The sequence below is a fragment of the Nocardioides sp. AN3 genome (assembly GCF_054653495.1).
Window position 1 is genome coordinate 107,122 of the sequence record NZ_BAAIGC010000011.1, and the last position, 54,890, is coordinate 162,011.

The following is a 54,890-nucleotide window of genomic DNA, read 5'->3' on the forward strand; positions in this document are numbered from 1 at the left end:
AGCAGAGGCGTACCGGACAGAGGTTGATGTCGCCATCGCCCGACTCGACATCCGCGACCAACTCCTGCGCGGCGTGCAAGACCGGGCGCACGAACTCGACGAGATCCTCGTGGCCTTGTCCTCGCGCGCGACGTGCGCGCTCGACCGCCTCGAGGCCGAGTCGTTCGACATCGAGGTTCATGCCGAACAGCTCCAAGCCGCGCTGATCCTCGTCATGTCGGTGCGCGAAGTCGCCACCGCGCCAATCGCTGATGACGTCGGCAACCTCGACGACAGTACCGAACCCCTCATCCTGAAGTACCGCGATGCACCCACGGAGGACGCGAATGTCTGATCAAAGCAACACCGCCAAGAGCTCTAACCTGCCCGCCAAGGCGACCGAGTTGGTGGCTGGCGCGGCAAGCAAGGTCAGCGGGGCTGATGCGCTCAACGCCTTCAACCAGGTCGTGACGGTGGTTCGTGAGGCGATCCAGGTCCACGAGACCGAGAGCACCAAGCGGGAGAAGCTGAAGACCTATCGGGAGACCGAGGTCGCGCGCCTGAAGTTGTTCGAGACGATCGTTCAGGACTATTTCGACCGGGAGTACCCGGAACGCCGCGAGACCAGTCGGCAGCTGTTCGAGAGCCTCAACCTCGCGATCCAGTCCGGCGATGTCACCGCCATGCAGACCATCGTCGGCGGCATCGTCGAGGTCGCGAGAACCTCGCCGCTCGCGGGCCTCGGCAACATTGCTGAACTGCGACGCGCAATGGACGACCCCGACACGATCTTCGAGCTCTAGCGAGCGAGCAACCCCGGGCAACCCCCAGGATTGGGCTCAGCCCGGTTGACGGGCCACCGGTGGGACGCTCACTGTGAGCCACCGGCAGCGACTGGGGCATTCGCGGCAGTCTCTGCGAAGAGCTCAGCATCTAGCCAGGTGCACACCTTGTCGATCAGCAGCCGTGGCCCCTCAGGCAGCGTTAGCGACATGAGGTTGAGCGGCAGCGCCGTGAGCTCAATATCGCTTCCGCCGAGAGCAGAGGCGACCCGCCAGCTTGTCGGCTCGCGGTCTACGGCCACCGGGTAGGTGAGGGAGATCCTCTGGCAACCAAGGACGTGGCCGGCGGTCAGCACCTGGTAGGTGTCAGACGATTTCGGACGCGTCCCAAGGCGCTTGTACTTGGAGTCCGTCACAGCGACCGTGACGCCACTGGGATCACGGAAGACCACGTCTGGTGTGGTCTCGAGCTTCGAACCTTCGCCGGCGATGACCTCGCCGAACTTGATCGCACCCTTGCTGACCCGTTCACCGCGTCGCGCGGCAGCGCGACGGCAGAGCCAGTAGATGTAGTTTTCGTAGATCACGTCGGAGTTCCACAGGAAGCCTGACAGTGCGTGATCCCCGCTTGCGTGGTGGACGCCTGCTCCCTCGAGGAGAAGTAGGCCCACGATTCGTGCCGCTTCGAGGCCTTGGTGCTGGATGCCGAGGGAGATCCGTTGCGCGTCCAAGAGGTGCGGAGGCTGCCGGCCGACGTGGGATAGACCAGCAGCGATCTCGCGGACGGCGCGGGCGCGCCCAGGAGCCTTCACCGTGGCGGCGAGACACTCGGCGGACCAGCGCAGTAGTCGCGCAAGAGATGTGTCATCAGTCAGCAGATCGGCGACGTACGGGAGTTCCCACGGGCGGGCCACCCACTCCCCCAGCCGAGAAGGGTCCAGACTCCCGCGCAGGGTGTTTCCGGATGCCTGCTCTGTGAGGTAGCCGCGCGGAAGTCCGCGGGCAGCACCCTTGGCGTATGACGCCAGCAACATCTCGGCGAGCAAGTCCGGCATGGAGAGGGATGCCAGGTCGTGGGCGGTCGTGAGGTTCTCATCGACGTGGCCTCCCTCGACGACCGAGAGAATCCGCCACAGCACGGTTTGCCACCCGCTGTCGCCAGCACTTAGAAACTTCGGCGCGATCTCAAGGTCGGTGTGGCCAATCCGAACGACGCCGGTCACGGCTTCGGCCCGCAACTTGACTCGCCCGTCGCCGAGGTCCTCAACCTTGATGGGGTCACCCGAGAGTCCCAGGGCGCGCTTCCAGCGCTTGTTGGCCTCGATCAGGGCCAGGTGGTCGATGTCTGCGGCGTCAATGACGACGGGCGCGCCGTACTCCTGCAGCTCGATCCGCGGCAGAGCCGCTACCGCGTCAGCCACCTGAACGACCTCTTGATGACATCGATGTCGAGCTCGCTCACCCGGGCTGGCGCGAGAGTGCGGGCCTCCACGGTGCCGCCCAGGGCGGTGCGGAGGGTCCAGGCGTAGCCGCCCGCGGAAGGCGGAGTGTCGACGTGCAGCAGGTCCATCAACTGCTCAGGGCGCCCCGAGTACCTGTCCTCGAGCTGCGGGAAGAGGACGTCATCCCAGGTCTTGGCGAGGCTGTGCCAGGCCTCCTTCTCGTCGACCGGCTGATCTGCGCCTGAGGCGTCCTTCTTGGTGGCCTGCACGGGGACAAGAAGGCCGTGGCCGAGCTCGAACTCCGGGCCAAGGTCGGAAGCGATGGCGACGTTGAGACGATCGAGAAGGAGGTAGCCGGTCTCGAACGGGGTGAGGGTCTCCCAGTTCTCGTCGGTAGGCGTCGGGATCGCGGTCTTGTCGAGGCCCCAGTGATTGGCCAGCACTTCGAGGCTGGGGCGCATCTCGATTCGGTCGAACCGGCGTGCAAGGGCGCTGTCGATCGGGACTGCCGCGCGGTCGACGCTGTTCATGGTCGACACGATGTAGACGTGCTTGGGGAAGGTGAAGCCCTTGGGGATCGTCGTCACCTTGCCGTTGGGGCGGCGGATCTCTTCGCTCTGGTCGTCCTCGTACGTCAACTGGCGCAGCGGGAGCGGCAGCGGCACGGTGCCGCCGTCGCGGTAGTCGAAGTCGAGGAAGGTCATGAACTCGCCGAAGATGCGTGCTGCATTGCCGCGGTTGACCTCATCGATGAAGATCACGACCGACTTGTACTTCGAGTCGGGGTCGTTGAGCTCGAGGGCAGCGTCGAGGAAGACGCCCGCCCAGGGCTGCAGACGCGTCCCGTCAGCCGTGATCTCGGGCCGAAGGCCCATGACGAAGTCCTCGTAGCCGTAGGACTGGTGGAACGTCGTCCACACAACCTTGATCGGCTGCGGAATCTTGATCTCCTGATCGGGCCTCGTGAACGGAGTGTCCATGTCCGTGGGATCGAGCTGGATACCCTTCGTGGCCTCTGGCGGAGTCTCAAGCGCCTTGAAGAGCTCCGAGATCAGGCGGGTCTTGCCTGTAGCCGGCGGGCCGTAGAGCAGAGCGTTCCGGCCAGCGCTCCACGACGTCAGGATGTCGTCGATCTTGTCAGCCACGCCGTCCCTCATTCATTGATTACGCCGCCAACAACCTTGCCCTGCGGGTAGAGCTTGAACATGGGGCTGTTGATGGTCACGCTCGCCGGACGCGGGCCCTTGGTGAAGCCCGCGAAGTACTCGCCATCGAAGGTCTTTGCGATGTAGATGCGCAAGCCGCCCTGCGGGAAGTACGGGAGCGCTGCCTCCTTGTTGGCGACGTCGTCCGGCGCGGTCGGGAAGCCGCGCGCGGCCATCCAGGCAGGGTGACGGGCTGACGAAGTCTGCTGGCGATTCTGCCGGGCGATGCGCATTCGCGCGCCCTTCTTGCGGTGGAACTCGATCGGACCAGAGAGACCAGGATGGCCAACCACACCGGCCTCAATGGTGATGACTGGCAACGCCTCGACGTTGGCACCGGTCGCGTCGAGGAAGTCGAGGGTCTCCGGAACCATCGACGCAGGGACCTCGATGTAGAGCGAGCCGCCGCCGCCCTGGATCTGCGGGTAGCGCTCGATGTTGTAGAACTCGCCCGGCTGGACGTTCCGCCACCAGATGCGGTCGATATTCAGTTTCTGCGACATGGGTTAGAAGGCCTCTACGTGGTACAGGCGCTCGAGCACCGATCCATCTTTGACTCGGTCGTTGCTGCGATAGCGGACGTGGGGTTGCTCATGCAGTGTGACGGTTCCGAAGTCGCTCAGGATGGAGAACAGCTCATCTTCCTGCACCTGGCCGTCCTCGCTGTACGAGATGAACACGTGCTTGGCCTCGAGCCGCTTCAACGTCTCGCGGAAGGCCTGCCCGGCACTGCGGCGGTAACAGAAGTCGGAGGCCTGCTCCATCCACGGCCGCAGGCCACCGTCCCCGGCCGCGACAGGCTCGTCCTCGCGCGCCAGGGTCTCCAGGACGTGATAGTTCCCGGCGTACTGACGCTTGGTGTACGGCGGATCGAGATAGACAGCGTCCGTCTTCAGGACCGAAGCCAGGTCCTCCACCGGTCCATGCAGGACGGTGTGGTCGCCGGGGGTCGACTCGAACTCGAGGGGATCGAAGGCCAGCGGGCGGAGCGCCGGACCGGAGAGCGTGCGGCGGAAGTATCCGTAGGTGCCGCTGATGTTGGCGACCTTGTTCGTGGCCAAGATCAGATGGTGAAGGAGCACGCTGTGCTCGACCTCATCAACCTGACCCGCACCTGCGAGCTCGAGGATGCCCTTGCGGATGCCGTCAATGTGCGCGGCGTTGTCAGCTGAAAAGTAGAGCCGCGGCGCCCTGCCGTTCGCCGGCTGGCCCGCCTCGCCGAACTCCTTGAAGAAGTAGCCCTTGACCGGCGCGGCCGAGCTCATCCAGTCCAGGGCCTCGCCGTATCCACCGAGTGCCTTGAAGGCCGGGGCCTGCTTGGCCAGCAGGCGAGTCTTGGCGTGGACGACAGGAAAGGTCAGGGCGTCTGCAGCCGTAACGGAGTAGCCGGCGCGAGCGAGGGCCATGGAGACCGATGCGGTGCCGCACATCGGGTCAGCGATCGATGAACCTGCGGGGAGGACGCGGCTGATCTCGCCCACGATCCACTCGGTCAGGCGCGTCTTGTTACCGAGGTAGCGGTACGACATGGCTACCTCTCTGCTGCCGCGCGCCCTTGGCAATCACAGCTGCTTGTTCCTGATGACGATCCGGTCGTACATCCGACGATAGGTGCCATCGCCGTTCGGCAGGTAAAACCGTGGCCCACCCTGCATGAACGTGCCCTTCTCAGCGATCTGGGACATGGGGCGACCAAGTGTCTTGCTGGAGCCCAGGATGTCGAACTGGTCCGGGTTGTACTTGTCCAGGAACGTGATCGGCACGCCCATCGGCCCAGCGTAGTCGACCGGGATGTGCATGGTCTTGCTGACGTCGATGGCTTCGAAGTTCGCGTACTTCGGGTAGGCGGCTGGGTTGTAGGTCATCCGCAGGTCCAGCTCCTCGTGCCGACCCGGGTATTCGAGGTTGGTGAACCAGCGGACGCCCTTCACGCGGACGTACTTGTTCCCTGCTTCGTCGATGCGAGACCCAGCAGCTGTGATCGGGTAATCGTTCGGGACGCGGAACTCACGGTCGCCGCTGCGGATGCTTGGTCCGTACCAGACTTGGTCGTTCTGGAACAGCGGGAAGATCTCCTTGTAGGTCAAGGCGTTCATGTTCCCAATGATCAAGAACTGCTTCTCGTGCTCGACGAGCTGGGCAACGTACTCGCGAAAGAGCGAGAAGGGCGGGTTCGTCACGACGATGTCGGCCTGCTTGAGCAGAGCGACGCTCTCGGCGCTGCGGAAATCACCGTCGCCGTCAAGCGGCTGCACGCCGATCTCATCGACGTCAGGGACGCCATTGCCGTTCTTGTCGCCGGTGTATTCGAGATAAACGGCCTGCTCAGACTCGTCGCATCCGAACTGGGTGGCGTCTTGGCTGCGGTAGCAGGTCGCGATGAGCTTCTTCAGCCCGAGCTTCTCGAAGTTGGTCGCGAAGTAGCGGAAGAAGTTGCTGGCTCGCGGGTCATCGCAGTTGCAGTAGACGACCTTGCCCTCAAAGTGGGCCGTGTAGTGCTGCAGCTCGAGCGCGATGTCGCTGAAGGACGTGTAGAACTCATCCTTCTTCGCCCGCTTAGCTTCTCGAAACTCTCGGTTCCGGGTGGTGACCGTCATCTCTCTCCTCGTCAAGCTCCCGGGTACCCCTTGCTCCAGAGCGATGGACCAAACCTAGTCGAGCGATCCGACCTGGCAGACCAGGCGCGCCGTGATCGACTGTGCCCACCGCCTCCGGACAACGTCCGCCTCTAGCGGTACCCGGAGGCATGTCAGGGGCGACCGACAGGTGCTCAGTCGCCTCCTGCTGCCCTGCTGACTTCAACTAGAACGGGCTGGTGGTCGTCACTGGGTGAGCACCTGGGCCTCCCCGATGCGGATCGGGAGCGGCTCGGTGGTCAGGTCGAACTCGATGGTTCCGGACTGGCCACCACCGGTCCACTCGACCACCCAGTGGCTGGTCGCAGTGACCTGGTACGCACCGTCGGGCTGGTCGCTCGACATCTTCGCGTAGCGGTGTCCGCAGGTCGGGGAGGCCTGCTTCCCATAGTGATCGGCGTACGGCGTGCCCTTGCCCGTGCAGTTGACCTTCTTCCCGTCACCCATGTTCCACACGATGCTGGAGACGTTCGCCGTTGCGCTGACCGAGACCGTTCCTTCGGCCGCGGACGCAGTGATCGGCCCGAAGGTGACGTCGGTCGGCTGGTCGACCCACATCCACACCGGCAGGCCGACCAAGCCGGCGCGGCTAGCTCCCGACTCGGGAACGATGCCGATCTCGATCGGGTCCAGGTTCATCGAGGCGATCGCGCGCTCGGCGAGGACCACCGGGTCGATTCCGACTTCGCCGGTCAAGATCCACATGTACTCCCACGACGACCCCGGCGGCGGGAAGTAGCAGACGTGCCACCAGCCGTCTTCCTTGGTCTGGCCCTCAGGCGGGGCCATGTCGTCCGGGCCCTTCTCCCCGATCCAGCACGCGTACTTGCTGCTCCAGACCGACCCTTCCGGGCCGGTGCAGGGGATCTCTTTCCCGTCGTACTTGCAGGTCGAGGAGCCGCCGGTCTGGCCACCGCCGTCGTCGCCACCGTTGCCCTCTTCGCACACGACTTCGCCAGTCTCTTCGTCGACGTTGCAGTCAGCGATCGCAGAAGGCGCCACGGCGATCACGACTACGAACGACGCGCCCAGCATCGCCAGTAGCGCAAGGAGGCGCCTCAGCATGACTGGTCCCAGAGCAGATCGGATTCGGACACCTTCCATGTGCCCTTGTCCTTGATCAACGTGTACTTCACGGGCGCCGGGTTGCGAAGAGGGTTGCCGTCCGGTGCCTTGTAGTCGGGCGTGCGGACCTTGCCCTTGACCTTCACGGTGACTCCGGTGCGGTCCTCGCAGTCCGTGATCTCGATCGAGCTGCCGCGGTCGCGCGGCTCCCCGAGCGTGTGGACGTACTTACCGGTCTTGGTGACGTCAGCCATTGTCATGTCCACGACCGCCTCCTGCAGTTCGAGGAACTCCCCTCCGGTCGCGACGGGGTTGAGGGTCTTGAAGTCGATGGTCCGCTTCTCATAGGCAACATCGCGGACCTCGAGGTAGGTCTGCAGCTGGGCTGCGGCCTTCTCCTCGGGTGTCTTCGGCGTGGGTGAGGCGCTGGTGGGCGTCTCGCTCGGTGTCGCGGTGGGCGTGTCGGTGGCGTCGGGATCGGTGCCGTCGTCCGAGCAGCCCGTGAGGGTCAGGGCCAGGGCGAGGGCCACTCCCCCGAGTGCGGAGTGGTGCTTCCTCATGCGGTGTCTCCTCCTGTGTTGGGCGGGGCCATGACTGAGCGTTGGCTGACGTCGTTGGCGATGTGCTCGAGGTGTTCTTCGGCGGCGTCTACGAGCTCGGCCAGCGAGCCGTTGTCGGCGGGGTCGATGCCGAACTTCTTGTCGGCGTTGTAGAGCGCGCGGACGGTGTCTCGCACGAAGACGGCCCGGGCGACGCGTCGGGCGTCGAGGTCGGGGCGATCTCCGCCGGCCGCGACGTAGCGGCCGGTGAGCTCCTGGTCGAACGTGGTCATGTGCTGGGCGCTCCCTTCCCGAGTCAGCTCGCGAGCCAGCCGTGGGTACTGATGATGGTCTTCGTACGCTCCGACAGTTCCAGCGGGGCGTCGCCGTCGTCGGACCGGTTGCAGATCTCCTCGCGGAGGATCCGGTCGGCCTCGAGCTGGTCGCCTTCGGCCTTCATGACGTGTGCCAGGCAAAGGCGGGTGCTCTCGCCGTCGGGGTCGGCCCGGTTGGCGACGTAGGCGGCGGAGCGGGCCTTGACCAGGTCGCCGGCGGCGAGGGCCTCGGTGACGACGATGAGGGCGACGTCGGCGATCCAGCCGGACGCCATGAGGTCGACGCGGTCGGGCTCGTTGACGAGCCAAGACCATCCCTCTTCACGCAGTTGGCTGAACGGCTTGGCTTCGCCGACGAGCTCGAGCGCGGTGCACAGGTCGGTGACGCCTTCGGCGCCGCCCCGGGCCTGCCCGCGCTTGCGCAGTCGGAGGAACAGGTGGAGGTCGACCAGGAGGCCGTCGTCGACCTGGTAGACGTTGACGCCGCGGAGCTTGGTGGCGGGGGCCTTGTCGGCGTGGGGCAGGTGGGGCTCGGCGGTGCTGGGGTTGGTGCCCAGCCACTCGCGGACGGTGTTGGTGTAGTCGCGCACCTTGCCGGGGGTGATGCCGAAGGCCTCGCCGATCTCCTCGCGGGTGGCGCCGTGCTTGCGGTGCAGTGCCAGGTACGCGAGCAGCTCGGTGAAGTAGGGCTTGCGCTTGGCCAGGGCCTTGCCGTGGGTTCGAGCGGTGACCGGGCCGAGCAGGCTGAGCCGGGGACGGGCGCAGTCGGTGGAGAACCAGTCGGCGATGTCCTGGTCGAGGGTGGGGTCGCTCTGCTCGACCTCGGCGCGGACGTGCTCGGGGACCTTCGGCGCGAGCGTCTCGAGGTCCTCCTGGACGATCGCGCTCTGCCTGATGTAGTCCTCGTCGTCGCCCTCGAGGAGGGAGGACAGGGGTTCGTCGACGGCGTCGGCGGGGGTGTTGCGCGGCAGGGTGTACTCGCGGCGCAGTGCCCCGGACTGGTCGGTGTAGGCCTCCCAGCCGTCGGTGGCGGTCTCGTCGACCGGCACGGGGACGTCCTCGGCGACCTCGCTCTGTGCGTAGACGAGGGCGCAGCCGCGGGCTTCGTCGCTGGTGAGGCCGACGGCGATGAGGTTGAGGCCGGCGTGCTCGAGGACGACGCGGCCGGTGTTCGTCATGTGCAGGACAGCGCCGGGCGTGTTGGGGCGTTCGCCGGCAACGACGATGGAGGTCGCGGACTGCCCGACGTGGTCGTTGACCAGCTGCAGCAGCTGCTCGAGGTCCTCGGGGTCTCCGGTGGCCGCGTCGAGCAGCAGCATCCGGGCCGGCCAGGTGTCGTCGTCGACGCTGCCGGTGCGGGCGGTGGACGCGTCGGTGTCGTGTCGCTTGGCCCGGTCGACGGTGGTGACGGCGGCAGCGAGGACCTCCGCGGCCGCGGGCGACCCGGCTGCTCCGGTCGGGTAGTAGCTGATCCGCTCGTCCATGGCGACGGCTTCCTCAGCCACACCGATGCAGTCGACCTGCACGCGCCGCGACCACGGGTTGACAGCCAGCTGCGCGGCGAGGTGGCGGGCGAAGTCCCGGCCGAAGGTGGGGTCGCCGCTGATGGTGAGGGTGGACAGCTCCTCGCAGTTGAGCAGCCACGTCTCGCCGGTGTCGCTCATCCCGATGGTGGCCAGGAGCGGGTAGGGCGGCTCGACATTGCCGGTGTCGGGGCCGAGGTCGTCGGCGTCGGTGTCGGTGGTGACGTGCCAGTGGGTCTGGTCGGGGCTGCCCGCCCAGGGCGCCGGGACGGCGGCCGGGGCGCTCAGGTGCAGGGTCAGCTTGCCGTTCGCGAGCTCGACGGCAGCGAGCGGCGGCATCGTGGTGCCCTGCGCGCCGACGGCGGCCGCGAGACGGCGCAGCGCCTCGTCGGCGAACTCCACGGTGGCCGCGGCCGCAGCGCCGGTGGCGTTGAGGGTCATCTCGACCGGTGCGAGCTCCGGAGGCGGCGCGGCGATCGCGCGACCGGGCTGCCGGTTCCGGTAGCCGGCACGGCGGCGGGACCGCAGGGCCATGAGCAGGGCACCGGACAGCAGGACGCCCCCGCCGGTCAGACCGGCGAGGACCCACGGCGCGTCGAGGATCGAGTCGTCGGCGTCGTCGACCTGGTCGACGTCCGCAGCCGGGGCCGCTGGCTCCTCGGCCTGGGGCGGGGCGACGTCCGGCGCGGCGGTCTCGGGCACCTCGGACTCCGGGACGACCGGGGGCTCTTCCTGGGCCGGCGGGTCGACCGACGGGTTCTCCTCGGCCGGTGGGTCGACCGGCTGCTGGTCTTCGTGGCTGGCTGGGGTCTCGGCTCCGGGGATGTTGAGCCTCCAGCCGATGTCGATGACGTCGGGGTCGGTCAGCTGGGCTCCGCCGGGCTGGGTGATGTCGGTGGAGGCCTGGTAGATCTCGGGCCAGCGGTCGGCGTCGCCGAGCTGTTCCTGGGCGATCTCGCTGAGGGTGTCGCCGGGCTGTACGCCGTACTGATGCGCGGGGGCGTCCTTCGCCTGGGGTGCGGGCAGCTTGAGGACCCAGCCGGGCTCGAGGAAGCTCGGCTGCGCGCCGAGGAGATCGCGGTTGAGCTCGGCGATCTCCTTGTACCGGGCGCCGTCGCCGAAGTGGTCCTCGGCGATCGACCACAGGCTCTCCCCCGGCTTCACGGCGTGGTCGACGGTCTTGTGCTGGCGCTCCCGCTTGGTCTCGACCTTGACGTCCTGGTGGGCGGGCGCCTGGTCGACGGCGCCGGCGGTGACGTGTCCCACGGCCACCGGGGCCGCGGCGGCCGGGGCTGCCGTGGTTGCCTGCGCGGCGATGGGGGCGGCGATGAACAGCAGCGCGGCCAGGCCGATCAGGCTGCGTGCGCCGCTCTGAGGGAGTCGAAGGCCGGGCAGCTGGGGCGCCTGGACCTTGCGGAGCCGGGCGATGGTCTCCACGACCAGGCTCAGTGCCATGAAGGCCCACGCGGCCCAGCCGATCACCTTGAACAGGCCGAGGACGAGCGTGCCGTCGTCGGGCGCCAGGAGCGCGTTCCTGATGCCGTCCAGGGTCGGCGCCTGGTCCGGGATCGGGCTGGCGCCGATCGCGAGGAACAGTGCGGGCAGCCCGAGGACGATGCCGAGCACGGCAAGCGCCGCGGCGAGGCCGGTGAGTCGCTGGCCCAGGGTGGGATGGGTGGGCGTAGTCATCTCTCGATGCCTCCTTCGGCGCGGATGAGCCGCGCGGACGCCTCCCCGGTGACCTGCATGGAGTCCAGGCCGATGATCCCGAGGAACTTGCTGGTGTAGGTGTCGGTGGTGGTGACGATCAGGGTGTCGCCGTCGACGACGCGCGCCGTCCCTTCCACGCCGGCGGCGTGGAGGTAGTCCAAGGCAGCTGCCTTGGCGGCGTTGATGTCGACGTGGAGGTCCTCGCCGCGCACCGCGGTCGAGCCCTGGACCTCCTGAGCGCCGGTGCGAGCGGCCTGGGATGCCGCGCTGCGGGCCTGCTGCTGGGTGTGGACCTTGCCGCCGAGGTCGACGGCCATCCCGACGAGGATGATCATCGCGAACGACGCGGTGGCGAACCAGACGCTGATGGAGCCGCGCTCATCGCGCGAGCGCCGCGGCGTGAGGCTTCGGATGCGGTGGCTCATCATCGGCGCTCCCGGTAGGCGTCGACGGGGCTGCTCGCGGTGGCGGTGATGGTGCGGGTGCCGGGGAGGCCGGGGATGCTCAGGTCTGCGACGTCGACCTTGCAGGTCACGGTGGCGGTGACCTGGCCGGTGGTTCCCAGCGGGGCGTTGAACGCCGCGGCGTTGACCGTGATGTTGGTGGTCGTGCACTGCAGGCCCTGGTCGCTCAGGCTGCTGGTGGCCGCGGACTTCCCGGAGCTGATCGCCTCGCTCTGGGTGCGCTCGATCGAGGCCGCGCGGGCTGCCTCGTAGGCGGCTGCGTCCACTGCCTGGTTGGCGATCTCCACGCGGCCGCCGAGGATGATCATCGCCACGAAAAGGCCGAAGGCCGGGACGCCGATCGCGGCCTCGATGGCCACCGATCCGCGCTCGTCCCGGCGCCGTGCACTCCGCTTCGTCTGCCTGGTCATTCGGTCAGCCTTTCGACCGGGACGCTGGCGCTCTGGGTGACGGTGACGTGCCAGCCGGGGATCACGCTCATGGACTGGCCGGTGACGGTGATCGTGGCGGTGGTCGTGGTCCGTGATCCGGAGACGCTGGTCGAGGTCATCACGTCGGCGCCGCCGGCGTCCTGGAGGAACGTGTTCGCCGTGGCCACGCCTGCGTCGCGGGTGCCGGTCTCGCTGCCTGCCTCGCGGGCGCCCTCTTGCGCGGCCGCGAGCGCTACCTGCTTCGCGTGGTAGTACAGGGCGCCCTGGAGGCCGAGGAACATCAGCAGGAAGAGCGCGGGCATCAGGAAGACCATCTGGATGGTCACTGACCCGCGCTCGTCCCGGCTGCGGCGGCGGTGGAGGCTGGCGAACATGGCGAGATCGGTCCCGGCTACTTGATCTTGGCGGACTCGCTGGTCACGAAGAACTTGATGGCCGCGACGACGATGCCGACGATGACGATCACGGCGCCGGCCCAGATGACCTGCTCGATCGTGACGGAGCCACGCTCGTCGCGCTGCCTGGTGACGCGGTCCTCGAGGGAGGCGAGCGTGGTCAGCGCCGCCAGCTGGAGGGCGATGAAGAGCTTCAACATCGGGGTTCTTCCTTCCTGTTCGGGTGTTGCGGTCTGGGTGACCGGGGTTCTTGCGGTCGGTGTTAGGTCGGTCAGGTGGTGAAGCGGAGCATCGAGGGGGCGACGAGGATCGCCATGAAGACGACGCCAAGCAGGCTGGCGGGGATGTACATGCGCTCGGAGGTGGCGTTGGCCTTGCCGATCTCGGCGCTGAGCATCGCCGAGCGGAGGGCGGCTGCGCGGGCCCGGAGGTTGTTGTAGATCTGGGCTCCGTCCTGGCCGGACTGCTGCATGATGTCGGCGAGGTCGTCGAGCTCGGGGACGCCGAGCTCGTCGGCCAGACCGTGCAGCGAGTCCCAGGGGGCGCGGGTCATGTAACGGGCGCGGCGCAGCTCGCTCTCGATCCGCTTGAAGACCCAGGTGTCGCCGACCTCGGCCGCCTGGCGCAGCGCCTGCTGGCCGCTGGAGCCGTCGCGTACCCCGGTGGCGACCATGTCGATGTAGGCGCCCAGGGCTCGGCTGAACTCGATGCGGGCCTTCTTGGCGTCGTCGGCGGCGTTGTAGTTGGGCATGAACCAGAACAAGGCTGCCAGGGCCAGCGAGCCGAGCGTCGGAATGGCGAACGGCAGCGGAAGGCCGATCAGAGTGAAGAAGGCGGCCAGCAGCGGCGGCATGATCAGGCCGAGCAGTGCCCAGACGACCTTCTCGCCGTAGAACCGGGTCTCGCTGATCTGCAGGAGCGCCAGGTCCTTGCGGGGTGTGTGTGCCCAGGCGCCGCCGGGCAGGTTCTTCATCGCCCACAGGCCGATCCGGTCGACGGCCGAACTGGTGTCGGTTGCGGCGTCGTCGAGGCCGGGAGTGTTGCGGCGGGGCACGACGTGGTCGGGCGAGAGGCGGTCCAGGGCGTCGACCAGATCAGGGTCGGACGGCGCGAGACGCCACACGAGCAGGGCGAGGGCCAGTCCGAGGAGGGCGCCGCTGGCGAGGGCGATCTGCAGGCCGGTCATGCGAGTGCTCCTTGGTTCTCGACCGGTGTCGTGCGTTGGGCGGCGCGGTGCGCGTTGCGGGCCGGAAGGTCGAGGAACCGCGGGAGCGGCTTGGCGACCGCCATCCGGCGCATCCACAGCAGCGTGGCCACGTAGGCCGAGAGCAGGACGGCGAGGATGACCTGGCCCAGCGGGGAGCCGTAGGGCTCGATGTAGTCGCCGGTGAAGGCGAGCATGCCGAGCACCCCGAGGGTGATCACGGTGACGGTGCGGGCGGTGGTGCGGGGCTTGGCCTGGTCGGCGGCGATCTGGCGGCGGGCACGCACATCGGAGGCGACGGTCTCGGCGAGGGCGTCCAGGGCCTTCGACAGACCGGCCTGGCCGCGGCCGCTGGCGGCCAGGATCAGCTGGCTGGCCACGACGTCGCCGGTGGAGTCGTTGAGGTCCTCGGCGAAGGCGCGCAGCACGTCCTCGGTGGTGGCGGTGTTGTTCCACAGCCGGGAGACCATCAGTCCGACCTCGCGCTCGATCGGCGCCGGCGCGGACTGCAGGGACTTGATGAGCGCCGAGCGCAGGGATTGGCCGGCGGTCAGCTTGCCTGAGAGGGACCGCGTCCACTCCTCGAGCGCCTCGAGCTTCTCGATGCTGGCGGCCGCCGGCGGGGGCGTGAGCAGCAGCGGGATACCGATGATCCCGGCCGGGACGAGCACGATCGCGATCACCCAGCCGGTCACCAGCGCGACCAGGAGGCCGGCCACGGCACCGCCAACCATCAGCATCCGGGTGCGCCGGTCGAGCCGGACGAACCAGTTCCCCAGCCGCCCGAACGGGGTGGCGGACCGGGCGGGCCGCGGCGGCTTGGGCGGTGCCGGGATCAGCGCGTAGACCATCCCGATCAGGCCGATGACGATGAGGGCGCCGAAGACGGCGGGCAGGAACGCGGTGCTCATGAGGTGGCCACCCCCGGGTTGGCCAGCGACTCGGCCTTGTACGCCTCGAGGTCGAACCCGTGCCGCGCCAGCTCCTGGGCGAGGAAGTTGTCGAGCTTGCCGGTCGCGACGGCCTGGCCGAGCTGGTTGGGCACGAAGATCGCGGTGGTGGCGTATCCCCTGGCGGCGTCGATGCTGGGCTGGACGACCAGGACCTCCTCGACCCAGCGCTGCTTGCGGAAGGTGCCGTCGGGATTGGCGACGACCTCCGAGCGCAGGTAGATCACGATGTCGATCGCGGCGGCGAGCTTGCTGATGGCCAGCTCGCGGGTGACCTGGGGGCCCTTCTCCATGGCGCAGGAGACGAGCTTCTCGATGGTGTGCTCGGCGCTGCGGGCGTGGGTGGTGCTGATCGAGCCCGGGCCGGACTCCATGGCCTTGAGCATGTTCCAGACCTCGGGGCCGCGGACCTCGCCGACGATCTGGCGTGCGAGGTTGAACCGGAAGGAGTGGTGGATGGCCTCCTCGAGGCTGAACTCACCGGCCTGGCGGCCGTCGATGCCGACCTCGCCGGATCCGGGGCGGTGCTCCCAGGCGTGGACGATCTTGTGCCGGTCGACGAGCTCGTGCAGGTGCAGCTCGAACTCGGTCTCGAAGGTGCCGATCATCTCCCACGGCGGGATGCACGAGCACAGGGCGCGGACCCAGGTGGTCTTGCCGCTGCCTTGGACGCCCGAGACGACGATGCTCTTGCCGGCGCGCACGCAGGCGGCGGCGAAGTCGGCCAGGACCGGGCTGCAGGCCTTGCGGTCGTAGACCATCTCGTCCATCGACACCTCGCGCATGCCGTGGCGCCGGATCACGACGGAGGTGTAGGCCATCACCCAGGAGCCGGCCGCGAGCCGCGCTCCCCCGGGCAGCCGGAGGTCCAGGTGCGGGCGGGCCTCGGTGAAGGGCCGGTTCTGCCGTGCGCCGAGGTCGGAGAGGAACTCGCGCAGCTCGTCCTCGGAGTCGGCGATCGGGGCGGCCTCGACCAGGGTTCCGTCGACCAGCTCCAGCCACACCGAGCAGACGGGGCCGCGGGCGATGATGATGATGTTCTCGACGTCCTCGCGCTCGACCAGGGGCTGCAGGCGGCCGAGTCCGAACAGGGCGGCGCGGAGGGCAGACTTGAGTGCCTTCTCCTGGCCGCTCGTCCATGGCGGCCGGCCGGTGGAGACCAGCGTCTCGGCCTCGGACTTGATGAACTCCTCGATAACGTCGAGGCCCATCTGCTCGCGGTCCTCCTCGGTGACCCGGCCACCTTCCTTGTCGAGCCGGGCGGTCAGTCGCGACGAGATCTCCGCGCGGTACTGCGCGATCAGCTCCCAGTCCAGCTCGACCTCGCCAGCCGCGCCGTGGATGTGGTCCTCCGCGGGCGTCACCAGCGGGCGCAGGCTGAACTCCGAGCGGGCGCGGCCGGGCGGCTGACCCTCGCCTTCGCTCGTCCAGGCGCCGGCGAAGATCGGCAGAGAGGTCGGGTCGTGGTCCTCGACGACCGGCGATGGAGGCGGCGTTGTGCCGTTGGTGCCGCGGCCGCGGGCGAACGGTGAGGTCTGCTCGCGGGTCGCGGCGTGGCGGGCCTCGAGCCACTCGTCGGCGCGCAGCGGGTCACGGCCTTTGGCTTCCGGGTGGTGTCCGTTGGTGCTCATGCGCGGCCTCCGTTCGTGGGAGCGAGGGCGGCCTGGTTGGCGCCGAGGATGGAACCGATCGCCGCGGCGCTGGCCCGGTAGCCGCGCAGCAGTCCGGAGGACTCGAACTTGCGGGGCTTGCGGGCGCCGTGGGAGTAGACCTCGGCCGCCTCTGGCTCCCAGTCCACGGAGGCGACCACGGGGATCTGCAGGGCCTTGGCGATGTGGCGGGCGGTGTAGGGCCGGACGCGGGCTCCGGTGGGAACCGTGGGCCAGCGGCGCTCCTCGTCGACGAGGAGGACCCCGAGACGAGACAGGCCACCGACCGCGGCGAACTGTCCCCGCAGGGTCTTGGCCCAGCTGGTGGCGCCGGCCAGTGCCGGGAGCGAGCTGCGGGTGACGAGCAGGGTCAGGTCGGAGGCGGCGATGAGCGGCTGGGGCCAGCCGGCGAGGCCGAGCCGGCCGGCGTCGACGATGACGTCCTGGCCGTTGCGCTCGAGGGCGCGCAGTTGCTCGGTGAGCGGATCCCACAGGGGCAGCAGGCTGGGTGCCTGCTCGTGGGCCCGGATGCCGGGCAGGAACCAGGCCGAGCGCTCGGCCGGCGCTTCGGGGTCCAGCAGCAGCGTCTCGCGGGGCAGTGCGTCGGCCAGTCCTCCCTCGCGAAGCGAGAGGGCGAGGTTGATCAGGCCGCCGGTCGGCTCCTGGGTGCCGTGGAAGTAGCCGGCGAAGACCGAAGAGGATCCGGTCGGGTCGGCGTCGACCAGGAGCACGGGTCGGTGCCAGTTGAGGGTGAGCCCGAGCGCCGTGGTGGACACGCCGGGGGAACCGCTCGCGGAGGCCAGGACGATCAGCGTCATGCCTCAGCGCTCCCGGGCGTCCAGGACGAGCGCGACCCGTCCGGTGGCGGCGCGGGCCGCAAGGTCGGCGGCCTCGGCTTCGGGCACCGAGACGTCGACGACGGTCTCCCCCGTCTCCTCGACCCGGCTAACGCCAACGACGGTGGCCTCGATGGTGACCGGCTCCTTGTCGGTGATCTCGCCCTGGTCCCCGGGCGTCGTGACGATCCGGACGATGTCGCCGCCGTAGAGCGGCTCCGAGGGCATCTGGGCGGGAGTCAGGCTGATGCCCACCAGGGACTCCCCCTCCCCCGGCACCAGGTTGTCGGCCACGGCCTGCTCGGTGAGGAGGGTGCCGGCCCACAGGTCGACGGCGGCGCGGCTGCCCTCGAGCTGGGCCTTTTGGCTGCCGGGGACCGGGGTCAGCGCGGGATCCACGCTGACTCGGACGACGGCCAGGTCACCTACGTCGATGGTCTCGCCGCGCTTGATGTCGTTGGCGACGACGAGGACCTCCTGGGTGTCGTTGACCGAGGTGAAGGCGAACGAGGTGCCCAGCGCTCCGGCAGCGACCAATGCTGCACAGACTGCGAACACCCAACGCCTGCGGCGTCGTCGGAGCCGTGGGAAGTGGTTAACGGGCGGCGTCCCTGAGCTGTTCGCGGGCGCCTCGCCCGAGTGCTCTTGAGTGATGTTCATCGACATGGGTTCCCGAGTCCTCTCCTGTCTCGATCACCTACGTGTCAAGACGGGCTCGGAGCGGTCAACAGCAACCCAACTCGACACAAACACACTAGTGCATTTCTATCGACCTGACTGCTGTCCACAGGTGACCAGTTCCGAGATGTCATCGCCCGAGTCCTGACCGGGAGCGGTTGCGCGGTCAGTCCCCCCGATGGGACTGACGTGCTCTTCGCGCACCGAACGTCCGGATCCATGGGACCACAAATCATCCGGCTCTCCCGGAAGGACTTTTTCCTTGTGGATATCCGTCAAAACCTGGGGCGTGTGCCGACCGCGTCGGAACTCCGGCCTGCGGCTACTTCTCCGTTCCCCGCGCGCGCTGACGTTGAGCCTCATAGAAGGCGGCGTCAACGACATCAAGGGGCTGCTCTAGCGCGAGGGCGAGTTTGTCGAGCTGCTTGGACGCAGGGAGCCGAGCCCAGCGACCCTGTTCCCACGCGTAGTAGGTAGGCACAGCCACGTTCACGGCCGCTGCCAGCCTCGGCACCGTTAGCCCAGCCTGAAGTCGAAGTGCCCTGAGGTCGGGCATCTCGCCGTCAATGTGAATGAGACGAAGGGTCGGGATATCGAGGGCTCTTGCGAGTCTGACGAGGAAGTCCGGCCGGGGAACGGACGTGCCGAGCTCCCAGCGCGATACTCGCTCCCCGCCAGCAGCACCAACGAGACGTGCCAACTCGTGCTGAGTCAGGCCAGCCTTCTCGCGAGCAGCGCGCAGTTCTGAGGGGTCAAGGGCGGAGACCATCAGCGGCGAACTCTACCGCCCAGTGTCGTAGCGCGTGTCTGCTCGTCGGAAGGCGACTCAGACGACCAACGCACGATGGAGAGCTGCGATGCGACCGACGTACCCGGCGGTGTCGCTCTTCTAGCAAGTTGGCCGGATTTGATCGCCCCGGGGAGCTGCACGGACTTAGGAGACCGTCCGGACATTGAGAGGAGCGTTCTCGTGCAGCCCATCGAAATCCCTGCCGACTGGAATGGCAGCGCACTGCTGACCATCGACGAGTTCTGCAGTCTTGCTCGACTGCCGCAGGCGACGGTGCATGCCTGGCAATCACGAGGGTCTGGCCCGCGATTCTGGAGGTTCAACGGCAATGGGCGGCTCTATACGACGGTCGACGAGGTGCGGCGATGGATCGCTCCGTCGACCGTCGTCATGGACGTTCGAGAAACCGGGGGACGGCTGTGAGCGAGGCATCGAGCTGGCGTCCGCTGTTCACCATCGAGGAGGCGGCTACCTATCTCAACGTTCCGACAAGGTGGGTCGCGGATGCTGTTCGGGAGCGGAGGGTGCGATGCACACGAATCGGCAAGCATGTCCGTTTTCGCCCAGAGCACCTCGACGAACTGATCGAGGCGGGAGAGCAGCCAGTCTCCGCCTCACCCCACGCGCTGACTGCCGTCCGGCCGCCGGGATCCAACCGTCGCCGCTCAAAGCTCTGATCCGTGTGCGGTCCCGCGGCCGCGCCAGCTTGTGCAAGCTCGGGCCCGGTGAACTACAGCGGGTCGGCCTCAAGTGCCGACGCTCTTCTCGGCCAAAGGCGACAAGCGCTGGTCCGAAGCCGCCTTGGCGTGCTTCTTGGACTTCTTTCCCTTCGCCTTCGTTCCCGTGGACGACCCAGGGCTGGGGCGGATTGTCCCTCCGGTCAGCGCAGTGTCGATGATGCCGGAGATGAGTTCGTCACCGGCGGGAAGTAGATGGCCGTAGGTGTCGATCGTCGTCGTGATCGACTCATGCCCCAACCGTGCCTGGATGTGGGGCAATGGTGCACCGCCAGCGATCAACCACGCGACGTGGGTGTGCCGCAGGTCGTGAAACCTGAATCGACTGATGCCCTCGGCTTCGAGGGCCGTCATCAGCTTTCGCCACACGTGCGTGCTGAAGTCCCCGTTGTGCAGCGGGTATCCAGCGTTCGACACGAAGACGAAGTCGTCAGCTGCCTTGCCTCTGATCCGCTTGCGCAAGACGGCGACGAGCGCAGGCGAGATGGTGATCGTCCGGCGCGACTTGGTGGTCTTTGGTACGCCGAGGTGGTGATCGCGCATCGTGTGCTTGGCCTTCAACAGCTTGGCGAGCCACCCGGGCACGTCGGTTGCGTCGTCCTCTCCATTGCGCTTCCACGCCTTGTTGATTCGGATCGTGCGACGCTCGAGGTCCACGTCGGAGACCCAGAGAGCTCCGAGCTCGCCGAATCGCATGCCGGTGCCCACGGCGACGGTCAGTAGGTCGGCGTATGGTCCGGCCAGTTCGACAGCACGCTGCAGTTCTCGTTCGGTGAGGAAGCGCAGCTCAGGTCTTGACTGCTTCACCCTGGACATCCGTGGTGCCGTCCCGACGGCAGGGTTCGCAGACAGCCAACCGCGCTTGACGGCGTATCCGAAGACTCCGTAGATCAGGCCGTGATAGTTCGCCTTCGTCTTGAGTGACCGGTCCCAATCGATCAACCAATCCTTGAGGTCTGCCTCGGTGATTGCGGTCACCGGCTTTGTGAAGATCAGTGATCCTCGGATCCTGGTCTCTTCCAGCACGCGGAGGTGGCCCAGGTAGCGCTTGCGCTGGCCGGGCGAGAGGTCGACGATCTGGCGGACGTATTCCTCGCCGATGTCAACGAACCGCGGGGGCTCGGTTAGGGGGTCCGCCTCGCTGGCCGGTCGGACGAATCCCTCGCCCTTTACCCAGCCGGCCGGCCACCGCTGGCCAGCAGCGTCCACCATCTTCTTGAAGCCGTCGGCCCGTGCGAGGTTCTGTGCGTCGGTCCCGGCACTGAAGACCTCGAGCTGTATCGCACCGTCTCGGGTGCCTCCCAGACGCCACTTCACGCGCGCCGAGATCCCGCCGTCGGTGCGGTGTCGCTTCTCTATGTATGCCATGTCCAAACCTCTCCGAGTAGAGGCTGGTGCACCCTTCGTGCGCCCTTGGGCGATCAGGCTAACTCCGGAAATGAGTAAAGCCCCAGGTCATCCCCGGGGCTACTCACGTGCGCGAGGGGGGAGTTGAACCCCCACGCCCTTTCGGGCACACGGACCTGAACCGTGCGCGTCTGCCTATTCCGCCACTCGCGCGTGAAGCAGTCCGAACGTTATCCCAGGGGCAGGCCGGCGCCCAAACCGGCGGCGCGCATTCACCGTGCCCCTGAACCGCCCCGATACGATCGAGGGGCCCGCCGGCCAGCCTGCGGGCATTGACGCATGCGGACAGGACGAGACCGAGGAGGCGCCGTGAGCGGGCTGCAGAGGTTCGAGCAGCGCCTGGAGTCGATGATCTCCAGCGTCTTCGCTCGGGCGTTCCGCAGCGCGGTGCAGCCGGTCGAGATCGCGGCCGCCCTGCAGCGCGAGTGCGACAACAACGCCCAGGTGCTCTCCCGGCAGCGTCGGCTGGTGCCCAACGACTTCCACGTCGAGCTGAGCCAGCCCGACCTCGACCGGCTCCAGCCGTTCGACACCGCCCTGGTCGACGACCTGACCAACCAGCTGCACGAGTATGCCGAGGAGCAGGGCTACGTCTTCCCCGGCTCGGTCTCGATCGACTTCGAGCAGGCCGACGACCTGACGACGGGCCGCTTCCGCATCCGCAGCGGCGCGAAGGCCGAGGTCAGCGGCAACGCGACCGAGACACGGCTGACCCGCGCAGCGGCGTACGTCGAGGTCAACGGCAGCCGCCACCCGCTGGACGGCGACGTCGTCGTCGGCCGCGGGACGGACGCCGACCTGCGCATCAACGACCCGGGCGTGAGCCGGCGGCACGTCGAGTTCCGCGTCCGCCAGGGGCCGATCCCCCAGATCGAGGTGCACGACCTCGGCTCGACCAACGGCATGCTCGTCAACGGGCAGCGCATGGCCCGGGCGATCGCCGACGACGGCACGGAGGTCCGGATCGGCAACACCACCATGACCGTGCGCGTCGTGGAGGAGCCGGCCTGATGTCCGAGCTGACCCTGTTCCTCATCCGGATCGCCTTCCTGGCCATCCTGTGGATCTTCGTCCTCAGCGCCGTGTCGGTGATCCGGTCCGACATGTTCGGCTCGCCGGTCACCGAGAACGGCCGGGGCGGGGGGAACGGCAACGGCAAGGGCAAGCCGCGCAAGCAGCCGAAGGTCCGCGCCCGCAAGGGCGTGCCGACCCACGTGCTGGTCGTCGAGGGGCGCAACGCCGGCGAGCGGGCCGACCTGGCCCAGGCCCCGGTCCTGATCGGACGGGGCACCGACGCGGCGATCCGGCTCGACGACGACTACGTCTCCACCCGCCATGCCCGCATCGCGGCCAGCGGCGACCAGTGGTTCGTCGAGGACCTCGGGTCGACGAACGGCACCTACATCGGCACCGTGCGGATCAGCCAGCCCACCACGCTCAACCTCGGCACCCAGGTGCGCATCGGGAAGACGATCCTGGAGCTGCGCAAGTGACGCTTCAGCTGCGCTATGCAGCCATCTCCGACGTCGGGCGTGTCCGCAAGGACAACCAGGACAGCGGGTACGCGGGCCCGTGGCTGCTCGTCGTCTGCGACGGCGTCGGCGGGGCCGCGCGGGGCGACCTCGCCTCGAGCACGGCCGTCCAGCAGCTTCGCAACCTCGACGTCATGCCCGACCCGGAGCACACCGGTGAGGAGATGGTCGCCCAGGTCGCCGGCGCGCTCCACCGGGCGCACGACCGGATCGCCGAGCTCGTCGACCACGACCCGACGCTGAGCAGCACCAGCACGACCGCGACGGTCGGACTCTTCGACGGGGAGCAGCTCGCCGTCGGGCACGTCGGCGACAGCCGCGCCTACCTCTTCCGCGACCGTGGCCTGACCCAGCTCACCCACGACCACACGTTCGTCCAGACGCTCATCGACGACGGCCGGATCACCGAGACCGAGGCGCGCGTCCACCCGCACCGCAACCTCATCCTCAAGGCGATCGACGGCCAGCGTGAGGCCGAGCCGGACCTCTTCGTCGTGCCGCTCCAGGCGGGCGACCGTCTGATGCTGTGCAGCGACGGCGTCTGCGGGGTCCTGGACGACGGGCGCATCGCCGACGTGCTGACCGGCGGCAGCCCCGACTACGCCGCCGTCGAGCTGGTCCGCGCAAGCCTCGAGGCCGGCAGCAGCGACAACGTCACCTGCATCGTGGCGGACGTGGTCGAGGCGCGCGAGGGCTCAGAGGACGGGACCGGCGACACCGGCACCGGCGAGGACGGCACCGGCAACGACGGCACGGACGAAGACGGCACGGGCGAAGACGGCGGGGGCAGCACGACGTACGACCCCGAGCCGCAGCTGGTCGGAGCGGCCGCCGAGCTGCGCCGGCGGCGGCTCTTCAAGGGCCACCGCAGCGGCGACACCGGCGAGCTCGAGGCGATCACCGCCGACGGTCCGGGCGACGAGGGTCTGCCGCCCGGCGCCATCGCGGACGACCCGCTCGACCCGGATCTGCATGAGGCGCTGCGCTACGCCCCGCGCGTGCCACGGCGCACGGTGTGGCTGCGCCGCGGTCTCGTCATCGCGATCCTCGTCGGCCTCGCGTGGGTCGCCGCGGCGGCGGCCTGGTCGTGGGGACAACGGCAGTACTTCGTCGGGGTCGAAGGCGACGACGTGACGATCTTCCGGGGTCTCAACACCTCGTTCGCGGGCATCGACCTCTCCTCGCCGTACCTGCGGACCGACCTCCCCGTCGCCGACCTCGCCACCTACGACGCCCGCCAGGTCCAGCAGGGCGTGATGCAGCCGGGCCTCTCCGACGCCCGCCGCTACGTCGACCAGCTCGCCTCCCACGTCGGCACGGCGTCCGGGGGTCAGTGATGTCCGGGTTCGCCGCGGTCCGCGCCGTCCAGCACGCAGCAGTCTTCCGCAGCCGCAGGGGTGCGGAGCTGGTGCTCGTCGTCCTCGCGCTCGCGGTCGGCATCGGCGCGTACGCCGCCGTCGGGCTCGGCGTCGACGGACACGTGCCGCCCGACATCGTCACCTACGGCGGCTGGCTGGTCGCCCTCGTCATCGCCGCGCACGTGACGATCCGCTTCGTGGCGCCGTACGCCGACCCCGTGCTGCTCCCCCTCGTCGCCGCCCTCAACGGCCTCGGCCTCGCCGTGATCCACCGGATCGACCTGGCGAAGGGAGATACGGACTTCGCCGCCAAGCAGCTGTTCTGGATGAGCGTCGGCGTCGGGCTGTTCATCGCCACCCTCGTCTTCCTCTCCGACCACCGCGTGCTGCAGCGCTTCACCTACACGTGCGGGCTCGGCGCGGTCTTCCTGCTGCTCCTCCCGCTCGCCCCTGGTCTGGGCACGCAGATCAACGGCGCGCGCATCTGGATCCACGTCGGCGGCCTCAGCTTCCAGCCGGGCGAGGTCGCCAAGGTGCTGCTGGTCATCAGCTTCGCCGGCTACCTGGTGCTCCACCGCGACGCACTCGCGCTCGCGGGACGCCGCGTGGCCGGCATCGACCTGCCCCGCGGACGCGACCTCGGTCCGATCCTGGCGATGTGGCTGGTCAGCCTCGTGGTGCTGGTCGCCCAGCGCGACCTCGGCTCCGGGCTGCTCTTCTTCGGCCTCTTCATCGTCATGCTCTACGTCGCCACTGAGCGACCCGGCTGGCTCTTCGTGGGCGGTCTGCTCTTCGTGGCGGGGGTCGCGGCGACGTACGTCCTCTCCGCGAACATCGGGTTCCTCGAGCACGTCCGCAACCGGTTCGACATCTGGCTGCACCCGATGGCCTACTACGACCGCAGCCCGGGCAGCTTCCAGCTCGTCGAGGGGCTCTTCGGCATGAGCTGGGGCGGCCTGATCGGCCGTGGGTTCGGCGAGGGCCGCCCGACCCGCATCCCCTATGCCGAGTCCGACTTCATCATGGCCGCCATCGGCGAGGAGCTCGGCCTGGCCGCCGTGATGGCGGTGATCCTGTGCTACGGGCTCATCGTCGAGCGCGGCCTGCGCATCGCGCTCATCTCCCGCGACAGCTTCGGCAAGCTGATGGCGACCGGCCTCGCGGCCCTCGTCGGCCTGCAGGTCTTCACGGTCGTCGGCGGCGTCACCCGGCTCATCCCGCTCACCGGCCTGACGACACCGTTCCTCTCCTACGGCGGGTCGAGCCTCGTGGCCAACTGGGTGATCGTCGCGCTGCTGCTGCGCATCTCCGACCACGCCCGTCGCCCGCTGCCCGATCTCTCGGTCCCCGACGACCAGGACCAGCTCAACACCCAGGTCGTGAAGCTGCCATGAACAAGCCGATCCGCACCATCTCGATCTTCCTCATGCTGCTGTTCGCGGCCCTGATGATCAACGCCACCTACCTGCAGTACTACGCGGCGGGGAAGTACAACGACGACGCCCGCAACCGCCGGGTCGTCGACGCCGAGTTCTCCCGCCAGCGCGGCGCGATCCTCGTCGGTCGCGACCCGGTCGCCGAGAGCGTCAAGTCGAAGGACCTCTACAAGTACCAGCGCACCTACCCCAAGCCGCTCCTCTACGCGGGTGTGACCGGCTACTTCGCCTACGGCGGCGCCGTGACCGGCACGGAGAAGTCGCAGAACGACGTCCTCTCCGGCGACGACTCGCGCCTCTTCGTCAACCGGCTGATCGACCTGCTCGGCGACAAGGGCCCCGTGGGCGGCGATGTCGAGCTGACGATCAACCCGAAGGCGCAGAAGGCGGCATACGACGGCCTCACCTCACTGCCCGGCAAGGTGAAGGGCGCCGTGGTGGCGCTCGAGCCGAGCACGGGCAGGATCCTGGCGATGGTCACCACGCCGACCTTCGACCCCAACAAGGTCGCGACCCACGACTTCGCCGCCAACCAGAAGGCCTACGACAAGCTCAACGCCGACCCCGCCAAGCCGCTGCTCAACCGCGCGGTGCAGATGGCGCTGCCGCCGGGCTCGACGTTCAAGGTCGTGACCGCGAGCGCGGCGATCAGCACGGGCAAGTACAACGCCGACTCCATGGTGCCCGGCGGTCCGACGTACCAGCTCCCGCAGACGCACGGTCCGTCCGGGCAGATCGACAACGAGGGCCGCGACTGCGGCGTCAAGACGGTCAAGTTCACCCAGGCCATGGAGAACTCCTGCAACACCGTCTTCGCCCAGCTCGCCGTCGAGGTCGGCGCCGAGGCGATGCAGAAGCAGGCCGAGGCGTTCGGCTTCAACTCCGACTACAACGGCTGGGACGACCTGCAGGGCACCAACGGCAGGTCGACGCTCACCCCCTCCCACTTCCCCACGAACATGAACCCGCCGCAGACCGGGCAGAGCGGCATCGGGCAGTACGAGGTGCGGGCCACCCCCCTGCAGATGGCCATGGTGGTGTCGGGGATCGCCAACCGCGGCACGGTCATGAAGCCCTACCTCGTCAACCAGGTCCAGTCGGCCGACTCCGACACGATCTCGGCGACGGAGCCCGAGAAGCTCTCCCAGGCCGTCACCCCCGAGACGGCCAAGGAGGTCACCAAGCTGCTCGTGGCCACGGTCAACGAGGGCACCGCCTCCCCCGCCGCGATCACCGGCATCCAGGTCGCCGGCAAGACCGGCACCGCGCAGAGCGGCCAGCCGAACGTGTCGCCGTACGCCTGGTTCGTCTCCTTCGCCCCCGCCGAGAACGCCAAGGTCGCCGTCGCCGTCATGATCGAGAGCGCCGACATCCCCCGTGACGACGTCGCGGGCGGCAAGTGGGGCGGCCCCATCGCCAAGCAGGTCATGGAGGCGGTGTTGAACCCGTGACCCCCCAGCAGGACGGCGGCGCGCCGAACGGCGGGGGCGCGCCGAACGGCGGGGGCGCGACGTACGCCGATGACGCCGGCCGCTACGAGCTCTCCAGCCGCATCGCCGTCGGCGGGATGGGCGAGGTCTGGCGCGGCCGTGACACCATGCTCGGCCGCGAGGTGGCCATCAAGCTCCTGCGGCCGGAATACGCCGGCGACCCCGTCTTCCGCTCCCGCTTCGAAGGCGAGGCGCGGCACGCGGCGGGGCTCCAGCACCCGGGGATCGCGGCCGTCTACGACGTCGGCGAGCAGCTCACCCAGTCCGGCGACGTCCGGCCCTTCCTCGTGATGGAGCTCGTCGACGGCCGGCCGCTCTCCTCCCTCATCCGCCCCGGCACCGCGATGGACCCGGCCGTCGTGCGTGACCTGATCGCCCAGACGGCCGACGCCCTCGCCGCGGCTCACGCAGCCGGCATCGTGCATCGCGACATCAAGCCGGCCAACCTGCTGGTCACCGCCGACCGCCGGGTCAAGATCACCGACTTCGGCATCGCCCGGGCCCTGTCCTCGGCCGCGCTGACCGGCACCGGCGCCGTGATGGGCACGCCTCAGTATCTCTCCCCCGAGCAGGCCCGCGGCGAGGTCGCCTCGCCTGCCTCGGACGTCTACGGGCTCGGCGTCGTCGCCTACGAGTGCCTGGCCGGCCGGCGACCGTTCGAGAAGGAGACCGCCGTCGCCACGGCGCTCGCCCACCTCAACGACCCCGTGCCGCCGCTCCCCGACAGCGTCCCCGCGGACCTCGCCGCGGTCGTCATGCGCGCGCTCGCCAAGCGGCCCGCCGAGCGGTTCCCCGACGCCGGTGCCTTCGCCGTCGCTCTCCGCGGCGCCGGCGGCGCCGGCGGTCCGGCGGAGGCGCCGACCGAGGTCGTGGCGCCCGTGCCGATCCTGCCGATGGACGCGACTCAGGTGATCGGTCTCGATACGCCCTCGCCCAGCGGCTCGGGCTACTCGACCAGCGAAGTCCCCGCTGCCGCTGGTCGAGGAGGGAGCGCCAGCGACCGTATCGAGACCCCCGCCGACGAACGCCGCGTCAACCCCTGGGTCATCGCGCTGGTGACGGGACTCATCCTGGCGATCGTGGTGGTCGCCTGGCTCCTCCTGCGCGGCAACGCCGACGAGGCACCGCCGACGCAGCCGACCACGCCGACGCCGACCGCGACGACTCAGACCCGCTCGAGCACGCCGGCGACGAGCGCCGCCCCGCAGACGATCACCCTGGACGAGTCGCAATATGTCGGCCGGGAGGTCGACGCGGTCCTCGCCGACCTGCGCCAGCTCGGCCTCGACCCGCGGGCCAAGAGGATCGACAACCCGGGCGAGGAGAAGGCCGGCACCGTCGCGGCCCTGTCGCCGACCACGGGCCTTCAGCAGGGTGACCGGGTCGAGGTCGCCTACTACGGCGAGGCCCCACCGTCACCGACGCCGACCCAGCAGACGCCGACCCAGCAGCCGACGTCGAGCAGCCCGCCGACGACGCAGCCGACGACGCCCCCCGCGACCACGCCTCAGAGCGTCGAGACCAGCAGCACGGCCCCCACCGCGGCGGCCACCCAGAGCTCCGCAGCCCGGAAGGACATGCCCCGATGACGAACGCAGACCCGACAGTGGTCGGCGGCCGCTACGAGCTGGGTGAGCTCCTCGGTCGTGGCGGCATGGCGGAGGTGCGCAAGGGCACCGACACCCGGCTGGGCCGGGTCGTTGCCGTGAAGCGCCTGCGCACCGACCTCGCCAGCGACGCCACCTTCCAGGCGCGGTTCCGCCGCGAGGCGCAGTCGTCGGCCTCGCTGAACCACCCGGCGATCGTCGCCGTCTACGACACCGGCGAGGAGATCACCGAGGACGGCGTCGCGCAGCCCTACATCGTGATGGAGTACGTCGCCGGCCGCACGCTGCGCGACATCCTCCGCGAAGGCCGCAAGATCCTGCCCGAGCGGGCCCTCGAGATCACCTCCGGCGTCCTGTCCGCGCTGGACTACAGCCACCGGGCCGGGATCATCCACCGCGACATCAAGCCCGGGAACGTCATGCTGACGCCGTCCGGCGACGTCAAGGTCATGGACTTCGGCATCGCCAGGGCCATCAGCGACGCCCAGTCCACGATGACCCAGACCGCGGCCGTCGTCGGGACCGCGCAGTATCTCTCCCCCGAACAGGCCCGCGGGGAGACCGTCGACTCCCGATCGGACGTCTACAGCGCCGGCTGTCTGCTCTACGAGCTCCTCACCGGCCGGCCGCCGTTCGTCGGCGACTCGCCGGTGGCCGTGGCCTACCAGCACGTCCGGGAGCAGGCGCAGCCGCCGAGCGACCACGACACCGACCTCCCGCCCGAGGTCGACGCGATCGTCATGAAGTCGCTGGCCAAGCGCGTGGAGGACCGCTACCAGTCGGCGGCGGCGATGCGCAGCGACATCGAGCGCTACCTGGACGGCCGGCCGATCTCGGTCATCGCCTCGTCGGCTCCCCCGCCGACGCCCCCCGCTGGCCCCCCGACCGCTGTGGTCGCGCCCGTCCCCGCGACGGGTCCGGTCCCCTTCGTCGATGAGGAGGAGGAGTACGACGACCGCCGCTCCCGAACCGGTCTGCTGATCATCCTCGGTCTTGTGGTGGTCGCTCTGATCACCGCCGCGGTGCTGCTCTGGCCCAAGCTCTTCCCGAATGCGCCCGACCAGGTGCAGGTCCCGCAGCTCGTGAACCTCACCGAGGCGCAGGCACGCGCGGCGATCGGCGACGCCGGGCTGACCGTCACCAACGTCGAGTTCGACAACAGCGACACGGTCCCCGCCGGCAGCGTCCTCAGCCAGCAACCGCAGGCCAACTCCTACGTCGACCCCGGCTCCGGCGTCCAGATCACGCTGTCCTCCGGCAAGCCGCAGATCGCCGTGCCCAACGTGGTCGGCATGCAGCTGAGGGACGCGAAGGCCGCGCTCGACGCCGCCGGCCTCCAGTCCAAGGCGGAGGTGCGCCAGTCCGACGAGCAGAAGAACAAGGTGCTCGAGTCCAACCCGGCGCCCGGCCTCAAGGTCGACTCCGGCCAAGTTGTCACGCTCTACTACTCCGACGGTCCCGAGCAGGTCCCCGACGTGCGTGGCAAGACCCAGGCTCAGGCCGAGCAGATCCTGCGCACGGCCGGCTTCGACCCCGAGGCACGGCCGGAGTCCAACACGACTCAGCCGAAGGGCACCGTCGTCGACCAGTTCCCCCAGGCCGGCGGGACGCTGAAGCAGGGCGAGAAGGTCCTGATCTTCGTGTCGACGTACGAGCCTGCGCCCCCGTCCACGACCCCCGCGACGCCGTGCATCACCCCGACGCCCGGCATCCCCCCGCAGCCGACCGACCCGCCGATCTGCCCGGTCACGCCGGGTCAGTGACCCGCCGAGCGCGCCCGCTCGGACTCGTCAGTGCAGCGGGCGCGCGTAGGTCAGGTCACGGGGGCCGGCGTACGCCGGTGCGGTGTATCGGTCAGGACCTGACGAATGCGTACAAGTCTCCGAACTCGCCGACGTCGGCGGCTTGAAGCGCCCGGACGTACCGACGACGCACGTCGCTGACAGGTGCTAGGTCGTCTCTGCCCCACGTGAAAGGGGATGCGCCGAGCACAGTCAACAGAAGGTCGGTGAACTCTCGCGAGTGCCTGCCGTTTCCGTTGGGGAAGGGGTGGATCTGGACAAGACGATGGTGGAAGCGTGCAGACGCCTCGTCAACCGTCATGGTCGACCCCTCACCGAACCAGTACACCGCGTCATCGACGAGGTTGCGCACCGCCACGGAGACTTGCCAGAACTCGACCCCGATATTCAGGTCCTCGGTGCGGTAGCGGCCAGCCCACTTCCACACGTCACCAAACAGGTCGCGGTGCAAATCACGGACCGCCCGATCGTCGAGGAGCGTCTCAAGGGTGAGCTTTCGTCGCTGCCACTTCGTGACCCCGGCCAAGATGTTGTCCGCCTCTGCCTCATTCAGCTCCCCGCGAGAAGCGATCCATGACAACTTCAAGCCCTCGCGTTGCGCCTCCGTCAGCGGTGTGGCGTCCTCCGGGTCGTTGCCCCAGTCCATCAGCCCTGCCGCGGCCGACCCGAGCGGTCCGAATGCCAGAGGCCGGGCGTAGCAAGGTAGTGATGGGTGAGCAGGTCCAGCCGCTCAGCGAGATGCGCTCGGTCGACACCCTGGTCTTCAAGCGCCATCGTGTGCTCGACGCGTCCCAAGCGCTCCCGGGCGAGGTCGCGGGCGCGGTCCATCACGGTGTCCTCGAGACTTCGACGCGGAACGAGGGCATAGACCAAGTCGCACCCGAGGGCATCCGCGACCCGTCTCATCGTCTCGAGCTGGATACGGTCGGCGCGCTCGGATTGCTCAATCCGCGTGACCGTGGACTGGGTCACGTTCAATCGCTCAGCCAGATCACCAGCGGTCATGCCGAGCGCCTCGCGGATTGCGCGGATCCAGCCGCCATGGGGCCGAGCCCCGCCAGACGGAAGATCGCGCCATCCAGCCAACCGTCGATCGAGTGCTGCGCGTCCACGCGCACGGATGGTCACTTGGCCAGCCATGTCCCTCTCCTATGCACCGCGGCGCATGCCCACGAGGCATTCCCATGCTCCAGGATACATCATTCCGGCGCTTTACATGCATCAGAGTGCATCCTTAGGGTGAAGAGCAATGCGCTGAGGTGCATGGCACCTCTGAGCGCGCCCCACTCGGACTCGCGTCAGTGCAGCGGGCGCGCGTAGGTCAGGTCGCGGAGGCCGGCGTACGCCGGTGCGGTGATTCGCGGGCGCGCCGCCATGCTCCAGCCGATGGCGATGTTGGGGTCGGCGGCCTGCTGCCGATAGGTGGTGACGTAGGAGTCGCTGTCGATCGACCCCATCAGGTCGGCGACGTTGCCGACCGCCTCGATGACGAACGGCTGGGGATACGGCACGCCCTGAAGCTGGATGGTGCTGCCCGAGCACTTGATGCCGGTCGTGCTGACCACGCGCTGGCCTTGGATGGTCACGGCCGTGGCCCCGCCGCGCCAGAGCGCGTTGACGACGGCCTGGACATCCTGCTGGTGGACGACGAGGAGGTTGGCGGCGCTCTCCCCCACCTTCACGATCTTGTCCTGCGGAGCATCGGAGAGCGTGATGCGCACGCCAGGGCCGGTGTGCGCCACCAGGCCCGCCGGGTCCTTGAGGTCGTCGAGCTCGGTCTTGTAGCGCTGGACCGCCGTGTCGTCGACCTGCTGGCTGAGCCGGCCGACCTCCTTGTCGGTCTGGGAGACCTGGTCCTGGAGCCGCTGGTAGCGATGGGCCTCGCTGCCGGTCAGGGTGGCCAGGTCCGTGTAGCGGCCCGGCCGCAGGTCGGTCCCCTGGCTGTTGTGGGCGCTGACCACGAAGAGGCCGCCGCAGACGAGGACGACGAGCGGCGTCCCGAGACGCCACGCCGAGAACCGCGGCGAGCGCCGCCCGGACGTGTGGCCGGCGGAGTGCTCCGGCTTGTGGCCTCCCGCGTGCGGGGCGTTGGCCAGGTGCTCCTCGTGACCCGCGTGCCCTGTGGAACGCGTCTGCGCGTGCCCCGGGGCTTTGTGCGGGTGGTCGGCCACGACGACTAGGCTACGGCCGACGCAAGCACCACACTTCATCCCACGACCAGGAGCTGTCCTGTGCCCAAGCTGAAGCCCTCGCGGGACTTCCTCGACCCGACGCGGGGCCCGGTCTTCACGCCTCGCTTCATCGTGTCCCTCGTGCTGATGATCGTCGGCATCGCGTGGATCGCGTTCTACTACATCGCGGTCCGGCCGGGCGACAACGGCAAGGCGGGCAGCCCGTCGTTCATGGCGGACTGGGGCCACTGGAACTACCTGATCGGCTTCGGGCTCTTCTTCCTCGGGCTGCTCCTCGCGGCGCACCCGTCCACACCGCTCGGTCGCGGCCGCGGCGTGGTCGTCGGGATGCTCGGCTGCTTCCTGCTGGGGCTGGCGTGGATCTGCGTCTTCTACATATTCTCCGACAACCTGTCCCCGATCCCCGTCATGAACGACCTGGGCCAGAAGAACCTGCTCGTCGGCATCGGGTTCATGGCGGTCGGTTTCGCCTACGCGACCAGGTGGGAGTGATCGGCTCTTCCACAGGCTCGAGCACAGTTTCAGGGCGTCGCACCGGGGAAACCGGGGCGGCGCTCAGTGCATTTCAAGGGGTGCATTTCAGGGCGCACCGGAGCCAGATCCCGGGGCCGGTTTCTTCACATCTTGGGATAACTCTGTGGACGAATCACATCATTGTGATTCGTCCACAGGTGCTTCCACAGGTGTGGATTTCGGGCCTGGTCGCGGCCCTCGTCAGGGCCGCGTGCGTCAAAGTTCAGCAGCCGACGCCGGTTCGGCCAAGCAAGCGTCGATCGGCACCACCAGAATTGGGTATGCGTCTCCGGAAGCCCGTCGAGGCGCGCAACTGGGTCCATTCAGGTGGCCGTCGAGGCTGAATAGCCGGTCGCCGCTGGGCTGTTCGCCGAGGTGGGCAGGCGAGTCGCCACTGCCCGTGGCGGGAGCTCCGGCAAGGACGTGCGCACTTGTCTGCACCGGAGGTGGAGGCGCCCCCGCTCACGTGACCCTTCTCACAGAACCGGCGGTCGATTCCTCTGAGCCCAGTCACGTCAACTAGCGTGCCGGAGGCTCCGGACTAGACCAGTTGGGAGCCCATGGGTCGGCGTCGTACCGGGGGGAGCGTCGTGCGGCTTTGTCCATCCCCCACCCAGGAGATCTTCTCTGATGCCCAAGACCGCCGTCCGCGGCCTTGCCCTGCTCGCGCTCGCCCTTGCGCTGGTAGCAGGCCTGGCCGTCACCCTGAACTCCACGAGCTCAGCCTCCGCGGCGCCGTCGTGCAACAAGAAGCACCGTGCGGCCTGCACCACACCGACGCCTACACCGACGCCGACGCCGACGCCGACGACCGGGTCCACGACCACGGCGAGCCCGACGCCCACGCCGACCCCCACCACGACGCCGACTACGGCGATCCCGACGCCTACGCCGACCCCCACCACCACGGCGCCGGCACCGACGCCGACGACCACCACAGCGACCCCCACCCCCGCGCCGACCACGACGACCACGGCACCGGCCACGTCGACCTGCACATCGCCGGTCTGGACGACCTCCCAGGCTGGATACAAGGGCTTCAACGACCCTGCCGCTGTCAATGGCGTCGGCGTCGGCAACTACGGCCAGTACATGGTCGACAACAACCTGTGGAACGCCGCCGGCTACAACGTCTCGCAGACGCTGCGCGCGTGCGACTTCAACTCCTGGAACGTGACGACCACCGCCGACAACTCGACCGGTGACGGAGCCGTCAAGACCTACCCGAACGTCCACGTCGACTACATCGACTGGGGCACGAACAAGATGCCGCCGCTCACCAACTACTCGGCGCTCGACATGCGGTTCGCCCACCGCGCGCCGACCACGGGCGGCATCTGGGAGTTCGCGTTCGACATCTGGCTGAACGGCGTCGGCAACGGCACTGCCAACGAGCTGATGATCTGGACCGACAACCACGGGCAGACACCGTGGCAGACGAAGGTCGCCACTGTGACGCTCGACGGGATCACGTGGGATCTGTGGAAGGCCAACCAGGGGCACTACCTCGCCCTGGTGCCCGCCAACGGTCGCGTGCTGACCTCGGGCACGCTCGATCTGATCCCGATCACTAACTGGCTGACCGCCAACGGCCACCTTCCGGCCGGGTCGACGCTCGGTGCGGTGGACTACGGCGTCGAGGTCGTGAGCACGAACGGCCAGCCGGCCCGCTTCGACTTCACCGACTTCAAGCTCACCGAGACACGTCGCTGAGCAACCGACGACGGCCCCGCTGCCCCTCAGGCAGCGGGGCCGTTGTCGTCTTGGCATGGAGCTGCGGCGTGAGCCCTCTCGGCCTCCGGTGCACCCCTGGATGCTCATCGAGGTATGCAGCCGAGTCGTCACTCCCCATGCGGAGTTCCGCGAGGGAAGTGCGCATTCGTCTGCATACCTCGACGAGCATGCAGGGGACCGCCGCCTCAGCTGAGCGCGAGCGTCCGGACCGCGATGGCGACCAGCAGGGCGACGGTGATGCCGGCGATCCCGCTCCACTGCACCACCTGGCGCCGCTGCCGAGGCGCCCAGACAATGATGGCGGCGACCAGGACGCCGCCGATGAAGCCGCCCAGGTGGCCCTGCCAGGAGATGTTCGGGATGGTGAGCGTGAAGACGGCGTTGATGCCGATCCAGATCAGCAGCGACCCCACGCTCGTGCGGGTGCGGATCGCGATGACGAGCAAAGCCCCCATGAGGCCGAAGATGGCCCCGGAGGCGCCGAGGGTGGGGAGGTACGACGGCACCGTCGCGTAGACGAGCGCCGACCCCGCCAGCGCCGAGACGAGGTAGAGCGCGATGAAGCGCGCGCGTCCGAAGAGCATCTCGACCTGCGGCCCCAGAATCCACAGGGCGAGCATGTTGAAGCCGATGTGCAGCACCTCGACGTGGGTGAACGCGCTGGTCACGAGCTGCCAGTAGGCGCCGTCGCTGACCCCGGGGTAGTACGTGCCTCCGTGTGCCGAACACAGACTGTGGGAGGCGTCGCTGGGGGCGGCGCCCACAACGCACAGCTGCCGCGGCCGCAGCGCGAGGATGGCCACCAGCCGGCTGGTGGCGCCGCCGGTGATCGTGATGAGCAGCCAGACCGCGACGTTGATCCCGACGAGCACGGTCGAGACGAAGCCGGGGGCGGAGGGCCGGAGGCCGCCGTACGTCGTCCGCAGCGGACGCTGCTCGCTCCGAGCCTGCTTCACGCACTCCGGGCACTGGAACCCGACGGCGGCGGGGACCATGCACTCGGGGCAGATCGGGCGCTCACACCGCTGGCAGCGGATGTGAGCCTCGCGGCCGGGGTGCCGATAGCAGGTCGGCACCCCGGCCCCGGAGGGCTCTGTCACGGTGAGTCCGCGTCAGACGATCTCGACGGACTCGATGACGACAGCGTCCTTCGGCTTGTCGCCCGGGCCGGTCGGCGTCTTGCCGATCGCGTCCACGACGTCGCGGGACGCCTGGTCGGCCACCTCGCCGAAGATGGTGTGCTTGAAGTTGAGCCACGTCGTGGGGGCGACGGTGATGAAGAACTGGGAGCCGTTGGTGCCGGGGCCGGCGTTGGCCATCGCGAGCAGGTAGGGCTTGTCGAAGACGAGCTCGGGGTGCGGCTCGTCCTTGAAGGTGTAGCCGGGGCCACCGGTGCCGGTGCCCAGCGGGCAGCCACCCTGGAGCATGAAGCCGTCGATGACGCGGTGGAAGGTGAGACCGTCGTAGAAGGGGCCGGTCTTGCCGTTGCCGGCGTCGTAGGCCTTCTCGCCCTTCGCGAGGCCGACGAAGTTCGCCACCGTCTCCGGAGCGTGGTTCGGGAAGAGGTTCAGGGTGATATCACCCCGGTTGGTGTGGAGGATGGCCTGCTGGTCCGCCATGACTGTCCTTCTTTAGTGTGGGTACTGCTGATGTGAGTGCGGGTTGATCCTCGCACGCCTGCTCAATGCCATCGACGTCAGGAGGCCCCACGATGACCAGGCGCAGCACCCTTCTCGATCGTGCCACCGAAGTGACCACCGACGTGGTCGAGACGGCCGTCGAGGCCGCGCAGGAGTTCCTCGAGAACACGGCGAAGCCCTTCCTCGAGGAGACCGCCAAGCCCGCGCTTCAGGACGCCGCCGCCAAGACGGCTCCGATCGTCGCGGCCGGCGCCACCATGGCCGCGGAGCGCGCCACCCAGGCGAAGGAGTTCGCCGAGGCCAAGGCGCAGGAGCTCAGCGGCCAGCAGAAGAAGTCGCACCGCCGTCGGAACACGCTCATGCTCCTGCTGCTCGGCGGTCTCGCCGCCGCGGCCGGCGTGTTGGCGAAGAAGGCCATGGGCGGCGGCTCGACCGACTGGACGTCCGCCGGTCCGGTCTCGACGCCGGAGACGCCGGCCGAGACGCTCTACACGGATCCGCCGGTCGAGGACCTGAGCACGCCGACCGACAAGCCGCCGTACAGCTCCAACTGAGGTCAGCTCGAGCTGACAGCGTCCGTGCGAGCACCCCGAGCCAGCTCGGGGTGCTCGGCGACGATGCGCTGCACCGCGCGGTGCTCCACCCAGAAGATGAGGCCGGGGATGAGACCGGCGACCAGCATGAGCACGAACTCCATGATCGTCCAGCCCAACCGGTGGGTCAGGACGAACGCCACCACCAGGTAGACGATGTAGATCCAGCCGTGCAGCATCCACAGCCACCACAGGTCAGGGACGCTGCTGTTGATCGCGTGCAGGACCCAGTCGATGCTCGCGGACAGCAGGAAGACGCCCACCAGGATCGCGAGCACGCGGTAGGCGGCGAAGAGCTTGGTCACGGCGCTGAGGGTACGACGCTCGCCTGAGAGTCGCTCTCAGGGGAGGTCGAGGTGACCTCCCGGATGTGACGCCACCAGATGAAGACGACGAACCCACCGAAGACCCACCACTCGAGTCCGTAGAGGAAGTTCCGCAGGCCCGTGAGCGTCCCCGCATCGGGCAGCTGCTCGAGCGTGGCCCGCTGGAGCCCTGGTCCAGGCTTCTCGTCGACCACGTAGCCGCCGTAGAGGTCCTGGTCCACATGCTGGATGACATCGGCGATGCGCAGCTGGGGCAGGACGTCGTCGGTCGGGTTGTCGTCGACCACGCCCGCGTCACCTTCGGGCGGCTGGAGCCACCCGGTGAGCGTCACGGGGCCGCTCACGGGAGCAGGCGCGTCGTCGAGGTGGGCGACCCAGCCGCGCACCACCGGCATGGCGGGCTGGCCCTCGCCTCCGACGGCGACCGGGGTGACGACCCAGTAGCCCTTCGTGCCCCCCTGCTCGCGACCGCTGATGTAGACGGTGCCGCCCGGCACCCACGTGCCGCTCAGCTCGACCGGGTGGCCGGTCATCAGGCCCGGGAACGGGTCGTCGGGCCCCATCACGTCCTTGAGCGGCTTGGCCGCCGCCTTCGTGGCGTCCGCCGTCTTCGCGTCGCGGTGCTCACGCCAGACCCCGAGCTGCCACAGGCCGAGGCCCACCGTGCCGGCGAGCAGGACCAGTGCCAGCAGATGGGCACCCCACAGGCGCGGGGACCAGATCTTCGGTGGCACGCACGTCAGCGTACGTCTGGAGTGCTCACCTGGCGCAGCCGGCGGAGCGTCATGCGGTTGCTGCCGCCTGAGCCCGATTCAGCCAGAAGGCCCTTCAGAGAGCGTTGGCCAGTGGGGCGGAGTGGCGCAACGCATTTCCTGCCTACGCGGGGTCGGCCAACGTGGCGAGGTCGAGGTAGCGCAGGTTCCCGCCAACGCCGTCGCAGTTTAGCGACCAGATCCGGGTCTGATGATCCCGACCGGGCACACGCACGGTCGCCTCTCCGTCGACGTGGTAGTGCCCGTGGGTGAAGAGCCGTGGAGCGACGCCGAGGAAGGCCTCGTGCATCCGCTCGGCGCCGACCCGGGCGTACGCAAGGGCGCGCTCGGGCCAGCCCCACTCGTTGTGGGTGCGGATGAAGGCGACCCGGTCGACCTCGTAGGGCGACAGCGGTGCGTCGTGGGCGAGCATCACGTCGGCGTACCCCCCCTTCGACCACCGCAGCGACGTCCTCGGGCGTGATCATCTCCTCGGCCCACCAGGCTTTGCCCACGCTGCGGTGCTCCAGGTCGACCGACGGCGCGCCACCCAGGGAGACGAAGTGCCGGCCTTCGAGAGTGAAGCGGTAGCCGCGCGGGAGGACGGCGATATTCTCCGTCAGGTGCAGCGGCTTGCCGGCGTGTTTGGGGTGGGACCACAACAAGGTAAGGCGACCCCAGTCCTCGTGGTTGCCTGGGGTGATCCAGATGCCGACGCCGTGCTCGGCGCAGGTCTTCTCTATCTCGAGGAGGTACTGCTTGCCGGATGGTCCGGGCCAGATCCCGAAGTCGCCCAGGTGCAGGATCAACGTAACCCCACGGGCGGCGACGTCGGCGATGCGGGCACGTGCCCACGCAGCGTTGCCGTGCCAGTCCCCGGCGAGTGCGACGGTGCTCATGAGATCGGCTCGATCCGGCCGTGGCGCAGGTCCTCCAGGTGCTGGGCGAGCCGTTCGGCAGAGACGGGTACGTAGTCCCACCAGTCGACGCCGACGTTGATCCCCCAGGTGCCATTCTTGGTGCGCCGCTCGCGGAATGCGTCGTGGACGTGGCCGTGGAGCAGCACGGTGCCCTCATCGCGCAACCGGAACTGGGCGTACCTGTCCTCGTCGTGAGAGTCCCCGGCATAGGGGAAGTGGGAGAGCAGCACCCGCGTCGCTGGCGCCTGCGGGCGCAGGGGCGCCAGCGCGGTGACGGCGAAGTCCATGACCGCGTCGAACCCGGCGGCCAGATACTCGGCGCGGGCCTTCCAACCGCCGCGTACGCCGCCCCAGCAGGCGTCGTGGTTGCCGCTGATGAGGATCTTGGTACCGACGAGCTGCTCGATGAGGGCGAGACTCTTGCCATGCATGTCGACGTCGCCGAGCACGTAGACGGTGTCCTCGGGCGCGACGACCGTGTTCCAGTTCGTGATCAATTGGGCGTTCATGTCCCGGACGTCGTGGAAGGCAGCGCCGCGTCGCGTGGAGAGCTCCAGCAGACGGGCGTGCCCGAAGTGCTGGTCGGCGGTGAACCACACGGTCACACCTGCCTCCTCTCGGCCGGTATCGGGGCGGACGAGACTGCCACGAAGCGCCGACAGAACGCGATCGAGTTCTCGGGCCTCACCAGCCCGCCGAGGGCATCCCCCAAGGTCCCGAGCTCTGTACATCGCTCGCGGAGCGACTCGTGGACGTGTCCGTGAAGCAGCGGAACGCGTTGATCAAGCGGCCCGAATTGCGCGTAACGAGGGCTAGGCACGCCTATGGACGGGTGACGCTGGGCCCTCGAGATCACCCGCGACGGCCGACGCGCTCGGCGAAGGCGTCGAGCGCGTCGACCACCTCCTGCGCCAACCACACGCGGTTGCGCTTGCGGGCGCCTACCGGCGCGACGATCTCGGCCTCCACTAGTTGCTCGATCGCACGCTGGGCGGCCGACAGAGCGACGCCGGTCGCTGTCTGGACGTAGCCGACGTTCACGGCAGGCTGGTTGAGCAGATGCGGGAGCAACCGGCGTGCCGCCGAGCCGCGGCGTGAAGGCAAGCGGTCGATCCAGCCGTCGTACACCCGTCCCAGCTCGTCGACCAGTTGACGCCCGTTGCTGACCGCTCGGAACGACGCGTTCGCGAACTGCTGGATGATGGGCTCGACGTCGCCCTCGCGGTAGGCCGTGAGCGCACTGAAGTACGCCGACGTGTCGGTCAGGAGACCGGCTGACACCGGCACGGTCAGCCGGCGGGTCACATCGGAGTGGCGCAGCATGGCGTGAACGAGCGTCCGGCCCACGCGGCCGTTGCCGTCGTTGAAGGGGTGGATGGTCTCGAACTGAGCGTGCGCGATCGAACACTGGACCAGGATGGGCAAGTCGACCCGATCCACGAAAGCGATCAGGTCTCCCATGGCGGCCTCCACCCGCGAGTGATGCGGCGGCACGAACGACGCCGTGTGCGGGCTGATCGTATTGCTTCCGATCCATACCTGGGACGTCCGGAACCGCCCAGGAGCGGCGTACTCATGCCCGTCCAGGAGAGCCTCGTGCGCAGCCAGGATCGACTCGATGCTGATCGCGTCGGCTAGCTCGACCGCGCGCTGCATCGCGAGGACGTTGCCCGTGACGAGCTGCGCGTTCGGCCCCGTCCTCGCGTCGATCGCAGCAAGCGCCAGAGCACGCGCCCCGGCAGTCACGCCCTCGATCTCGGAAGAGGATGCCGACTCCGTCCGCAACAAGACCGCCGCCAGCGGGGCCAGTTCCGTCGCGGCGTCCTCGCCCTCGGAGTCGGCCCGCCGGGCGGCCAGAGCAGCCACCTCCGCGTCGAATCGGGTGATCTCTCGAACCGCGTCCTCCGCCTCGGCTTGAACCTCCGCGCGCACGTGGACCGGCAGCTCCGCGATCCGCGCCGGGAGCGCAGCCTGGTACGGGCCGCGCGCCGCCATCCGCTGACGACGGGAGGCGGCCTGATCCGGAGTGCTACGCCAGGGCCGGCTCTCGAGCTTGACGGCGAAACCTCCCAGCTGCGCACTCATCACCTCATGTTACACCACTTTTGTTCAATAAAGTGGTGTAATCGCGTCACCACCGTGCGAACTTTCGCCTGTCGCCGCCTGCCTCCTCGTGGTCTACGGCCCGTACTCTGAAGTGCCTGCGCTTCGCGGTATCGGCCCATCGCGAGAGATGGGGTCGCGAGCGTCGACGAGGAAGTTGACCGTCGGACTGTAGCGCTCGGCGTCGCCTCGACTGCGTGGGTCATGGTCGCCGCACCCCGACATCTGCCGTTGGGATCGCGCCAATGATGCAGCGGCCTTTCACGAGAGTCCATCCTCGTACTGTCGCTGAAGCCCCGCCGACTGGCGTGCCCGAGATCGAACAGATCGTGACGCGTGGGGCGAATTGGGCTGTCGTCGACTCCAGCAACAGGGTCTCGGCCCAAGCAGCGCCGACGACGCGATCACCCAACTCCAGGCCGTGCTGCCCGACCCTGCCGCGTTCGATCCCGGCGTTATGACGCTCCGGCGATCCCTAGCTGGCGCAGGCATTCGCCGATCGGCTCCTCGCGCCAATTCGGGCTGTACAAGCTGAGCAGGATCCTCGTGGTCGCCGCGTGGCCATGGAGACCCTCCGGCGGATTCGTCGGCTCTCCGTTGGCGCCAAGCGCGACGACTTCCGCCCCTCCGATGATCAGCTCTTCTACCTTCCACACCAGCTGGTGGCGGCGGCGGGCCACTGCTGTGACTCCGCTCCACGGGATGTGGAGTCGGTACTGGTCGCGCTGTACGTCGAGGCCGGCTTTCGTGACCGTCAGCGTACGTCGGCGGATACGCGCGTAGGTGCGGGGGACGTTGAACAAGAGAACCAATGCGAATACGACCGCTCCGGCCAGGGCGGACGCGCCGATCCAGGCGCCGATGCCAACCGCGACGGCTCCGAGCGCGATGGGGGCCAATCCTGCGCTCACCAACGCCACTGGCCGACGGATTCGGTATTGCTGCACGAGGCGGGACCATAGCGGCTGGGTACGCGTTGCCCCTCCGGCGGCGCCGCTGATCTTGGCAGCCGCGGGCGTCCGCGGCTGCCGTGAACGCACGCCTGCTCGCGGCGGAGTGACGCGCCTGCTGGAGCGCGCCGTCAGCGGCCGACGTGTCAATGCGGTTGGCCAACGACAGTGAGGCCGGATCCGCTTACTGCCGCGGGGCCACGATCCATGCCCGAGTCGAAGGAAGCAGTAGAAGGACAAAGACCACCGAGGCGGCGGCCGTGACCAATAGTGGAAGGACGTGGTAGCTCGCCAGGACGCCGAGCACTGCCGTGACTGGTGCGAGCACCAAGAGCGCCCACCAGGCCCAGCGGCGCTGCAGAATCAGGCCCACACCCGCGACGAGGGCGGCCGCGCACAACCCAAGCACGGTTCCGACGATGGCGAAGAACCACGCAACGATGGAGCCGGTGCCGTCGAAGTTCTCAAGCACCGTGCGGCCGACAACGGCGTATCCAATGGCTGCAAACAGCACCGCTGCCCCAGTGATCCCCGCGGTAGCGATCGTGGTGACGGTGGCTGCGGACACGGCGCCAGGCACCGACGAGACGCTGGCACGCGGCGGCAAGGACAGCATCGGGTCGGCCACCGCCCGATTATCGTCGATCCCGGCTCCAGTTGTCCGGCGGTTTGCGACAGCCGGTGGACTGGATGCCGGTGTTGCTCGTCGGCCGAGCGCACCATGACGGCAGCAGAACCGGATGCGCCCGAACGAACGCCGCTAACGTGTGTCCGTGGCGCGAACCCGAGGACGCGAGGATGCGTGGCTGTGCCTCGACGTGGTGCTGCGGAACGTGGATTCGGGGCCAGAACCGCCGCCACACGTGTGGGGTGCTTGGGTCCCGAACGCAGACACGATCTGCATCGTGTTCGAGCGCGACGACGCTCCTGGCTTGCTGGGGCTCCGCCGTACCCTCGACCCGGGTGTCCCTCCCGAAGCGCAGGGCTTGCATATTGCGATCTGCGAGTTGGGGGAACCGTTGGGCTCCCTGGAAGATGAGTTGCTCGCAGATCCAGATGGTGTCCTCTGGTTCCAGGGCGACCACCCAGGGTGGCGCGACTACTCGCCGTTCCTTCCTCGGTAACCGGATCTCCGCAGATCCGGCAATGGGTCGCTAGCGCCGGCTCGCGGCTATGACGCACCCTCGACGGTCGGCCGAGTCGCGGCGGACATCCGGCGGAATGACGCACTCAGTTCCTCCATGCTCGGACGCATGTTCTCCCGGCTCGATCTGGGCGCTGGAACAGGTCAGGAGGGATTGGTTCTGCAGAGTCGCCATGAGCCGACGACATCAACGATGAAGCCAGAGATCGTCTTGCTATTGGCGGACCTCAGGTGGGGGCAGGAGAGACGGGAAAGGCGCTTTGCCAACGCATACGGACGTCACGTGCCGGCGCCCTCGTGGCCTCGCATCTGGGATAGCCGCCGGCCAGTGGTCACTCGGCAAGCTTCCGGAGAAGCCCTCGGAGCGAGTGGAGCTCGGCTCGCGTCAACGCGTGAATTGCCGACAGGTCCTCTGTGCTCACGGGTCCTAGCGTTCGTCCCTCCAGCGCTGCTTTAGTGACTTTGACCCGCTGTCGACGCCTGTCTCGGGGATCCATCGCCCGCTCGACCAGCCCGAGACTCTCGAGTCGGTTCAGTCTGCTGGAGATCGTTGACGGACTGACATGGCAGCGCCGTGCGAGCTCTCCAGGCGTTGCTCCGCTCTGGACGGTCGCGAGCTCCATGAGGATTTCCTCGTCGCGACGCCCCAGCATCGATGCCGAGTTCGCGGCTGCTCGGCTCGACGGCCAAAGCTTTCGGGCACACGTCCTGATGAGCCGCGCAACCTCGATCGAGTCGGACTCGGTAGAACCAGGCGCCGCGGTCATCGGGGTGGTCGCCTGTGGCTCCGTCAGAGTCAAGTGAAGCCCACCTCTTCCGCTTGGCGACCACCGCGGTCGGTGCTATCCAAATGGTCAGTCTTGGACCTAAGTAGCACCCAGGCACTCCGTTCTGTCAAGGGTGTACATCGACATCGACATCGGCGCCCAGCGCCCTGGAACGACTGGGGCCAAACGAATTTCTGATCCTTACTATCCATTTGGGCAGTAACGGGGTTAGAGTCCTCTCCACGGCGTGTGACGCAGCGCACGTCAGCCCGGATCAATCAGACCTCAGAGGTGCTCGATGTCCTCTCAACCGCACATCGCGATCGTCGGCAGCGGCCCGGCGGGGTGCTACACGGCCCAGGGCCTGCGCAAAGACTGGCCCGATGCTGAGATCACCGTCATCGATCGACTCCCGGTGCCCTACGGCCTGATCCGCTACGGGGTCGCGGCGGACCACCAGGGCACGAAGGCGGTCACCAAGCAGTTCGACCGCCTCTTCGAGCGTGGCGGCGTGACGTTCAACGGCGGCATCGAGGTCGGCGTCGACGTCGATCTGGACGATCTGCGTGCGCACTACGACGTCGTTGTGCTCGCCACCGGCCTCTGTGTGGACAGGAGACTCAACATCCCCGGCGAGTACCTGACCGGTGTCTACGGTTCCGGGCAGATCACTCGACTGCTTAACGGGCACCCGGACGAGCACGGCCTGAAGCCTCGCCTGGGGGAGCGTGTCGTCGTCATCGGCAACGGCAACGTCGCCATCGACCTCGTGCGGCTGATCGCCAAGCACCCGGACGACTTCGCGGGTAGCGACCTACATCCCGAAGTGCACGACCTCATTCATCGACCTGCGGTCCAAGAGATCGTCGTCGTCGGACGAAGCGGGGCGCGTTCGGCGAAGTTCGACCCGGCGATGGTCAAGGAACTAGCAAAGCTCGCCGGTGTCGACTTCGCTGTCGACGCAATGGACGAACCCGCCAACCCGCAAGTCGCTGCGCTCAAGCACCTGATCGAACACCAGATCGGTGGCGACCGGATCCGCGTGCGGTTCTGCTTCGGATGGACACCGCGCGAGGTCATGGGCGCGGATGGCTGCGTCCGCGGCGTCGTGTTCGCCGCCGCTGACGGTCGCACTTGGCACCACGAGGCAGACAGCGTGCTCACCGCCATCGGGTTCGCGGAGCAGACACACCTCGGGGCGAGCGGCGAGTGGCGTAGCGCCGATGGTCGACTCGGCGACGGCTTGTACACAGTCGGGTGGGCCCGCCGCGGTCCGCAAGGCGCCATCCCGGACGCCCGCACCGACGCCCGACTGGTCGCGCAGTCGATCACCGCCGACCTTCGCGAGCGGCCTTGTCCCGGGTCGCATCATCCCGCCAGATTGCGGGCCGCCTGGCCCGCGGTCGACTTCGCTGGCTGGCAGCGCATCGATCACCACGAGCGCGTCACCGCCGACGCGTCTCGCGTCCGCAACAAGCTCCGCACACACGCCGACCTCCGGCAAGTTGCAACGACCCACCTTGTCACCGAAGGAGAGCGCCGATGAGCCTCACCATCCTGTACGGAACCGAGTCCGGAAACGCCGAGATGGCCGCCGAGGAGCTCGCCGACGCGATCGGCGCGACCGCCGTCGACCTCATCGACCTCGAGCCCGCCGATCTCAACCTGGACGACACCTTCCTCATCGTGTGCTCCACGTACGGCGACGGGGAGCTCCCGGCATCCGCGCAGCCATTCGTCGACCGCCTTCTCGCGGAGAAGCCGAACCTCAGGGGCATGCGCTACGCCATCTTCGGGCTCGGCGACAGCGGCTATGCCGAGTCCTACAGCCTCGGAAGTACGCGCCTCGCGGAGCACCTCGACGCCCTGGGCGCCCAGCGATTCGGCGAGTTCGGGCGCCATGACGCCTCCAGCGGTGAGGACCTCGTCGAGACGGTCCAGCAATGGGCCGACTCGACCCTGACTGAGGCGACCCATGCGGCCTGACGAGGACTGAGATGACCACCGGAACCATCCCCAACGCCGAGGCCCCTGCCGGGGGTATCGACCCGCTGCCGTATCTCTCCGACGCGTATCGATCCGACCCGTATCCCTACTACGCCGCCCTGCGCGCCGACGAGCCGGTCTATCGCCACCCAGCAGGGTTCTGGGCCGTGACCGGCTATGCCGAGATCAGCAAGCTTCTCTATGACCGCACCCTGAGCGTGGCCGACCTCGACTACGGACCGGCCAGCCCGCTGCACGACAGCATGCTCGGCGCGGACGCCCCGAAGCACACCCGCGTCCGTCGCACGCACAGCCGCTGGTTCACCCCGAAGGCGGTCCAGCAGTGGGTGGCGTTCGCCCGTGAGGAGATCCATCGGCGCCTCGACGCCATCGTCGCGGCCGGCGGCACGTTCGATGCTGTGCATGACCTTGCGTTCCCCGTCACGTTCGCCACCGTGAGCAAGCTGCTCGGCGTGCCCGTCCGGGACGGTGCCGGAGTTCGTCAGGCCACCCACGACATCGGCCGAAGCCTCGGTCTCGAGCCGACCGAGGAAGAGGCAGCTGGAACCGAGCGCGCCTTCGCCTGGTTCATCGCGCACAACGAGAATCTCATCGCCGAGAAGCGAGCCAATCCGGGCGACGGACTGCTCGACAGCTTCCTCGCTTTCGAGGACGACGGGACGATGTCGCACGACGAGGTCATCGCCTCGCTCACCTTGCTGTTCGCCGTCGGGCACCTCGACATCAGCTACCTGATCGTGCACGGCATCAAGCTCATGGCCGAGCAGCCGGAGATCCTTGCCGCGTACCGCGACCATGTGGATCGGCGTGGCGACATCGTCAACGAGATCCTCCGCCTCGACACCCCTGAGCAGTTCGTGGCCCGGCTGACGGTTGAGCCGATCAGCATCGCGGGCGTCGACATCCCTGCTGGTGAGCCGTTGATCCTGTTCATCGGAGCAGGAAACCGCGACCCGCAGGTTTTCCCTGAGCCGGACACGTTCGACATCGACCGCGACGCCGACCTGAGCAAGCACCTCGCCTTCGGCGGCGGAGTCCATGGGTGCGCCGGCCAGGTCCTCGCGCGAGCCGAGGCCGACGAGGTCTTCACTGCCCTGGTGACCCGGTTCGCCCGAGTCGAGATCACTGGGCCCATCACCTACGGCCACTCAGACTTCATCCGCTCGATCGCGTCCCTGCCCGTCAAGGTCAGGTGACCGCGAACGCCGCCCCACACCCTTCTTCTTGACGGAGAACGACCCCGAAACGGAGCACACCATGACCACCGAAACCGTCGAAGCCGCTGACCTGCGGCCGACCCCGTTCGCCCCACGCTTCCCCGCAACGGCCGGCGAGGCCATCGACATCTACGGATTCGCTGTGCCTCTCTGGCTGACTGACCCGGAGAGCGAGTACGACGCCATCCGCAACCGTGTCGCAGCCCTCGAGTTCTCGATGCTCTTCAAGTGGGACGTCCGGGGATCCGACGCCGTAGCCGTCGCCGACGCCGTGTTCTCGCGCAACCTGCGAGACCTCGGCCCGAACCGCATCGCCTACGGAGTCGTCGTCGACGAGACCGGACACATGCTCGACGACGTCACCGGCATCGTCCTGGCAGAGGACCACGTGCGCATCATCGGAGGAAACCCGGCCACCGCCGAGGCACTCGCGCGGGTGGGAACCGGCAGGGACGCCAGCGTCACCGAGATCCGCGACACCCTCGCCGTCCTCAGCATCCAGGGCCCGAACAGCCGGGCGGTGCTCCAGCGGCTCACCGACCGCGACCTGTCCAACGAGGCGTTCCCGTACTACAGCTACGACCCGGCCGTCGCCGTGGCCGGGATCCCCGCCCATGTGAACCGCATGGGGTTCACGGCCGAGCTCGGCTACGAGGTCATGGTCCCCATTGAGCGGGCCCTCGATCTGTGGGACGCGGTCTTCGAGGCCGGCGCCGACCTCGGCGTTCAGGCCGCCTCCGCCGCTGCGCTGATGACCGTTCGCGTAGAGGCGGGCATGATCATGGGCGAGCTCGAGTACGACCACACCAGCACCCCATTCGAGTGCCGCATGGGCTGGGCCGTCGACTTCGACAAGGCCGACTTCCAGGGCCGGGATGCACTCCTCGCGCTGAAGGAGAACGTCCGCTCGCGCGTCGTCTCCGTGATCGTTGACGCTGACCCCGACTGCGCCGACGGAGCGCGCCTCCTGCGCGACGGGGAGGACGTCGGCTGGATCACCATGGCCATCCCCTCCCCGGTCCTGGACGGAGCCACCCTCGGGCTCGCCCGCGTCGATGCTGGCTCGACGAAGGTTGACACCGTCCTGAGCCTCGCTGACGGCAGCACCGCCACGGTCACCCGCACCCCCGTCTACGACCCCGAGCGCAACCGCGTCCGCAGCTGAGAGAAGCAGAGAGCACCATGAACCGCTACGTCATGACCCTGCGCTGTCCAGACCAACCCGGCATCGTCCGTGCGTTCGCCGAAGGCGTGGTGACCGCCAAAGGCAACATCGTCGAGAACCAGCAGTTCTCCGACCCGGATACCGGCACCTTCTGCATGCGCACTGAGTTCGACACGCCGGTGGAGAACGTCGAGGCCGTCCGATCCGGCCTCATCGAGGCCCTCGGCGGGTTCGACCCGATCCTGACCCTCCGCGAGGCCGGCCGCCACCGGCGCGTGCTCGTCATGGTCTCCAAGTTCGACCACTGCCTGGTCGACCTGCTCTACCGGCGCGGAACCGGCGAGCTGCCGATCGACATCCCCGTGATCGTGTCCAACCACCCGGACCTCGAGCCCCTCGCCGAGCAGGCCGGCATCCCGTTCGTGCACATCCCCGTCACGAAGGAGACCAAGGCCGACGCCGAGCAGAGGCTGCTCGATCTGGTGCGCGAGTACGAGGTCGACCTCATCGTCCTCGCTCGCTACATGCAGGTCCTGTCCGACGACCTGTGCCGCAACCTCTCCGGACGAGTCATCAACATCCACCACTCCTTCCTGCCCGGCTTCAAGGGCGCCAAGCCCTACCACCAGGCACACGCACGCGGCGTCAAGCTGATCGGAGCCACCGCCCACTACGTGACCGCCGACCTCGACGAGGGCCCGATCATCGAGCAGGACGTCCAGCGCGTCACCCATGCCTACACGGCCGACCAGCTCGTCGCGCACGGCCGCGACGTCGAGAGGGCCGTGCTGTCCCGAGCTGTCCGGCGCCATGCCGAGGACCGCGTCCTGCTCGTCGGCGTCCGCACGGTGGTGTTCGAGTGAGCGCCCGAGTCCTCGACGGCAAGGCGACCGCCGCCGCCATCAAGACCGAGCTAGCAGCGCGCGTCGACAAGCTCCGCGAGCAAGGCGTTGTCCCGGGTCTCGGGACCATCCTCATCGGCGATGATCCCGGCTCGGCCTGGTACGTCGCCGGGAAGCACCGCGACTGCGCCGAGGTCGGCATCGAGTCGATCCGCATCGACCTCCGCGCCGACGTACCCCAGCAGGCCGTCGAGGAGGCCGTCATCCGCCTCAATCAGGACCCGGCCTGCACTGGCTACATTGTCCAGCTCCCACTGCCAAGGCACATGGACGAGAACGCCATCCTCGGCCTGATCGACCCAGCCAAGGACGCCGACGGACTCCACCCGACCAACCTGGGCTGGCTCGTCCTCGGCGAGACCGCGCCGCTCCCGTGCACCCCGCACGGCATCGTCGAACTGCTCCGCCGGCACGACGTCGGCATCAACGGCGCCGAGGTGGTAGTCGTCGGTCGCGGCGTGACGGTCGGCCGGCCCCTCGGGCTGCTACTGACCCGCCGCAGTGAGAACGCCACCGTCACGCTGTGCCACACCGGCACCCGTAACCTGGCCGCGCACACCCGCCAGGCCGACATCGTCGTGGCAGCCGCCGGCGTGCCCGGCATCATCACCGCCGACATCGTCAAGCCCGGCGCCGCGGTGCTCGACGTCGGGGTCTCGCGCGGCGCCGACGGCAAGATCGCAGGCGATGTCGCCCCAGGCGTGTGGGACGTCGCCGGATGGGTCTCCCCGAATCCGGGCGGGGTCGGTCCCATGACCCGCGCCCTCCTGCTGGCCAACGTCGTCGAAGCGGCCGAACGTCAGGCCGAGGTCGACACAGCTCCTACCAACCAAGCCGTGTACGGCGCCTGAGGCGCGGTCGAAGGAGAGGGGAAGAGTCATGCGTGAGAGTCGGTACGACATCCTGTTCGAGCCGATCCAGCTCGGGCCGAAGACCCTGCGAAACCGGTTCTGGCAGGTACCGCACTGCAACGGCGCCGGCTCCGACAAACCTGGTCTCCAGGCCGCGTTCCGTGGCCTGAAGGCCGAGGGCGGCTGGGGGGCCGTGTTCACCGAGGTCTGCTCGATCGCACCCGGCGGCGACATCATGCCCTGGGTCGCCTCCAAGCTGTGGGACGCCGGCGACGTCCGCAACCTGGCCCGCATGTCGGAGGCGATCCATGCCCACGGCGGCCTCGCCGGAGTCGAGCTCGTCCACTCGGGTGGTCTCGCGAACAACGCCGAGACGCGAGCGCCCGCGACGACCGTCTCCCAGATCCCGAACGACATCAACCACCTCGCTAACGGCCGGCAGATGACCAAACGGGACATTGCCGAGATGCGCAAGATCCACGTCGACGGGTTCCTGCGGGCGCGGGAGGCCGGCTTCGACCTGCTGACCTTCTACGCGGGCCTCGGCACCTTCCCGATCTACTTCCTCTACCCCTTCTACAACAAGCGGACCGACGAGTACGGCGGCACCTTCGAGAACCGGATCCGCTTCACCCGCGAGGTGCTCGAGGAGGTCCGCAGCAAGATCGAGGACTGCGCCATCGGCTTCCGGTTCAGCATCGACACCCTCGAGGACCCCTACGGGTACGGCGACCTCGGCGTCCGTGCCGCCGACGAGGGACGTGCCTTCATCGAGGCATTCGACCCCTACGTGGACTACTGGGACATCAACATCGGCACGCTCAACTGGGGCGAGGACGCCGGATCAAGCCGCTTCTTCGCCACCAACCACGAAGCGCCGTACACGCGCATCGCCAAGGAGGTCGCCACCAAGCCGGTCATCAACGTCGGCCGCTTCACCGACCCCGACGTCATGGTCGAGGTGATCAAGTCCGGTCAGGCCGACATCATCGGAGCCGCGCGGCCATCGATCGCGGACCCGTTCCTCCCGAAGAAGATCGAGGAGGGCCGCTTCGAGGACATCCGCGAGTGCATCGGCTGCAACGTCTGCGTGTCTCGGTGGGAGATGGGCGGTCCGCCGATCTGGTGCACCCAGAACGCCACGAGCGGCGAGGAGTACCGCCGCGGCTGGCACCCCGAGGTGTTCACGACCGCCACAAACCGGGCCAAGCCTGTCCTGGTGGTCGGTGCTGGACCGGCCGGCATGGAGGCCGCGATGGTGCTCGGCAAACGAGGCTTCGAGGCCGTTCACCTCGTCGACGCCGCACCCGTCATGGGCGGTCACCTCTCCTGGATGACCACCATGCCCGGACTCGCCACCTGGCGGCGGGTGGTCGAGTACCGAGAACGGCAGATCGCCAAGCTGCCCAACGTCGAGTTCATCCCAAACATGCGCCTCGACGGCGATGCCCTGCTCGAGTACGGCGCCGAGATCGTCATCAACGCCACCGGGTCCACCTGGTCAGGTGACGGCATCAACCCCGTCACCCATGCGCCCATCGAAGGCGCCAGCGCCGATCGCCCGGACGTAGCCACCCCCGAGCAGTTGGTGAAGGACGGCAAGCAGCTCGGTGACCATGTCGCGGTCGTCGACGGCGACGGTTACCACATGGGTGCGACCGTCGCCGAGCTCCTTGCGCTCCAAGGGCGCCGGGTCACCTATGTCACGCACTTCGACACCCTCGGCCCGTACCTCCGCAACCCGCTCGAGGAGCAGCGCATGTATCAACGACTCGTCGAGCTCGGCGTGGAGATCAGGTCCCAGCAGCTCATGGCGGCCTACGAACCGGGCAAGGCCCAGCTCGTCCACCTCTGGGGTGGTCAGGAGACGATGCTCGACTGCGACTCGCTCGCCCTGGTGACCCACCGCTACTCCGACTGTTCGCTCTTTGACCAGCTCAGCGAGGATTGGGGACGTCTGAATGAGGCCGGCATCAGCCAGTTCCACCTCATCGGCGACGCCCACACGCCCGGCATGATCGCGCAGGCAGTCTTCTCCGGACATCGGCTTGCCCGCGAGATCGACTCGCCGAACCCCGACGTGCCACTGCCCTTCATCCGCGAGCGTCGCTTGGTCGAAGGCGACGAGGCCGACTACCGGCTGGGCGCTGCGACCCTTCTGCCCCCCGTCATCCCGGTGCGAGGCGGAGCATGAGCGTCGAACTCGTCCGCGCCGCACCGTTGACCCGGGAGGGCTCTCCGATGCCCGGCCGGGTGATCGTCGCACCCTCCGCCACTGGCTGGCACGGGATCGCCATGACGGAATGGGAGCTGACCGATGCGGAGTGGTCCGACAGCCATCCGTTTGACGAGTACAACTTCGTCCTCGAGGGCGAGCTGCACGTTGAGCCTGACGGGCGAGTCGTCGTCGCGGGGCCGGGGGACACAGTGTGGGTCCTTGCCTCCAGCACTGGGCGGTATCGCGCGCCCGTCTATGCCCGGATGCTGTCGATCTACGCGCCGAATCCGAGTGGAGCGAGCTCGCAGGCACACGGCCTTCGAGAGCACCTGAGCCATCGAGACGGGTGATCAAGACCCGGTGGCTCGACTCACCTCCCTCTGCTGCACCATCTTGCTCTCCAAATGGATAAAAACTTCTCGGAAACCGTTGACAGTGGCGTGAGGCACATCTCACGCTTGACCCAAACGTTCGCCCCCGAACGAGTTCTTCTGACATGGAGCCGTCATGACCGATCTGACCGCAGGTGCCACCGAAGGCGCCGAGGTACCCGGGGTGCAGACCCACCGACTCAAGCCGAACTCGCTCGGCGTGCTCGGAATCCTCTTCTTCGTCTTCTCCGGCCAGGCACCGCTCACCGGCATCGCCGGCGCAGTGCCGATCGCGATCGTGATCGGCAATGGCGCTGGGGTGCCTACGGCCTACATCGCGGCCGGCGTCATCATCCTCGTCTTCTCGATCGGCTTCGTCGCGATGGGTCGACACGTCGTCCATGCTGGCGCTTTCTACGCCTACATCGGCAAGGGCCTGGGGGAGACGACCGGCGTCTCGGGCGCACTGGTGGCGCTGTTCGCCTACAACACCATCCAGGCTGCCATGTACGGGCTGTACGGGGTGGTGGTCGAGGGCATCTTCGTGAAGCACTTCAGCATCGACCTGCCGTGGTGGTTCTGGGCCCTGGCGACGATGGCGATCGTCCAGATCCTCGGCACGCTCGGCATCGACATCGGCGCCAAGGTGCTGGCCGTGTTCGTGGCGGCCGAGTTCAGCCTCCTGTCCCTCTTCGCGCTCATCACCCTCTTCAAGGGCGGCGGCCCCGAGGGGCTGGGAGTTGCCGACACGTTCAGCCTCAGCGCAGCCACCGCAGGAGCCCCCGGCGTCGCGCTCATGTTCGCCATCGCCTCGATGTTCGGCTTCGAGGCAACCGCCATCTACGGCGAGGAGGCTCGCGAGCCCCGCAAGACGGTCCCGCGGGCGACGTACCTCTCGGTCCTGATCATCACCGGCTTCTTCGCCTTCGTGACCTGGATGCTGGTGGCGTTCTACGGCCCCTCGAACGTCGTCGACGACGCGGGCAAGGCGCTCGAAGCAGGAAACGGCGCAACCTTCGTCTTCGACGCCGTCGGCGCGCAGCTCGGGAGCTGGACCGGGGACGTGCTCGAGGTCCTCCTGGCCACGTCACTTTTTGCGGGCATCCTCGCCTTCCACAACTCGATCACCCGCTACCTGTTCTCGCTCAGCCGTGACCGGGTGATCCCAAGGTCAGTCTCTCGACTCAACCAGCGCCACTCGCCCTGGGTGGCCGGTGCCGTGCAGACCGGCATCGTCCTGCTCCTCACCATGCCGTTCGCGATCCTGGGCAAGGACCCCGTCCTCACGCTGTTCTCCTGGTTCAGCGGCGTCGCTGTGCTTGGCATGATGCTGCTCTACTTCATGACCAGCATCTCGGTGGTCGTCTTCTTCCGCCGTACGCCCTCGGAGTCGTCGCTGGCGCGGACCCTGGTGGCCCCGGTCGTCGGATCGATCGGCATCGGAATCGCCGTCTGGCTGATCTTGGACAACTTCCAGACCCTCATCGGCGGCAGCGCTACGACGGCGTTCTGGCTGGGCATCACCGTTCCGATCATCGCGATCGCGGGGGCAGTCCTAGGTTGGGCCCGGCGCAATGTGATCTCCCGCGAGCTGATCGACTGAACCAAGGACGAGGAACGGCGGCGCCTGAAATCCTCAGGCCCCGCCGTTCTACATCTCAGGTACGGGCTACCTCGGCGGCCGCAGCTCGTAGCAACGTGCGCAGCGCGTCCAGTGCCGGCTCGAGATCAGGTTCTGCGCCGTTGGTCACGCGCTGGAAGACGAGTCCGTCCAGCGCCGCGTAGACCAGGAGATGAAGTCCGGGAATGTCGCCGAGTCCCATGCGTTCCAGCTCGCGTCGCGTCGCATCGCGGTAGGCATCGTTGAGCTCGCGGACCAGCGTGGTGAGCTCCGGGCGACGGCGAGCCTCGAGGATCAACTCGTACTGAAACGCCTGCGTCTCCGGGTCGCCCGCGACCAGGTCCAGGAGACCGCTGGCGAACTCGTCGATGGAGCCGGTCCCGGACTCGAGAGAGCTGCGCGAAACGCTGCGCTCGACGGCATACCGGACGGTGGCGGCCACCAGGGCATCCCGGCTGCCGAAATGGTGCCGGACCAGACCATGGGCCACGCCAGCCTCTTCCGATACGGCGCGATACGTCACATTGCGCAGACCGCGCTCGGCCACGACCTTGGTGGTGGCCGCGAGCAGCGCTTCGCGGCCCTCTCCACGGCGGAGCGAACGAGCTTCCTGCGACACCCCGTCCCCCTGTCTTCGGTCGATGCTTCTCGCCGAGCCGTTTGTGGCCCGCATCAGAATCGTATGGCAACGCCTTTCCCCTCGGCTGTCGTCCGTGCGGGTGCCGTGGGAGGGACAAACTGCTGGCTCCAGGACGGCATCGGTCCGGAGCGAGTCTGTATCGAGGAGGCGGGTGGTGCCCGGCTCCCGGCTACTTGTTGACTTCTCATACGGCTCCGGCCCGGCCAGGCTGGTGTCGAGGTGCTCGACGGGACGCTCTCCATTCCCGGCTGCCCAGCATCGCAGGAGGCTGTGGCTCTCTAT

57 protein-coding genes, 1 tRNA gene and 1 pseudogene (1 of these 59 running past the window's edge) are annotated in these 54,890 nt (G+C 68.2%); 23 read left to right on the forward strand and 36 right to left on the reverse strand.

Annotated elements, in window-relative coordinates; genetic code table 11:
• Both ACYQ1K_RS14200 and ACYQ1K_RS14205 read left to right on the forward strand, forming a co-directional pair.
• Nucleotides 1-334, forward strand: partial view of a hypothetical protein gene (locus ACYQ1K_RS14200; RefSeq protein ID WP_459983688.1) — the final stretch only. Its footprint begins 542 nt before the window's first position; only the last 334 of its 876 coding nucleotides appear in the window; the start codon falls outside the window, past its left edge; it ends in the stop codon at nt 332-334.
• A complete protein-coding gene (locus tag ACYQ1K_RS14205) occupies nt 327-782 on the forward strand; it encodes a hypothetical protein (RefSeq protein ID WP_459983690.1) in 456 nt (151 codons plus the stop codon). The genes ACYQ1K_RS14200 and ACYQ1K_RS14205 overlap by 8 nt, the downstream gene beginning before the upstream one ends.
• A 68-nt stretch (nt 783-850) precedes the next feature.
• Here ACYQ1K_RS14205 and ACYQ1K_RS14210 read toward each other — a convergent pair whose 3' ends face one another.
• From ACYQ1K_RS14210 to ACYQ1K_RS14300, 19 genes are all read right to left on the reverse strand, one after another.
• Nucleotides 851-2,182 carry a 5-methylcytosine restriction system specificity protein McrC gene (locus ACYQ1K_RS14210; RefSeq protein WP_459983692.1) on the reverse strand — a complete coding sequence of 444 codons (1,332 nt, stop codon included), beginning with the start codon at nt 2,180-2,182 and terminating at the stop codon, nt 851-853.
• Nucleotides 2,167-3,348, reverse strand: a complete 1,182-nt coding sequence (locus tag ACYQ1K_RS14215; RefSeq protein WP_459983694.1) for an AAA family ATPase — start codon at nt 3,346-3,348, stop codon at nt 2,167-2,169. Before ACYQ1K_RS14215 ends, ACYQ1K_RS14210 begins: the two co-directional genes overlap by 16 nt.
• Nucleotides 3,349-3,356: 8 nt before the next feature.
• Nucleotides 3,357-3,911: a hypothetical protein gene (locus ACYQ1K_RS14220; RefSeq protein ID WP_459983696.1), complete on the reverse strand. Its 555-nt coding sequence runs from the start codon at nt 3,909-3,911 to the stop codon at nt 3,357-3,359.
• Nucleotides 3,912-3,914: 3 nt separating this feature from the next.
• Nucleotides 3,915-4,937 (reverse strand): DNA adenine methylase, encoded by a 1,023-nt coding sequence (locus ACYQ1K_RS14225; protein WP_459983697.1) that lies wholly within the window; start codon nt 4,935-4,937, stop codon nt 3,915-3,917.
• A gap of 33 nt (nt 4,938-4,970) precedes the next feature.
• Nucleotides 4,971-6,005 carry an adenine-specific methyltransferase EcoRI family protein gene (locus ACYQ1K_RS14230; protein WP_459983698.1) on the reverse strand — a complete coding sequence of 345 codons (1,035 nt, stop codon included), beginning with the start codon at nt 6,003-6,005 and terminating at the stop codon, nt 4,971-4,973.
• 225 nt (nt 6,006-6,230) lie between these two features.
• Nucleotides 6,231-7,109: a hypothetical protein gene (locus tag ACYQ1K_RS14235; RefSeq protein WP_459983700.1), complete on the reverse strand. Its 879-nt coding sequence runs from the start codon at nt 7,107-7,109 to the stop codon at nt 6,231-6,233.
• The gene (locus ACYQ1K_RS14240; protein WP_459983702.1) at nt 7,103-7,669 is read right to left on the reverse strand and encodes a hypothetical protein; all 567 of its coding nucleotides are present in this window, start codon (nt 7,667-7,669) and stop codon (nt 7,103-7,105) included. The genes ACYQ1K_RS14235 and ACYQ1K_RS14240 overlap by 7 nt, the downstream gene beginning before the upstream one ends.
• Nucleotides 7,666-7,941 carry a hypothetical protein gene (locus tag ACYQ1K_RS14245; protein ID WP_459983704.1) on the reverse strand — a complete coding sequence of 92 codons (276 nt, stop codon included), beginning with the start codon at nt 7,939-7,941 and terminating at the stop codon, nt 7,666-7,668. Before ACYQ1K_RS14245 ends, ACYQ1K_RS14240 begins: the two co-directional genes overlap by 4 nt.
• Before the next feature lie 23 nt (nt 7,942-7,964).
• On the reverse strand, nt 7,965-11,195 hold the full coding sequence (locus tag ACYQ1K_RS14250) for a LysM peptidoglycan-binding domain-containing protein (RefSeq protein WP_459983706.1): 3,231 nt from the start codon (nt 11,193-11,195) through the stop codon (nt 7,965-7,967).
• Nucleotides 11,192-11,641, reverse strand: coding sequence for a TadE/TadG family type IV pilus assembly protein (locus ACYQ1K_RS14255; RefSeq protein WP_459983708.1), 450 nt, complete (start codon nt 11,639-11,641; stop codon nt 11,192-11,194). Before ACYQ1K_RS14255 ends, ACYQ1K_RS14250 begins: the two co-directional genes overlap by 4 nt.
• Entirely contained in the window at nt 11,641-12,090 is a 450-nt protein-coding gene (locus tag ACYQ1K_RS14260) for a TadE/TadG family type IV pilus assembly protein (RefSeq protein ID WP_459983710.1), read from the reverse strand. Before ACYQ1K_RS14260 ends, ACYQ1K_RS14255 begins: the two co-directional genes overlap by 1 nt.
• Nucleotides 12,087-12,485 (reverse strand): TadE/TadG family type IV pilus assembly protein, encoded by a 399-nt coding sequence (locus tag ACYQ1K_RS14265; RefSeq protein WP_459983713.1) that lies wholly within the window; start codon nt 12,483-12,485, stop codon nt 12,087-12,089. The genes ACYQ1K_RS14260 and ACYQ1K_RS14265 overlap by 4 nt, the downstream gene beginning before the upstream one ends.
• A 17-nt stretch (nt 12,486-12,502) precedes the next feature.
• Nucleotides 12,503-12,706 carry a hypothetical protein gene (locus ACYQ1K_RS14270; RefSeq protein WP_056890682.1) on the reverse strand — a complete coding sequence of 68 codons (204 nt, stop codon included), beginning with the start codon at nt 12,704-12,706 and terminating at the stop codon, nt 12,503-12,505.
• A 71-nt stretch (nt 12,707-12,777) separates the two neighbouring features.
• Nucleotides 12,778-13,692: a type II secretion system F family protein gene (locus tag ACYQ1K_RS14275; protein ID WP_459983714.1), complete on the reverse strand. Its 915-nt coding sequence runs from the start codon at nt 13,690-13,692 to the stop codon at nt 12,778-12,780.
• Entirely contained in the window at nt 13,689-14,621 is a 933-nt protein-coding gene (locus ACYQ1K_RS14280; RefSeq protein ID WP_459983716.1) for a type II secretion system F family protein, read from the reverse strand. The genes ACYQ1K_RS14275 and ACYQ1K_RS14280 overlap by 4 nt, the downstream gene beginning before the upstream one ends.
• Nucleotides 14,618-16,291 carry a TadA family conjugal transfer-associated ATPase gene (locus tag ACYQ1K_RS14285; protein ID WP_459983717.1) on the reverse strand — a complete coding sequence of 558 codons (1,674 nt, stop codon included), beginning with the start codon at nt 16,289-16,291 and terminating at the stop codon, nt 14,618-14,620. The genes ACYQ1K_RS14280 and ACYQ1K_RS14285 overlap by 4 nt, the downstream gene beginning before the upstream one ends.
• Complete coding sequence (locus tag ACYQ1K_RS14290) at nt 16,288-17,127, reverse strand: CpaE/TadZ family protein (protein WP_459983718.1); 840 nt, start codon at nt 17,125-17,127, stop codon at nt 16,288-16,290. Before ACYQ1K_RS14290 ends, ACYQ1K_RS14285 begins: the two co-directional genes overlap by 4 nt.
• A gap of 3 nt (nt 17,128-17,130) precedes the next feature.
• Nucleotides 17,131-17,703 carry an SAF domain-containing protein gene (locus ACYQ1K_RS14295; protein WP_459983720.1) on the reverse strand — a complete coding sequence of 191 codons (573 nt, stop codon included), beginning with the start codon at nt 17,701-17,703 and terminating at the stop codon, nt 17,131-17,133.
• A gap of 442 nt (nt 17,704-18,145) precedes the next feature.
• The gene (locus tag ACYQ1K_RS14300; RefSeq protein ID WP_459983722.1) at nt 18,146-18,592 is read right to left on the reverse strand and encodes a helix-turn-helix domain-containing protein; all 447 of its coding nucleotides are present in this window, start codon (nt 18,590-18,592) and stop codon (nt 18,146-18,148) included.
• A 201-nt stretch (nt 18,593-18,793) separates the two neighbouring features.
• On the opposite strand from ACYQ1K_RS14300, the gene ACYQ1K_RS14305 reads away from it, so the two are divergent.
• Nucleotides 18,794-19,036: a DNA-binding protein gene (locus tag ACYQ1K_RS14305; protein WP_179648632.1), complete on the forward strand. Its 243-nt coding sequence runs from the start codon at nt 18,794-18,796 to the stop codon at nt 19,034-19,036.
• On the forward strand, nt 18,979-19,290 hold the full coding sequence (locus ACYQ1K_RS14310) for a helix-turn-helix domain-containing protein (protein WP_459983724.1): 312 nt from the start codon (nt 18,979-18,981) through the stop codon (nt 19,288-19,290). The genes ACYQ1K_RS14305 and ACYQ1K_RS14310 overlap by 58 nt, the downstream gene beginning before the upstream one ends.
• 69 nt (nt 19,291-19,359) lie before the next feature.
• On the opposite strand, the gene ACYQ1K_RS14315 is transcribed toward ACYQ1K_RS14310, so the two are convergent.
• Nucleotides 19,360-20,718, reverse strand: coding sequence for a tyrosine-type recombinase/integrase (locus ACYQ1K_RS14315; RefSeq protein WP_459983726.1), 1,359 nt, complete (start codon nt 20,716-20,718; stop codon nt 19,360-19,362).
• 108 nt (nt 20,719-20,826) lie between these two features.
• A tRNA-Leu gene (locus ACYQ1K_RS14320) sits at nt 20,827-20,910 on the reverse strand.
• A gap of 156 nt (nt 20,911-21,066) precedes the next feature.
• Between ACYQ1K_RS14320 and ACYQ1K_RS14325 the strand changes: the two genes are divergently transcribed.
• From ACYQ1K_RS14325 to pknB, 7 genes are read left to right on the forward strand one after another with little or no spacing between them, the layout of a single operon-like run.
• Nucleotides 21,067-21,768: an FHA domain-containing protein gene (locus tag ACYQ1K_RS14325; protein WP_459983728.1), complete on the forward strand. Its 702-nt coding sequence runs from the start codon at nt 21,067-21,069 to the stop codon at nt 21,766-21,768.
• Nucleotides 21,768-22,250 carry an FHA domain-containing protein FhaB/FipA gene (locus tag ACYQ1K_RS14330; protein WP_459983730.1) on the forward strand — a complete coding sequence of 161 codons (483 nt, stop codon included), beginning with the start codon at nt 21,768-21,770 and terminating at the stop codon, nt 22,248-22,250. The genes ACYQ1K_RS14325 and ACYQ1K_RS14330 overlap by 1 nt, the downstream gene beginning before the upstream one ends.
• Nucleotides 22,247-23,626: a PP2C family protein-serine/threonine phosphatase gene (locus ACYQ1K_RS14335; protein WP_459983732.1), complete on the forward strand. Its 1,380-nt coding sequence runs from the start codon at nt 22,247-22,249 to the stop codon at nt 23,624-23,626. The genes ACYQ1K_RS14330 and ACYQ1K_RS14335 overlap by 4 nt, the downstream gene beginning before the upstream one ends.
• Nucleotides 23,626-25,041 (forward strand): FtsW/RodA/SpoVE family cell cycle protein, encoded by a 1,416-nt coding sequence (locus ACYQ1K_RS14340; RefSeq protein ID WP_459983735.1) that lies wholly within the window; start codon nt 23,626-23,628, stop codon nt 25,039-25,041. The genes ACYQ1K_RS14335 and ACYQ1K_RS14340 overlap by 1 nt, the downstream gene beginning before the upstream one ends.
• Nucleotides 25,038-26,534, forward strand: coding sequence for a peptidoglycan D,D-transpeptidase FtsI family protein (locus tag ACYQ1K_RS14345; RefSeq protein ID WP_459983737.1), 1,497 nt, complete (start codon nt 25,038-25,040; stop codon nt 26,532-26,534). The genes ACYQ1K_RS14340 and ACYQ1K_RS14345 overlap by 4 nt, the downstream gene beginning before the upstream one ends.
• Complete coding sequence (locus ACYQ1K_RS14350) at nt 26,531-28,162, forward strand: protein kinase domain-containing protein (protein ID WP_459983738.1); 1,632 nt, start codon at nt 26,531-26,533, stop codon at nt 28,160-28,162. The genes ACYQ1K_RS14345 and ACYQ1K_RS14350 overlap by 4 nt, the downstream gene beginning before the upstream one ends.
• Nucleotides 28,159-29,943 (forward strand): Stk1 family PASTA domain-containing Ser/Thr kinase, encoded by a 1,785-nt coding sequence (gene pknB, locus ACYQ1K_RS14355; RefSeq protein ID WP_459983739.1) that lies wholly within the window; start codon nt 28,159-28,161, stop codon nt 29,941-29,943. Before ACYQ1K_RS14350 ends, pknB begins: the two co-directional genes overlap by 4 nt.
• A gap of 91 nt (nt 29,944-30,034) precedes the next feature.
• On the opposite strand, the gene ACYQ1K_RS14360 is transcribed toward pknB, so the two are convergent.
• From ACYQ1K_RS14360 to ACYQ1K_RS14370, 3 genes are all read right to left on the reverse strand, one after another.
• Nucleotides 30,035-30,628, reverse strand: coding sequence for a mobile mystery protein B (locus tag ACYQ1K_RS14360; protein ID WP_459983741.1), 594 nt, complete (start codon nt 30,626-30,628; stop codon nt 30,035-30,037).
• On the reverse strand, nt 30,628-31,122 hold the full coding sequence (locus ACYQ1K_RS14365) for a mobile mystery protein A (protein WP_459983743.1): 495 nt from the start codon (nt 31,120-31,122) through the stop codon (nt 30,628-30,630). Before ACYQ1K_RS14365 ends, ACYQ1K_RS14360 begins: the two co-directional genes overlap by 1 nt.
• Before the next feature lie 158 nt (nt 31,123-31,280).
• Nucleotides 31,281-32,153: a DUF881 domain-containing protein gene (locus ACYQ1K_RS14370; RefSeq protein WP_459983745.1), complete on the reverse strand. Its 873-nt coding sequence runs from the start codon at nt 32,151-32,153 to the stop codon at nt 31,281-31,283.
• A gap of 60 nt (nt 32,154-32,213) precedes the next feature.
• On the opposite strand from ACYQ1K_RS14370, the gene ACYQ1K_RS14375 reads away from it, so the two are divergent.
• Nucleotides 32,214-32,666, forward strand: a complete 453-nt coding sequence (locus ACYQ1K_RS14375; protein WP_459983747.1) for a cell division protein CrgA — start codon at nt 32,214-32,216, stop codon at nt 32,664-32,666.
• A gap of 651 nt (nt 32,667-33,317) precedes the next feature.
• Nucleotides 33,318-34,400, forward strand: coding sequence for a GH12 family glycosyl hydrolase domain-containing protein (locus tag ACYQ1K_RS14380; RefSeq protein ID WP_459983748.1), 1,083 nt, complete (start codon nt 33,318-33,320; stop codon nt 34,398-34,400).
• Nucleotides 34,401-34,606: 206 nt separating this feature from the next.
• Here ACYQ1K_RS14380 and ACYQ1K_RS14385 read toward each other — a convergent pair whose 3' ends face one another.
• Together ACYQ1K_RS14385 and ACYQ1K_RS14390 are read right to left on the reverse strand one after the other, a co-directional pair.
• Nucleotides 34,607-35,521 carry a rhomboid family intramembrane serine protease gene (locus ACYQ1K_RS14385; protein WP_459983750.1) on the reverse strand — a complete coding sequence of 305 codons (915 nt, stop codon included), beginning with the start codon at nt 35,519-35,521 and terminating at the stop codon, nt 34,607-34,609.
• 12 nt (nt 35,522-35,533) lie between these two features.
• On the reverse strand, nt 35,534-36,040 hold the full coding sequence (locus ACYQ1K_RS14390; protein WP_459983752.1) for a peptidylprolyl isomerase: 507 nt from the start codon (nt 36,038-36,040) through the stop codon (nt 35,534-35,536).
• 92 nt (nt 36,041-36,132) lie between these two features.
• Between ACYQ1K_RS14390 and ACYQ1K_RS14395 the strand changes: the two genes are divergently transcribed.
• Complete coding sequence (locus ACYQ1K_RS14395; protein ID WP_459983754.1) at nt 36,133-36,615, forward strand: hypothetical protein; 483 nt, start codon at nt 36,133-36,135, stop codon at nt 36,613-36,615.
• Between the two features lie 2 nt (nt 36,616-36,617).
• Here ACYQ1K_RS14395 and ACYQ1K_RS14400 read toward each other — a convergent pair whose 3' ends face one another.
• From ACYQ1K_RS14400 to ACYQ1K_RS14440, 9 genes and pseudogenes are all read right to left on the reverse strand, one after another.
• Nucleotides 36,618-36,959, reverse strand: a complete 342-nt coding sequence (locus tag ACYQ1K_RS14400; RefSeq protein WP_459983756.1) for a DUF3817 domain-containing protein — start codon at nt 36,957-36,959, stop codon at nt 36,618-36,620.
• Nucleotides 36,956-37,714: an SURF1 family protein gene (locus ACYQ1K_RS14405; protein WP_459983758.1), complete on the reverse strand. Its 759-nt coding sequence runs from the start codon at nt 37,712-37,714 to the stop codon at nt 36,956-36,958. Before ACYQ1K_RS14405 ends, ACYQ1K_RS14400 begins: the two co-directional genes overlap by 4 nt.
• Before the next feature lie 142 nt (nt 37,715-37,856).
• Complete coding sequence (locus tag ACYQ1K_RS14410; RefSeq protein WP_459983787.1) at nt 37,857-38,165, reverse strand: hypothetical protein; 309 nt, start codon at nt 38,163-38,165, stop codon at nt 37,857-37,859.
• A gap of 70 nt (nt 38,166-38,235) precedes the next feature.
• Nucleotides 38,236-38,631 (reverse strand): annotated as a pseudogene (locus tag ACYQ1K_RS14415) (metallophosphoesterase); the annotation flags it as partial.
• Nucleotides 38,628-39,257, reverse strand: coding sequence for a metallophosphoesterase family protein (locus ACYQ1K_RS14420; RefSeq protein WP_459983759.1), 630 nt, complete (start codon nt 39,255-39,257; stop codon nt 38,628-38,630). The gene ACYQ1K_RS14420 and the pseudogene ACYQ1K_RS14415, both read right to left, overlap by 4 nt.
• 247 nt (nt 39,258-39,504) lie before the next feature.
• Nucleotides 39,505-40,737, reverse strand: a complete 1,233-nt coding sequence (locus tag ACYQ1K_RS14425; RefSeq protein WP_459983761.1) for a Fic family protein — start codon at nt 40,735-40,737, stop codon at nt 39,505-39,507.
• Between the two features lie 473 nt (nt 40,738-41,210).
• The gene (locus ACYQ1K_RS14430; protein WP_459983763.1) at nt 41,211-41,654 is read right to left on the reverse strand and encodes a hypothetical protein; all 444 of its coding nucleotides are present in this window, start codon (nt 41,652-41,654) and stop codon (nt 41,211-41,213) included.
• 235 nt (nt 41,655-41,889) lie between these two features.
• A complete protein-coding gene (locus ACYQ1K_RS14435) occupies nt 41,890-42,333 on the reverse strand; it encodes a hypothetical protein (RefSeq protein WP_459983765.1) in 444 nt (147 codons plus the stop codon).
• An 848-nt stretch (nt 42,334-43,181) separates the two neighbouring features.
• Entirely contained in the window at nt 43,182-43,616 is a 435-nt protein-coding gene (locus ACYQ1K_RS14440; RefSeq protein WP_459983767.1) for a MarR family winged helix-turn-helix transcriptional regulator, read from the reverse strand.
• 298 nt (nt 43,617-43,914) lie between these two features.
• On the opposite strand from ACYQ1K_RS14440, the gene ACYQ1K_RS14445 reads away from it, so the two are divergent.
• From ACYQ1K_RS14445 to ACYQ1K_RS14485, 9 genes are all read left to right on the forward strand, one after another.
• Nucleotides 43,915-45,162, forward strand: a complete 1,248-nt coding sequence (locus ACYQ1K_RS14445; RefSeq protein WP_459983769.1) for an FAD-dependent oxidoreductase — start codon at nt 43,915-43,917, stop codon at nt 45,160-45,162.
• Nucleotides 45,159-45,602 (forward strand): flavodoxin domain-containing protein, encoded by a 444-nt coding sequence (locus ACYQ1K_RS14450; RefSeq protein ID WP_459983770.1) that lies wholly within the window; start codon nt 45,159-45,161, stop codon nt 45,600-45,602. The genes ACYQ1K_RS14445 and ACYQ1K_RS14450 overlap by 4 nt, the downstream gene beginning before the upstream one ends.
• Nucleotides 45,603-45,613: 11 nt before the next feature.
• Entirely contained in the window at nt 45,614-46,819 is a 1,206-nt protein-coding gene (locus ACYQ1K_RS14455; protein ID WP_459983772.1) for a cytochrome P450, read from the forward strand.
• Nucleotides 46,820-46,880: 61 nt separating this feature from the next.
• Entirely contained in the window at nt 46,881-48,005 is a 1,125-nt protein-coding gene (locus ACYQ1K_RS14460; protein WP_459983773.1) for an aminomethyl transferase family protein, read from the forward strand.
• A gap of 17 nt (nt 48,006-48,022) precedes the next feature.
• Nucleotides 48,023-48,868, forward strand: coding sequence for a formyltetrahydrofolate deformylase (gene purU / locus ACYQ1K_RS14465; protein WP_459983775.1), 846 nt, complete (start codon nt 48,023-48,025; stop codon nt 48,866-48,868).
• Complete coding sequence (locus ACYQ1K_RS14470) at nt 48,865-49,758, forward strand: bifunctional methylenetetrahydrofolate dehydrogenase/methenyltetrahydrofolate cyclohydrolase (protein WP_459983777.1); 894 nt, start codon at nt 48,865-48,867, stop codon at nt 49,756-49,758. Before purU ends, ACYQ1K_RS14470 begins: the two co-directional genes overlap by 4 nt.
• A 28-nt stretch (nt 49,759-49,786) precedes the next feature.
• Nucleotides 49,787-51,952 carry an oxidoreductase gene (locus ACYQ1K_RS14475; RefSeq protein ID WP_459983778.1) on the forward strand — a complete coding sequence of 722 codons (2,166 nt, stop codon included), beginning with the start codon at nt 49,787-49,789 and terminating at the stop codon, nt 51,950-51,952.
• Nucleotides 51,949-52,326 carry a cupin domain-containing protein gene (locus tag ACYQ1K_RS14480; RefSeq protein ID WP_459983780.1) on the forward strand — a complete coding sequence of 126 codons (378 nt, stop codon included), beginning with the start codon at nt 51,949-51,951 and terminating at the stop codon, nt 52,324-52,326. Before ACYQ1K_RS14475 ends, ACYQ1K_RS14480 begins: the two co-directional genes overlap by 4 nt.
• 157 nt (nt 52,327-52,483) lie before the next feature.
• Entirely contained in the window at nt 52,484-53,950 is a 1,467-nt protein-coding gene (locus ACYQ1K_RS14485) for an APC family permease (protein ID WP_459983782.1), read from the forward strand.
• A gap of 55 nt (nt 53,951-54,005) precedes the next feature.
• On the opposite strand, the gene ACYQ1K_RS14490 is transcribed toward ACYQ1K_RS14485, so the two are convergent.
• On the reverse strand, nt 54,006-54,890 hold an 885-nt coding region (locus ACYQ1K_RS14490), incomplete at its 5' end, for a TetR/AcrR family transcriptional regulator (protein WP_459983784.1).

Bases quoted from the DNA above. Each gene is read 5' to 3' on its own strand.
- ACYQ1K_RS14205 (WP_459983690.1), top strand. From the start codon at position 327: ATGTCTGATCAAAGCAACACCGCCAAGAGCTCTAACCTGCCCGCCAAG.
- ACYQ1K_RS14220 (WP_459983696.1), bottom strand. From the start codon at position 3,911: ATGTCGCAGAAACTGAATATCGACCGCATCTGGTGGCGGAACGTCCAG.
- ACYQ1K_RS14225 (WP_459983697.1), bottom strand. From the start codon at position 4,937: ATGTCGTACCGCTACCTCGGTAACAAGACGCGCCTGACCGAGTGGATC.
- ACYQ1K_RS14230 (WP_459983698.1), bottom strand. From the start codon at position 6,005: ATGACGGTCACCACCCGGAACCGAGAGTTTCGAGAAGCTAAGCGGGCG.
- ACYQ1K_RS14235 (WP_459983700.1), bottom strand. From the start codon at position 7,109: ATGCTGAGGCGCCTCCTTGCGCTACTGGCGATGCTGGGCGCGTCGTTC.
- ACYQ1K_RS14240 (WP_459983702.1), bottom strand. From the start codon at position 7,669: ATGAGGAAGCACCACTCCGCACTCGGGGGAGTGGCCCTCGCCCTGGCC.
- ACYQ1K_RS14245 (WP_459983704.1), bottom strand. From the start codon at position 7,941: ATGACCACGTTCGACCAGGAGCTCACCGGCCGCTACGTCGCGGCCGGC.
- ACYQ1K_RS14250 (WP_459983706.1), bottom strand. From the start codon at position 11,195: ATGACTACGCCCACCCATCCCACCCTGGGCCAGCGACTCACCGGCCTC.
- ACYQ1K_RS14255 (WP_459983708.1), bottom strand. From the start codon at position 11,641: ATGAGCCACCGCATCCGAAGCCTCACGCCGCGGCGCTCGCGCGATGAG.
- ACYQ1K_RS14260 (WP_459983710.1), bottom strand. From the start codon at position 12,090: ATGACCAGGCAGACGAAGCGGAGTGCACGGCGCCGGGACGAGCGCGGA.
- ACYQ1K_RS14265 (WP_459983713.1), bottom strand. From the start codon at position 12,485: ATGTTCGCCAGCCTCCACCGCCGCCGCAGCCGGGACGAGCGCGGGTCA.
- ACYQ1K_RS14270 (WP_056890682.1), bottom strand. From the start codon at position 12,706: ATGTTGAAGCTCTTCATCGCCCTCCAGCTGGCGGCGCTGACCACGCTC.
- ACYQ1K_RS14275 (WP_459983714.1), bottom strand. From the start codon at position 13,692: ATGACCGGCCTGCAGATCGCCCTCGCCAGCGGCGCCCTCCTCGGACTG.
- ACYQ1K_RS14280 (WP_459983716.1), bottom strand. From the start codon at position 14,621: ATGAGCACCGCGTTCCTGCCCGCCGTCTTCGGCGCCCTCATCGTCATC.
- ACYQ1K_RS14285 (WP_459983717.1), bottom strand. From the start codon at position 16,291: ATGAGCACCAACGGACACCACCCGGAAGCCAAAGGCCGTGACCCGCTG.
- ACYQ1K_RS14290 (WP_459983718.1), bottom strand. From the start codon at position 17,127: ATGACGCTGATCGTCCTGGCCTCCGCGAGCGGTTCCCCCGGCGTGTCC.
- ACYQ1K_RS14300 (WP_459983722.1), bottom strand. From the start codon at position 18,592: ATGGTCTCCGCCCTTGACCCCTCAGAACTGCGCGCTGCTCGCGAGAAG.
- ACYQ1K_RS14310 (WP_459983724.1), top strand. From the start codon at position 18,979: ATGGATCGCTCCGTCGACCGTCGTCATGGACGTTCGAGAAACCGGGGG.
- ACYQ1K_RS14315 (WP_459983726.1), bottom strand. From the start codon at position 20,718: ATGGCATACATAGAGAAGCGACACCGCACCGACGGCGGGATCTCGGCG.
- ACYQ1K_RS14330 (WP_459983730.1), top strand. From the start codon at position 21,768: ATGTCCGAGCTGACCCTGTTCCTCATCCGGATCGCCTTCCTGGCCATC.
- ACYQ1K_RS14340 (WP_459983735.1), top strand. From the start codon at position 23,626: ATGTCCGGGTTCGCCGCGGTCCGCGCCGTCCAGCACGCAGCAGTCTTC.
- ACYQ1K_RS14345 (WP_459983737.1), top strand. From the start codon at position 25,038: ATGAACAAGCCGATCCGCACCATCTCGATCTTCCTCATGCTGCTGTTC.
- pknB (WP_459983739.1), top strand. From the start codon at position 28,159: ATGACGAACGCAGACCCGACAGTGGTCGGCGGCCGCTACGAGCTGGGT.
- ACYQ1K_RS14360 (WP_459983741.1), bottom strand. From the start codon at position 30,628: ATGGACTGGGGCAACGACCCGGAGGACGCCACACCGCTGACGGAGGCG.
- ACYQ1K_RS14365 (WP_459983743.1), bottom strand. From the start codon at position 31,122: ATGGCTGGCCAAGTGACCATCCGTGCGCGTGGACGCGCAGCACTCGAT.
- ACYQ1K_RS14380 (WP_459983748.1), top strand. From the start codon at position 33,318: ATGCCCAAGACCGCCGTCCGCGGCCTTGCCCTGCTCGCGCTCGCCCTT.
- ACYQ1K_RS14390 (WP_459983752.1), bottom strand. From the start codon at position 36,040: ATGGCGGACCAGCAGGCCATCCTCCACACCAACCGGGGTGATATCACC.
- ACYQ1K_RS14395 (WP_459983754.1), top strand. From the start codon at position 36,133: ATGACCAGGCGCAGCACCCTTCTCGATCGTGCCACCGAAGTGACCACC.
- ACYQ1K_RS14410 (WP_459983787.1), bottom strand. From the start codon at position 38,165: ATGCTCGCCCACGACGCACCGCTGTCGCCCTACGAGGTCGACCGGGTC.
- ACYQ1K_RS14425 (WP_459983761.1), bottom strand. From the start codon at position 40,737: ATGAGTGCGCAGCTGGGAGGTTTCGCCGTCAAGCTCGAGAGCCGGCCC.
- ACYQ1K_RS14440 (WP_459983767.1), bottom strand. From the start codon at position 43,616: ATGACCGCGGCGCCTGGTTCTACCGAGTCCGACTCGATCGAGGTTGCG.
- ACYQ1K_RS14445 (WP_459983769.1), top strand. From the start codon at position 43,915: ATGTCCTCTCAACCGCACATCGCGATCGTCGGCAGCGGCCCGGCGGGG.
- ACYQ1K_RS14450 (WP_459983770.1), top strand. From the start codon at position 45,159: ATGAGCCTCACCATCCTGTACGGAACCGAGTCCGGAAACGCCGAGATG.
- ACYQ1K_RS14455 (WP_459983772.1), top strand. From the start codon at position 45,614: ATGACCACCGGAACCATCCCCAACGCCGAGGCCCCTGCCGGGGGTATC.
- ACYQ1K_RS14460 (WP_459983773.1), top strand. From the start codon at position 46,881: ATGACCACCGAAACCGTCGAAGCCGCTGACCTGCGGCCGACCCCGTTC.
- purU (WP_459983775.1), top strand. From the start codon at position 48,023: ATGAACCGCTACGTCATGACCCTGCGCTGTCCAGACCAACCCGGCATC.
- ACYQ1K_RS14475 (WP_459983778.1), top strand. From the start codon at position 49,787: ATGCGTGAGAGTCGGTACGACATCCTGTTCGAGCCGATCCAGCTCGGG.
- ACYQ1K_RS14480 (WP_459983780.1), top strand. From the start codon at position 51,949: ATGAGCGTCGAACTCGTCCGCGCCGCACCGTTGACCCGGGAGGGCTCT.
- ACYQ1K_RS14485 (WP_459983782.1), top strand. From the start codon at position 52,484: ATGACCGATCTGACCGCAGGTGCCACCGAAGGCGCCGAGGTACCCGGG.